This window comes from Leptolyngbya sp. Heron Island J (assembly GCF_000482245.1).
GTDB lineage: Bacteria > Cyanobacteriota > Cyanobacteriia > Phormidesmidales > Phormidesmidaceae > Leptothoe.
Map to the genome: position 1 here is coordinate 1 of NZ_AWNH01000041.1, position 57,671 is coordinate 57,671.

General features: G+C 45.3%; 43 protein-coding genes, 1 tRNA gene and 1 CRISPR repeat array (1 of these 45 running past the window's edge). Of the genes, 24 read left to right on the forward strand and 20 right to left on the reverse strand.

What is annotated here, in order from left to right; genetic code table 11:
- Together N836_RS51495 and N836_RS51500 are read left to right on the forward strand one after the other, a co-directional pair.
- Positions 1-1,024, forward strand: a 1,024-nt coding sequence (locus N836_RS51495) for an ABC transporter ATP-binding protein (protein WP_051394570.1), incomplete at its 5' end; no start/stop codon positions are given.
- A gap of 8 nt (positions 1,025-1,032) precedes the next feature.
- On the forward strand, positions 1,033-2,016 hold the full coding sequence (locus N836_RS51500) for an ABC transporter ATP-binding protein (protein ID WP_023072640.1): 984 nt from the start codon (positions 1,033-1,035) through the stop codon (positions 2,014-2,016).
- Positions 2,017-2,125: 109 nt separating this feature from the next.
- Here N836_RS51500 and N836_RS51505 read toward each other — a convergent pair whose 3' ends face one another.
- The 4 genes from N836_RS51505 to N836_RS51525 all read right to left on the reverse strand — a co-directional run bounded on the left by N836_RS51505 (position 2,126) and on the right by N836_RS51525 (position 9,008).
- Positions 2,126-2,752: an RraA family protein gene (locus tag N836_RS51505; protein WP_023072641.1), complete on the reverse strand. Its 627-nt coding sequence runs from the start codon at positions 2,750-2,752 to the stop codon at positions 2,126-2,128.
- A 608-nt stretch (positions 2,753-3,360) separates the two neighbouring features.
- Positions 3,361-4,630: direct repeats of the CRISPR family, unit length 37 nt; unit sequence GTCACAACTACCAATTACCCCTCACGGGGATTGAAAC.
- A 541-nt stretch (positions 4,631-5,171) separates the two neighbouring features.
- Positions 5,172-5,735, reverse strand: coding sequence for an META domain-containing protein (locus N836_RS51515; protein WP_023072644.1), 564 nt, complete (start codon positions 5,733-5,735; stop codon positions 5,172-5,174).
- 301 nt (positions 5,736-6,036) lie between these two features.
- A complete protein-coding gene (locus N836_RS51520; protein ID WP_036053152.1) occupies positions 6,037-7,125 on the reverse strand; it encodes a trypsin-like serine peptidase in 1,089 nt (362 codons plus the stop codon).
- A 1,505-nt stretch (positions 7,126-8,630) separates the two neighbouring features.
- Positions 8,631-9,008, reverse strand: coding sequence for a DUF1622 domain-containing protein (locus tag N836_RS51525; RefSeq protein WP_023072646.1), 378 nt, complete (start codon positions 9,006-9,008; stop codon positions 8,631-8,633).
- A gap of 107 nt (positions 9,009-9,115) precedes the next feature.
- Between N836_RS51525 and N836_RS51530 the strand changes: the two genes are divergently transcribed.
- Complete coding sequence (locus N836_RS51530) at positions 9,116-10,606, forward strand: hypothetical protein (protein ID WP_023072647.1); 1,491 nt, start codon at positions 9,116-9,118, stop codon at positions 10,604-10,606.
- Positions 10,607-10,641: 35 nt separating this feature from the next.
- Here the strand turns inward: N836_RS51530 and N836_RS51535 are convergent, their stop codons facing one another.
- The 4 genes from N836_RS51535 to N836_RS51550 all read right to left on the reverse strand — a co-directional run bounded on the left by N836_RS51535 (position 10,642) and on the right by N836_RS51550 (position 18,233).
- Entirely contained in the window at positions 10,642-11,820 is a 1,179-nt protein-coding gene (locus N836_RS51535; RefSeq protein WP_031292681.1) for a transaldolase, read from the reverse strand.
- A gap of 107 nt (positions 11,821-11,927) precedes the next feature.
- Entirely contained in the window at positions 11,928-13,142 is a 1,215-nt protein-coding gene (locus tag N836_RS51540) for an acetate kinase (protein ID WP_023072649.1), read from the reverse strand.
- 25 nt (positions 13,143-13,167) lie between these two features.
- Complete coding sequence (locus N836_RS51545) at positions 13,168-15,705, reverse strand: glycogen/starch/alpha-glucan phosphorylase (RefSeq protein WP_023072650.1); 2,538 nt, start codon at positions 15,703-15,705, stop codon at positions 13,168-13,170.
- A gap of 101 nt (positions 15,706-15,806) precedes the next feature.
- Complete coding sequence (locus N836_RS51550) at positions 15,807-18,233, reverse strand: phosphoketolase family protein (protein ID WP_023072651.1); 2,427 nt, start codon at positions 18,231-18,233, stop codon at positions 15,807-15,809.
- 1,042 nt (positions 18,234-19,275) lie between these two features.
- On the opposite strand from N836_RS51550, the gene N836_RS51555 reads away from it, so the two are divergent.
- The 3 genes from N836_RS51555 (at position 19,276) to N836_RS51565 (ending at position 22,271) form a co-directional block, all read left to right on the forward strand.
- Positions 19,276-20,271, forward strand: coding sequence for a 2-hydroxyacid dehydrogenase (locus N836_RS51555; RefSeq protein WP_023072652.1), 996 nt, complete (start codon positions 19,276-19,278; stop codon positions 20,269-20,271).
- A 54-nt stretch (positions 20,272-20,325) separates the two neighbouring features.
- Entirely contained in the window at positions 20,326-21,747 is a 1,422-nt protein-coding gene (gene pyk / locus N836_RS51560; RefSeq protein WP_023072653.1) for a pyruvate kinase, read from the forward strand.
- 89 nt (positions 21,748-21,836) lie between these two features.
- Positions 21,837-22,271: a VOC family protein gene (locus N836_RS51565; protein WP_023072654.1), complete on the forward strand. Its 435-nt coding sequence runs from the start codon at positions 21,837-21,839 to the stop codon at positions 22,269-22,271.
- Here N836_RS51565 and N836_RS51570 read toward each other — a convergent pair.
- Together N836_RS51570 and N836_RS51575 are read right to left on the reverse strand one after the other, a co-directional pair.
- Positions 22,268-22,858, reverse strand: coding sequence for an esterase/lipase family protein (locus N836_RS51570; RefSeq protein ID WP_023072655.1), 591 nt, complete (start codon positions 22,856-22,858; stop codon positions 22,268-22,270). The genes N836_RS51565 and N836_RS51570 overlap by 4 nt on opposite strands.
- Positions 22,848-23,147: a DUF3493 domain-containing protein gene (locus tag N836_RS51575; RefSeq protein WP_023072656.1), complete on the reverse strand. Its 300-nt coding sequence runs from the start codon at positions 23,145-23,147 to the stop codon at positions 22,848-22,850. The genes N836_RS51570 and N836_RS51575 overlap by 11 nt, the downstream gene beginning before the upstream one ends.
- Before the next feature lie 88 nt (positions 23,148-23,235).
- On the opposite strand from N836_RS51575, the gene N836_RS51580 reads away from it, so the two are divergent.
- Both N836_RS51580 and N836_RS51585 read left to right on the forward strand, forming a co-directional pair.
- A tRNA-Thr gene (locus N836_RS51580) sits at positions 23,236-23,307 on the forward strand.
- A gap of 165 nt (positions 23,308-23,472) precedes the next feature.
- Complete coding sequence (locus N836_RS51585; RefSeq protein WP_023072657.1) at positions 23,473-24,612, forward strand: phage integrase; 1,140 nt, start codon at positions 23,473-23,475, stop codon at positions 24,610-24,612.
- Here the strand turns inward: N836_RS51585 and N836_RS51590 are convergent.
- Positions 24,578-24,907 (reverse strand): hypothetical protein, encoded by a 330-nt coding sequence (locus tag N836_RS51590; RefSeq protein ID WP_023072658.1) that lies wholly within the window; start codon positions 24,905-24,907, stop codon positions 24,578-24,580. The two genes, N836_RS51585 and N836_RS51590, sit on opposite strands and share 35 nt — an antisense overlap.
- 250 nt (positions 24,908-25,157) lie before the next feature.
- On the opposite strand from N836_RS51590, the gene N836_RS51595 reads away from it, so the two are divergent.
- Both N836_RS51595 and N836_RS51600 read left to right on the forward strand, forming a co-directional pair.
- Positions 25,158-25,490 (forward strand): type II toxin-antitoxin system RelE/ParE family toxin, encoded by a 333-nt coding sequence (locus tag N836_RS51595; protein ID WP_023072659.1) that lies wholly within the window; start codon positions 25,158-25,160, stop codon positions 25,488-25,490.
- A 3-nt stretch (positions 25,491-25,493) separates the two neighbouring features.
- Positions 25,494-25,811 (forward strand): helix-turn-helix domain-containing transcriptional regulator, encoded by a 318-nt coding sequence (locus N836_RS51600; protein ID WP_023072660.1) that lies wholly within the window; start codon positions 25,494-25,496, stop codon positions 25,809-25,811.
- Positions 25,812-25,971: 160 nt separating this feature from the next.
- Here N836_RS51600 and N836_RS75300 read toward each other — a convergent pair whose 3' ends face one another.
- Positions 25,972-29,496 (reverse strand): tetratricopeptide repeat protein, encoded by a 3,525-nt coding sequence (locus N836_RS75300; RefSeq protein WP_023072661.1) that lies wholly within the window; start codon positions 29,494-29,496, stop codon positions 25,972-25,974.
- Positions 29,497-29,637: 141 nt separating this feature from the next.
- Between N836_RS75300 and N836_RS51605 the strand changes: the two genes are divergently transcribed.
- From N836_RS51605 to mobF, 6 genes are all read left to right on the forward strand, one after another.
- A complete protein-coding gene (locus tag N836_RS51605; protein WP_023072662.1) occupies positions 29,638-30,918 on the forward strand; it encodes a hypothetical protein in 1,281 nt (426 codons plus the stop codon).
- A 243-nt stretch (positions 30,919-31,161) separates the two neighbouring features.
- A complete protein-coding gene (locus N836_RS51610; protein ID WP_152532129.1) occupies positions 31,162-31,980 on the forward strand; it encodes a hypothetical protein in 819 nt (272 codons plus the stop codon).
- Positions 31,981-31,995: 15 nt separating this feature from the next.
- Positions 31,996-32,169 (forward strand): hypothetical protein, encoded by a 174-nt coding sequence (locus tag N836_RS76500; protein ID WP_023072664.1) that lies wholly within the window; start codon positions 31,996-31,998, stop codon positions 32,167-32,169.
- Between the two features lie 69 nt (positions 32,170-32,238).
- Complete coding sequence (locus N836_RS51615; RefSeq protein ID WP_023072665.1) at positions 32,239-33,891, forward strand: pentapeptide repeat-containing protein; 1,653 nt, start codon at positions 32,239-32,241, stop codon at positions 33,889-33,891.
- 421 nt (positions 33,892-34,312) lie between these two features.
- Complete coding sequence (locus N836_RS51620; protein WP_023072666.1) at positions 34,313-34,660, forward strand: hypothetical protein; 348 nt, start codon at positions 34,313-34,315, stop codon at positions 34,658-34,660.
- Positions 34,661-34,817: 157 nt separating this feature from the next.
- Positions 34,818-37,349: a MobF family relaxase gene (gene mobF / locus N836_RS51625; RefSeq protein WP_442785775.1), complete on the forward strand. Its 2,532-nt coding sequence runs from the start codon at positions 34,818-34,820 to the stop codon at positions 37,347-37,349.
- 135 nt (positions 37,350-37,484) lie between these two features.
- Here mobF and dapF read toward each other — a convergent pair whose 3' ends face one another.
- From dapF to N836_RS51645, 4 genes are all read right to left on the reverse strand, one after another.
- Positions 37,485-38,483, reverse strand: a complete 999-nt coding sequence (dapF, locus tag N836_RS51630; RefSeq protein ID WP_081716851.1) for a diaminopimelate epimerase — start codon at positions 38,481-38,483, stop codon at positions 37,485-37,487.
- A 2-nt stretch (positions 38,484-38,485) separates the two neighbouring features.
- Positions 38,486-39,691, reverse strand: a complete 1,206-nt coding sequence (locus N836_RS51635; RefSeq protein WP_023072669.1) for an alanine racemase — start codon at positions 39,689-39,691, stop codon at positions 38,486-38,488.
- A gap of 91 nt (positions 39,692-39,782) precedes the next feature.
- Entirely contained in the window at positions 39,783-40,901 is a 1,119-nt protein-coding gene (locus N836_RS51640) for a fatty acid desaturase (RefSeq protein ID WP_023072670.1), read from the reverse strand.
- A gap of 69 nt (positions 40,902-40,970) precedes the next feature.
- Positions 40,971-41,894 (reverse strand): hypothetical protein, encoded by a 924-nt coding sequence (locus tag N836_RS51645; RefSeq protein ID WP_023072671.1) that lies wholly within the window; start codon positions 41,892-41,894, stop codon positions 40,971-40,973.
- Positions 41,895-42,954: 1,060 nt separating this feature from the next.
- Here N836_RS51645 and N836_RS51655 point away from each other — a divergent pair.
- Entirely contained in the window at positions 42,955-43,935 is a 981-nt protein-coding gene (locus N836_RS51655; protein WP_023072673.1) for a tyrosine-type recombinase/integrase, read from the forward strand.
- 93 nt (positions 43,936-44,028) lie between these two features.
- On the opposite strand, the gene N836_RS51660 is transcribed toward N836_RS51655, so the two are convergent.
- Entirely contained in the window at positions 44,029-47,763 is a 3,735-nt protein-coding gene (locus N836_RS51660; protein WP_023072674.1) for a pentapeptide repeat-containing protein, read from the reverse strand.
- A gap of 128 nt (positions 47,764-47,891) precedes the next feature.
- Between N836_RS51660 and N836_RS51665 the strand changes: the two genes are divergently transcribed.
- The 7 genes from N836_RS51665 to radC all read left to right on the forward strand — a co-directional run bounded on the left by N836_RS51665 (position 47,892) and on the right by radC (position 53,621).
- Positions 47,892-48,149: a hypothetical protein gene (locus N836_RS51665; RefSeq protein ID WP_023072675.1), complete on the forward strand. Its 258-nt coding sequence runs from the start codon at positions 47,892-47,894 to the stop codon at positions 48,147-48,149.
- A gap of 5 nt (positions 48,150-48,154) precedes the next feature.
- Positions 48,155-48,976, forward strand: coding sequence for a mobilization protein (locus tag N836_RS73270; RefSeq protein ID WP_023072676.1), 822 nt, complete (start codon positions 48,155-48,157; stop codon positions 48,974-48,976).
- Positions 48,867-49,355 (forward strand): DUF6753 family protein, encoded by a 489-nt coding sequence (locus N836_RS51670; RefSeq protein ID WP_327058697.1) that lies wholly within the window; start codon positions 48,867-48,869, stop codon positions 49,353-49,355. Before N836_RS73270 ends, N836_RS51670 begins: the two co-directional genes overlap by 110 nt.
- The gene (locus N836_RS51675; RefSeq protein ID WP_023072678.1) at positions 49,352-49,939 is read left to right on the forward strand and encodes a hypothetical protein; all 588 of its coding nucleotides are present in this window, start codon (positions 49,352-49,354) and stop codon (positions 49,937-49,939) included. Before N836_RS51670 ends, N836_RS51675 begins: the two co-directional genes overlap by 4 nt.
- Positions 49,936-52,029, forward strand: a complete 2,094-nt coding sequence (locus tag N836_RS51680) for a type IV secretory system conjugative DNA transfer family protein (protein WP_023072679.1) — start codon at positions 49,936-49,938, stop codon at positions 52,027-52,029. The genes N836_RS51675 and N836_RS51680 overlap by 4 nt, the downstream gene beginning before the upstream one ends.
- A gap of 4 nt (positions 52,030-52,033) precedes the next feature.
- Entirely contained in the window at positions 52,034-52,636 is a 603-nt protein-coding gene (locus N836_RS51685; RefSeq protein WP_023072680.1) for a hypothetical protein, read from the forward strand.
- 277 nt (positions 52,637-52,913) lie between these two features.
- Positions 52,914-53,621 carry a RadC family protein gene (gene radC / locus N836_RS51690; RefSeq protein WP_031292690.1) on the forward strand — a complete coding sequence of 236 codons (708 nt, stop codon included), beginning with the start codon at positions 52,914-52,916 and terminating at the stop codon, positions 53,619-53,621.
- A 105-nt stretch (positions 53,622-53,726) separates the two neighbouring features.
- Here the strand turns inward: radC and N836_RS51695 are convergent, their stop codons facing one another.
- The 3 genes from N836_RS51695 to N836_RS51705 all read right to left on the reverse strand — a co-directional run.
- Entirely contained in the window at positions 53,727-56,687 is a 2,961-nt protein-coding gene (locus tag N836_RS51695) for a trypsin-like peptidase domain-containing protein (RefSeq protein WP_023072682.1), read from the reverse strand.
- Entirely contained in the window at positions 56,684-57,010 is a 327-nt protein-coding gene (locus N836_RS51700; RefSeq protein ID WP_023072683.1) for a CU044_2847 family protein, read from the reverse strand. The genes N836_RS51695 and N836_RS51700 overlap by 4 nt, the downstream gene beginning before the upstream one ends.
- Positions 57,011-57,428: 418 nt before the next feature.
- A protein-coding gene (locus tag N836_RS51705; RefSeq protein WP_023072684.1) for a replication initiation protein crosses the window boundary here: on the reverse strand, positions 57,429-57,671 show its final stretch. It continues 780 nt past the right edge of the window; only the last 243 of its 1,023 coding nucleotides appear in the window; its start codon lies beyond the right edge, outside the window; the stop codon is at positions 57,429-57,431.

The following is a 57,671-nucleotide window of genomic DNA, read 5'->3' on the forward strand; positions in this document are numbered from 1 at the left end:
CTCCCCACTCCCCATGCCCCCCCTGCTCACCGTCAACAACCTCACCACCCATTTCCATACCCACTCAGGCACTGTCCACGCCGTTAACAACATCAGCTTTGCGGTCAAGCCAGGAGAAACCGTTGGCATTGTCGGTGAATCCGGCTCAGGCAAAAGTATCACCATGCTTTCTGTGCTACGCATGGTGCCGAGCCCAGCGGGGAAGATTATCCAGGGCGAAGTCCTGTTTGACAATCAGAACCTGCTGCAGCTGTCGGCTGCCAAGATGCGACAAATCCGGGGAAACCGCATCGCCATGATTTTTCAAGACCCGATGACGTCGCTAAATCCCGTATTAACGGTAGAACGTCAGCTGACAGAAGCCCTGCGATTACATCTAAAAATGACCAAACCCCAGGCCATAGAACGGGCGATTCAACTGTTGGACCATGTGGGTATTCCCGGTGCCGCCCAGCGGCTAAAAAACTATCCCCACCAGTTTTCCGGGGGGATGCGTCAGCGAGTGATGATCGCCATGGGACTGGCCTGTAACCCGCAGCTATTAATTGCCGATGAACCCACAACAGCCCTGGACGTCACCATCCAGGCTCAGATTGTTGCCCTAATTAAAGATCTCCGGCAAGAAACAGGTATGGCAATTATTTGGATTACCCACGATTTATCCCTGCTAGCGGGGATCGCCGATCGAATTCTTGTATTATATGCCGGACAAATTGTCGAATCTGCTCCCCTGCATCAGCTTTATGAGACGCCTCGTCACCCTTATACCCTGGGCCTGTTACAAAGCATTCCCCGGCTGGATCAGACCCGGCGCACCCGGCTTAAACCCATTGATGGCCAGCCACCGGATTTAGTCAACTATCCCACGGGCTGCCCCTTTGCATCACGCTGTGCTTTTGTCGTCGATCGATGTCATCAAGCCGATCCGCCGTTAGAGACGATCGATAGGGAGCACCAAGTCGCCTGTTGGGTTCAACCCAATGGTGCAGCGGTATTATCAGAGCTTCGACCAACCACAGCCTAAGAAGATTTATGTCCCCACCGCTTATTCGTGTTGAAAATCTCAAGGTTCACTTTCCGGTCAAACAGGGGTTGATCTGGCAACGTCAGGTGGGTTGGGTCAAGGCGGTTGATGGTCTCAATTTTACGATCCAGCCAGGGGAAACCTTAGGGCTGGTGGGAGAATCGGGCTGTGGGAAGAGTACAACCGGACGGGCGATTTTGCAGATGCAACGTCCCACAGCGGGCAAAGTTTATTTTGAAGATACGGAGCTAACGGCGTTACAAGGAGAACCCTTGCGACAGCAGCGTCAACGGATGCAAATGATTTTTCAAGATCCCTATGCATCCCTCAATCCGCGCATGACGGTGGGCAGCCTGGTGGGAGAACCCCTGGCAGTGCATCAGCTGGCCCAGGGTAAAGAGAAACGCGATCGCATCTATCAGCTCCTCGCAATGGTTGGGCTGCAACCCCAGTATTACCACCGCTATCCCCATGAATTTTCAGGCGGTCAGCGTCAGCGCATCGTGATTGCCCGTGCCCTGGCCGCTAATCCTGACTTTATTATTGGCGATGAGCCCATTGCCGCCCTGGATGTTTCGATTCAGGCCCAGGTGATCAATCTGCTGCAGACGCTACAAACAGAGCTGGGGTTAACCTATCTGTTTATTGCCCATGACCTCAGCGTGGTGCGTCACATTGCAGACCGGGTGGCCGTTATGTATCTTGGCAAAATTGTCGAGCTGGCCGATCGAGTTAGTCTCTATGAGAATCCGCTACATCCCTATACTCAGTCTTTACTATCAGCGGTGCCCATCCCCGACCCCACCTTGGAAGCCAAACGCCAGCGTATTATCTTAACCGGCGATGTCCCCAGTCCTATGCATCCGCCCAAAGGTTGTTGTTTTCATACCCGCTGTCCCTTTGTGATGCCAGCGTGTCGTCAGGAGCCAGGTCCTGTTTTTAAGGCTGTGAGTCCGGGGCATAGTGTGGCCTGTCATTTGGTGGAGCAGTGAGGAGGAAAGGGGTGAGGGGGTGGATGGGTGGATGGGTGGATGAGTGGGGGGTGGATGGGTGGATGAGTGGGGGGTGGATGGGTGGATGGGTGATTTAAGTGCAAGTGGTTTAGCCTTCGAATCCCATTGCTTTTAGATTTTTTTCCACCTTAGCGTGATGTTCTGTCTGCCAGTCTTCTAGAGACCGGGTCTCATCTTTGTCAGCTCGTCGTTTGGCTGTTTCCCAAACAGATTCTTGCTGTGGGCTGGGAATCACGGCAATTCCTTCTTCATCGGCAACAACAATATCCCCTGGTTCTACTTGGACGCCGCCGCAGATAATTGTGTTTTGTAGGGTACCGGGTCCTTGTTTTGCCCCTGGTATGGGCATGGCTCCTCGCGCAAAAACTGGGAACTGGAGCTCGCGGACCTCGGCTACATCTCGGATCACTCCGTCAATTACAAAGCCGATAATTCCTCTTTTTTGGGCGGTGGCGCAGACATTGCCGCCTGCCATGGCATAGTCTATATCACTGGCTTTTACTACAATTATTGATCCTGGTTCTGCTCTGTAAATGGCGGCGTGTAGCATCAGGTTATCCCCTGGGGCACAGCTGACGGTGTAGGCTGGTCCGGCAATTCGGGGTATGCGGGGCCACATTTCTCGGATGCCCATATCCATGAATTGTTCGCGCCCGAGCGATGCATCGGCATAGGCGGTGGGAGATAGCTGATTAAACTTTGAGTTGTGGTCCATGGGTGGCATAACTACCGATTCTTAGGCTCCCACCATACACTGTCAGGTTTGGAATCGGGGCTTTTTTATTTATAGAAAATGAGAAGATATTAATAAGATGGTCTGGTGGGTTGTGGCTCGTTTGCTGGGGACAGGGTTTTGGGGTAGGTGAGGGGGTGGATGGGTAGATGGGTGGATGGGTGAGTGCGATCGCGACTATCTGCTAGAGCTTTTTGGGGTTGGTGCTTTAGCTGTGATATTGGTGCCTTTGTAGCCATTGGCTTTTGTGCGGTCGTGGCTCTGATGATCTAAGGCATCCTGTGCTATTGGTACCCTGTAAGTGGATCAGTAGACTAAGTACAATACCAGCCGTTATGATATGCGCGAGTGTATGGATGTTTCTGAGGCCCTGCCGATCAAAGGCCATCAAAGCCTTAGCCACGGGCTAATTAGGGAGTTTTGCTCTATCTACAGGTCCGCGCAAATGCTAGAACCGTTTGGATTCGCGCTTTTGAAGGTTGAAGTAAGTCTGAAATTTTTGTATGGTTTTTTGCAGGGTGACTATAATGGTTAGGTCCGCGCAAATGTACCTTGAAAATTTAATGCAGCCAGCGTTTCAATTGGCTGCAGTCACAACTACCAATTACCCCTCACGGGGATTGAAACAAGATGGATGTATCGGTACCACCATTGCCATCGGGTCACAACTACCAATTACCCCTCACGGGGATTGAAACGTGTGCCTAACGACAAGGCCATTATTGACGCCATGGGTCACAACTACCAATTACCCCTCACGGGGATTGAAACCAAGATGGTTTAGTTTGAACCGTAATGGTTCATCTGGTCACAACTATCAATTACCCCTCACGGGGATTGAAACTTTAATTTGTTGTAAATACGCGCATAAACAGCGCGTCACAACTACCAATTACCCCTCACGGGGATTGAAACTTGTAGCCAACGAGCAGATCCCTTAACGGAAATGAGTCACAACTACCAATTACCCCTCACGGGGATTGAAACGTATTGAAGTGTGATGTGTCTGTGCGCGGGTACCGTCACAACTACCAATTACCCCTCACGGGGATTGAAACGCCATCAGCCTAGGAATCAGCGGCGAGCAAATCCAGTCACAACCACCAATTACCCCTCACGGGGATTGAAACATTCACCGGCTTCAGGGCTTCCAGTCTGGTCCGTCACAACTACCAATTACCCCTCACGGGGATTGAAACATGAAGATGCAAAGCGACTGAGACGGGGGTATTTTGTCACAACTACCAATTACCCCTCACGGGGATTGAAACCAAACTGGTATTGCTCAACTCCGCTTGCAAGAATATGGTCTAGGTCACAACCACCAATTACCCCTCACGGGGATTGAAACTTCGAAGACGGAACCAGGCATAATACCGTAATCCAGTCACAACCACCAATTACCCCTCACGGGGATTGAAACTTCAATGTATTTTTGGAGTGCTTCATTGATTTTTGGGTCACAATACCAATTACCCCTCACGGGGATTGAAATATGATCTCCACCCCGGGACACTAAGTCCCTCAACGTCACAACTACCAATTACCCCTCACGGGGATTGAAACAAACCCCTCAGCAGGGAGACCCCCAGGGTATAGAGTCACAACTACCAATTACCCCTCACGGGGATTGAAACAGTTTCTACGGCACCGTCGAAGGGTTTCAGGATTTTTTCGTCACAACTACCAATTACCCCTCACGGGGATTGAAACCGCTATGTCCCGGACCACGGGGGAATGAAATACGTCGTCACAACTACCAATTACCCCTCACGGGGATTGAAACCGAGAAAGTGAGAGCGGCGCTAAAGGTCGACACGTAAGTCACAACTACCAATTACCCCTCACGGGGATTGAAACTGCTTCTCTGGGGATAGTAGGATCAGCGGTGGTTTGTCACAACCACCAATTACCCCTCACTGCTACTGTATATACACATCTAGAAGATAATGGTCTAAAAGGTACTGCTGGCCTTGAATTGGCCCTCACCCTAAATCCCTCTCCCGCAGGGCGAGGGACTTTGACTCTGGCTCCCTTCTTCGCCTTGTGGGAGAAGGAGCTGGGGGATGTGGAGCTTTGCTCTTCTCGCAGAGTGGGCTCGAAAATTGGAGCTGCTCTCCGACTTGTGTATACACAGTAGCCCCTCACAGGGATTGAAACAATGCACTTAAGAGAACCTGGGCCTCTCACCAAGAAGTCACAACTACCCATCACCCCTCTCAGCAACCATGAAGTGCTATAGCGGCATCAAGGGCTGGTTACTTGAAAATACCAAATCATCCAAATCACCAACAGCTTTGAAGCAATCAGCCCAGCAGAGCATCAGCGACTGTTTGGGCCTATACCGAAAGGAAAAAACGAGGAAAGACTACTCGGTCATCAAAAGTAAACATGAGTATGTCTAAGGAGAAAAGATTAAGGAGCCGGTAGTGGCTTCCTCACCATAGGTTAAAGTTAACTGCTCATTATTCTCCAGCGTTACCTGATGAACCCCTTTCAGGGCAGCAAAGAACATCGTTTCCTGCTCCATAATTGGCTGATCACAGGCCCGCCTTGTCGCCTGTAGAGGATCTACTATAATCCGATCACCTTCTACACGATAATTAGTCATATACTGGTTGCATCCTCCAGTACCGCTAATTTGTGTCTGTTCAAAGTTCAAAGATATATTCACCTCAGGCATCAAAGCGATAGCCTGACCATCCTGAGTCCAGGATGTTAGTCGCCAGTTTGGCTGGCTCTGGGCAAGGGCGAAGAGATCTTCAGGAGGAAATTGAAGTATGCCAGAACTCATGGCAGAATCAGAAGCTATGCTATGACTTTCGTCTGAGTCAGAGATTACAGATACCTCGGAGGTAGAATCTTGACAAGATGCTAGAAACAAGCTGAGGGCAAAAAGATTGCCTGCGAGAGCAGCCACGGTTGTGGTAACTGCTATGGGGGAACGAGAAGTAAGCTTTTTCATGGTTTATCCCCAATCAAAGGCGTTTAAGAATCAAGTTGTGTTATGACGAATTTCAAATGGATAACGTACACTCTTACTTTAAAGTAATAGGTTCTTTGTTATTCGGGTTCATAGTTACTAAAAGTGAAACCACCCCATCACTCATCCACCCCTCCACAGCCTCAACCTGGGACTTTATTTTTGTGTAATCCCCTAACTACCCCTGCTAGTTCAGCAAGGTCGCTCATATTCATTATATTTTCAACACTCTCCTCTCTTTTAGCAGAAAGGAGAGGATGATGAGCGTCCTTACTGTATACTACTAGTCGCAATATCCTTGATCTGCAAGGGTTGAACCCCCTGTTACAAAAGAACACAAGGTATTTAGCAAAGAACCAATATTTCCCGCCCCATAAGTCCCGTAGCTAGCATTGGGATACTCAGAGTTTTGCCCAAACTGGGAAGAGTAGTTGTCCTTAGGAGTGTTAGGGTTGGCTGCTCCCCAAGAGGTTACACCAACAATTACATTATTTGCTGCAGAGTCACCAGGACCAGCCCCATTAGAGAACACTGGATCTTTATACTTGAAATTTGCTATCCACGGTCCACCACTGGCACCCCCTGTAAACGTACTACCTTGGTAAATTTGACTTGCTCCACTCACTGTCGTTAGATAGCTGGGTCCATCGCTTCTTTGCATGATGCGGCCCTGATCTAACAAGCCGGGGTACCCCAGAGCCGATAGTGCAGCAACTGCTAGGTTGCCTGTGCGAGGATGACTCACGAAGGAATAGTTATTCCATCCATAATTAAGCCACCCTGTTAAATCGCCGATAAACTGATTGGATGAGTTTCTTCCCAATGCCATCACAGCGAGATCGTTGTTTCTGGCTGCACCACTACCAGTGTCTGTGCCATTGGTCCAACTAGATGGACGGACCATAACTCTCCAAGACCAAGAGCCATAGGGAGCGCTGCCGTCGTGAAACGCCGGGGTAAATGTCCATCTTCTGAAGGTGTCATTGCCGGAACCAAAATCTTGGATACAATGAGCAGCCGTTACTATGACACTGCGTCGTATTAAGCTGGCTGAACAGGTGAAGGAGCCTGAATCATCCTGAAAAGTGAGTCTGCCAATTGCTCTATAGGGATAGGTCGCACTTAAATATCCCCCATTATTTGATGCTATATTCCCAGTCGGCAAATGCTCAACACGAGCTGCTGTATAAGGTACACTAAAAGAGCCAAAGGCTCGCGGTTCGGTGTTGCTAGATTCTGCGTTGTCAGATTCTGCTGCTGGTTTTACTCCTGGTGTATTTTGGAGTTGTTGGGCAGGTCTGACTGCATCAGTGTTTGGGGGTGATAGAGGATTAATGTGCGGGCTAGCGTCTAAGATCTGTCGCTCATTCATACCGGCAGATGACCGATCATTAACAATGACTTGATCCCTATTTTGGGTCCGATTTCCAGGTGAGGAGGCAGGTCTAGTTTCTCTGGTGGAGGGAGAGTTGGTTGTGGAAGGGCTAGAAGGGGACGTTTGTCTGTCTAGGCACTCCTGCTCCCCAGTTTGGGGATTAATCCAAAAGTTAACGCAACCTTGAGCTATGTTTGTTTGGCTAATTGAGGTGATAACTACAACACCAATTGACAGAATACCAAGAGGTAAACTGGATAACCATACAGCTTTTCTTCTCATATCTAAAAGCCTGATTTTACTGACAATGATCCTGATGTCTGCTGATAGTCAGCGATAGAATAACGTCTTTAGTCTGCTGATGTAGCTATTGAACAAATTAGGAACCCCAGGGTTCAAAGCTTGCTCAGACAGTATTTTGCAATAGTAATCTAAAAAGCCTGGCTAACTTGCATCAATGCTTCTCAGTATGATACTTCGCGTAGTATCAGATCCATTTTTTAAACAAAGTTTAAAACAAGCTGCTGCTGAGTTGTCTATAGGTCATGAAGTCATCAATCATTGCTCTGCATTAGCCCACTCTACGAGAAGCCGCTCAGGCGTCTACATCCTAAGTCCTTCTCCCCCAGGGAGAAGGACTTTGATCTGACTCCCCCTTCTCCCCGCGGGAGAAGGGGTTGGGGGATGAGGGCTTTGCTCTTTTCACAGAGTGGGCTCGATATCTTGAGTTAGGCTTCGATTTGTGGAAATCAGCTCCATGCTTTGCATTAGCCCACTCTACGAGGAGCCGCTCAGGCGTCTACACCCTAAATCCTTCTCCCCCAGGGAGAAGGACTTTGATCTGACTCCCCTTCTCCCCACGGGAGAAGGGGTTGGGGGATGAGGGCTTTGCTCTTCTCACAGAGTGGGCTCGAACTCTAGAGCTATTCTCCGACTTATGCATACACGTTAGCTCTCCATGGGAGAGAGGACTGGGGAGAGAGCTATCCGAACATCAACAAAGTCGAAACTGTTTACTCCCCATTCCTAATAAACGTGTATTGATTCCGATAACAGTTCAACAAAACTTCCCAAGCTCAGGGGAGCGCTAGGATAACTCTCAGAACAGATACATCTTCGCTACAGAGAGTCCACAGTGAGATGATTTGAGCAAGTTCGAGCCGAATTCATTCACAGGATGAAATGGCTCGCTCCTAAGCGAAAATAGCGCACGCCCCATAGGAAAAACAGAAAAATCCAGAGAGGGTCTCTTCAGCACTAAAAACAACTGACAACAAAGTCTTTGCCATGTTCCTGGTGAAGACACTAGTACTCGATGGCAGAAATTTGGCAGCTATTTCATCCACCCATCCACATTTGATGGTGGGCCAACTTACGCCACAGAGTACCAGTTGCGCTTAAATAATTCCTCCGTTACCCCATCACTCATCCACCCATCTATAGCTTCAACCTAGAACTTTATTGTTGTGCAATCTCCTGAGATTGCCAAAGTTCAAAACACCTTACACCTCAGGCTCTTCAGTAAAGAGAGGTTTTGCGCTTACCTGCTTAGCCTCTTGCTCGATCTCCTTACTAAGAAAATAATTAAGGAATGTACGAATCACGGCGATCGCAGCCAGTTGACCCAGGGTATCAAACGAGGGCGCAATGGTAGTCCCTAAAATATCCGCCCCCAGCTGGAATTCTAACCCCAGGGCTAACCAGGAGCCTAAGGTCAGACGAATATCAATAAACGGTGGGATATACAGCCGACCTGGCCGTCTTATCACCAGCTGTAGACAGGCAATCAGCCCCAATAGGATACATAAAACTGAAATAGCCTCAAAACACAACTTGAGAATTCCAACAATTGCTGCTAGTCCGCTTGCCAATAGGTCCATGGATAACGCTGATTTAACATTCTCATTACCCTACCCCATTCCAACTTCACTAAATCTGTGCAGTCTGACGGGCTGATTTCTGATGCTTGAATTACAGTGAGGGATAGATGCGACTGGCACCCCCCATGCAAGAACTCTGGTGGATTTTAATGTTTCGACTGAGGTTACAGCTGGCGTTAATCCAGCTGGCAGCCGTGGAATCCTACGGCAGTATTGCCTATGAATATGAGAAAAACTCGTACCCGCTGGCAATGGCCGATGTGTTGTGGGGACAGCAATCATCGGGACTAGCGTTTCTGCAGCAAATTGATGAACAGGCGACAGAAACTCAGGGCATTGACCTGCTGTCGGGATTTACCCTCAAGGGTCAGATCCGCAAGTATTTTTACTTTGGTGACCAGCTGGACCCGGCCTATCGACAGCGTATGTGGGAGGCTATGCATGAGTTTACCCTCACCGATCCACTCAACCGCATCGCTGATCCGCCGAGAAAGTTTTGGGCGCGTTCCACTGATGACTGTAAGACGCCAGTGGATTGTCGTAATACTGACAATTTGCGAGCGATGCGAGAAACGTCGGTGTATCTGATGGCGGAAGAGACGGGGAATGAGGCCACCCGATTAATTTATAAACAACATCTGGAGCGCTATGTTTCTACACTGCTGGATATTGGCATGGGAGAGTGGGATAGCCCGGTCTACCACGGGTTTACTACAGCCGCTTATCTAAACCTGTATGATTTTGCTGATGATCCTGAGGTAAAACAGCTGGCCCATGATGCTCTGGACTGGCTCTATCGCTCTGCGGCTATCAAGTACTGGCGTGGCAGCTGGAATGGTCCTTCTAAGCGTAACTATGGGGATAATGCGGCGCGGTTTTTCTGGCTCTATTTTGGTCATGCTCCGGCCCCTGATGAGATTGAGCGGGATTGGATCTATGCTTTGACCAGTGAGTATTTGCCCCCTGATGATGCGATCGCAATTGCCCAGCGTCGTTTCTTTCACCCGTTCGAGCTACGTCGCACCCATCCCCACTACGAAAATTGGAAGCCTGGCCTCTATGGTCCTGCTTTTTATGAAACGGTGTACCTGGGCCATAGCTATCAGCTGGGCAGTTTGGCCAGGGGCACTGGCGGTGACTGGAATGGCTTTAGTTTGCGTATGGCCAATGGCACACAGACCGATGAACTGCAGGTGAATGCTAAGTCTCCCCACCGGATTGCCCAGTATGAAAATATCCTGATCTGGCAGGGTCAGACCGCGCCGGAGCTGACCCTGCCAGCGTCCTGTTCTGAAACGGTAGATCACGATATTACCTTTCTGGCCTGTGACCAAACCTGGATCGCGATCCATCGCTTTGGGCAAGGGTTTGCCTTAGAAATTGGCGAAGCGCAAACCGACAGTTTTGTTCGGTTTAAACAGGCGGTAACTGACCAGGCCCGACTGACCGTAGCTGCTGATCGCATAGAGTATCGCGATAGTGTGGGTAAACGGGTTGCGATCGCAGCAACCCAGACAACAGATTTGCCTCAAGTATGGCGCGATCGCACACTACACAACTGGCAAACCCACAGCAACAACCCAGCGTTGTCCTGGTAAAATTCTTCGGGTTCAGCCCCAGGTAAACCAGTGGGTTAAACCTGGGCTAATCTAAATGCCGCCCCCAAACCGGCCCCCATCTCTTCAGGGGTAATTTTGCCGTCATGGTCAATATCTAAAGCATCAAAGACAGCGTCCGCCCCCAGCCACTCTTCACGGGTGATAAACCCATCGCCATCTAGATCATAGGCCCGAAAGATATCTTCAGCCGCGTGGCTCACTACCTCATTTCCGTCTAGCTGAGACAGACGTTCGGCCAGGAGTGCTTCTAACGACTCCAGCGCCTTCGTAAAGCCCTGAATACCTTCCGCTAGCTTTTCTGACGCCATCCGGTCAGCTGCGTGCATTTTGTCAAAGGTGCCTTGATCGACGGAGATTTTCTGGATTTCTAACGTCTTTGCTTTTTCAGGAGATAACTTGCGGGGGAGTTCAGCGGTGACTGCATCCAGCTGCGCCAGAAGCTTGGGAGAGATTGTCAGCAAATCGCAGCCAGCTAGCTCAGTTAGCTCATCGGTGTTGCGAAAGCTGGCCCCCATGACTTCAGTGCTATAGCCAAACTTTTTGTAGTAGTTAAAGATTTCTGTTACTGACAAAACACCGGGATCTTCTGCGGGTGCATAGGAATCTCGGCCAGTATCTTTTTTATACCAGTCAAGAATGCGGCCCACAAACGGCGAAATTAGGGTGATACCTGCCTCAGCGCAAGCAATTGCCTGATGTAATCCAAATAGCAACGTCAGGTTACAGTGAATCCCTTCTTTTTCTAAAATCTCAGCGGCTTTGATCCCCTCCCAGGTAGAGGCGATCTTGATCAAAATTCTCTCGCGGGAGATGCCAGCATTCTCATACTGGGCAATTAAATCTCGGGCGGTGGCGATAGTGCCTTCAGTGTCGTAGGATAGGCGCGCATCGACTTCAGTGGAAACACGACCCGGAATAATTTCCAGAATTTTACGGCCAAAGGCTACGGCCAGACGCTTAAAGGCTAAATTAACAATTTCCTGGGTGCTGGCGTCGGCACCGGCATCAGCCTTAGCAGTTTGCAATGTTTCGTCAACAATACCTTGATACTGAGGCATCTGGGCCGCGGCTGTGATCAAGGATGGATTGGTCGTAGCATCGCGCGGTTTAAATTTCTCAATCGCTTGGATATCACCGGTATCGGCAACTACGACAGTCATTTCACGTAACTGTTCCAGGAGAGTCTGTGCCATGGAGTGCTCCATTTCGTCTGCTAACCACGTCTGTATTGTAATCACTCCCAACTAAACCGTCTGCAATCTAAAGACTGATTATGGAAGTAGCATAGATTTGGGTTGATTTAGGCCAGTATGGGCTGCTTTTGCAGGCAATGCCAACAGTCTTGAGCAATTGCCCAGTCTTCTTGGGTGTGAATTACCAGCACACGAACTGTGGAGTCAGGTGTGGCGATATCTTGATCAACGGGTTGATTTTCGTTTTTACTGGGGTCCAGCTTTAGACCTAAAAATTTCATTGATTTACAGACATCTGCCCGGATTGAGGTAGCGTGTTCACCAATGCCAGCGGTAAATACAATGGCATCGACACCGTTCAAACTCATGAGCATGGCACCCAGACAGGCTTTGAGGCGATGGAGATAAATATCTCGGGCTAATCTTGCGCGGGGGTTTCCAGCTGCGATCGCTGGTCTAATTTGGCGCAGATCGTGAGAGATTCCAGAAATACCTTTGAGCCCAGATTCTTTATTCAGCATCTGGTCCAGCTGATCGGCACTATAGCCCTGCCGCATTAGGTGAATTAAAATACCGGGATCAACAGATCCACAACGGGTGCCCATCATCAACCCATCCAGGGGGGTAAATCCCATAGTGGTATCGATGCTGTGGCCATTTTGAACGGCTGAAAGAGAGCCGCCATTGCCCAAATGACAAATAATTAGGTGTAAATCATCCTGCCCTAATATCTGAGCAGCTCGCTGACTGCAATATTGATGACTAATGCCGTGAAACCCATAGCGACGGATGCCTTGTTTGACCCAATCATAAGGCCCTGGATAAATGGCGGCCACATCGGGGATCTGGCTATGGAAAGCGGTATCAAACACTGCTATCTGGGGAACTCCTCCCAGTAGCTCTTCCATCAGTTCAATCCCTTCCAAATTGGCTGGATTATGGTTAGGAGCTAGCTGTTTGAGGCGGTCAATTTCTGCTTTAACTGCGGGGGTGACAACGGTGCTGGCTTGATATGTCTGGCCACCATGTACCACCCGATGACCAACAGCATCGATCTCCTGAGGATTGTTGAGCACCTGGGTAGTACCCTGCCACAGAGTGCTGAGCACCTGGGAAAGAATATCTCGGCGTGAGGTGATAGCCAGCTTTTGTTCTAAAGACTGCCCAGCCTGGGTGTCGACCTCTATGACGGCTTGTTCTGGATACCAGTCGATCTGGGCCTCCCAAACCGGGACGGGGGTGTTCTCTGGGAGATGATCACCCAGGGTATATAAACAGAGTTTGTGGCTGCTAGAGCCAGCATTGAGGACAAGAATTTTCATAGATGCAAAAAGTAAAGATTTAAACTTATGGGGTATTGACCTGCAAGCCAGCATTGGCCTGAATATACTCTTTGAGTTTCACCGGCACTGGTTTGACCTGCCAGATATTTTTGGCATAGTCACGAATCGATCGGTCTGAAGAGAATTTACCCATACGAGCTGAGTTGAGGATGGACATACGGGTCCAGTGGGTAGCGTCAGCATAGGCTTGACTCACCCGGTCCTGACACTCCACATAGGCCTGATAGTCAGCTAGAAGCAGATAGGGATCTTGGTACAGCAGGTTATCAACCAGGGGTCTAAACAGGTTTTGATCACCTTGGGAGAACACACCAGAGGAGAGCTGATCGATGATGTTTTGAAGACTGGAATGACGATGATAATATTTCTTCGGCTGATAGCCCTGGTCTTTTAACGCCATCACGTCTTCTACCGTTAAGCCAAACAAGAAGAAATTCTCGTCTCCTACGGCGTCACGAATCTCGACATTGGCTCCATCCAGTGTGCCAATGGTCAACGCACCATTCATCGAGAACTTCATGTTGCCGGTGCCTGAGGCCTCTTTACCTGCAGTAGAAATCTGCTCTGAGAGATCTGCGGCTGGATAAACCGGCTGGCTATTAGTGACATTGTAGTCAGGTAAAAACACCACCTTAAGACGACCGGCCACATCGGGATCGTGGTTGACCACCTCGCCCACAGACGTAATCAGCTTAATCATCAGCTTGGCCATAAAGTAGCCTGGGGCTGCTTTGCCACCAAACACAAATGTGCGGGGTACCATCGTCTGGGTCGGATTTGCTTTAAGCCGGTTATAGAGCGTAATTATATGCAACACATTTAAGTGCTGACGCTTGTACTCATGAATCCGCTTGACCTGAATGTCAAACATCGATGTGGGATCAACTTCGATGCCGGTAAAGTCTAGAATGCGTTGGGCCAAACGTTGTTTATTAGCCAGCTTGACCTGCTGCCAGGCCGAGCAAAATCCAGAGTCGTTTACCAATGCCTCTAGCTGTTTTAGCTGGTCTAGATCCTGTACCCAGCCATTGCCAATCTTGCTGGTAATCAGCTCCGCCAGCTGGGGGTTACTCAACACCAGCCAGCGTCGCGGCGTTACTCCATTGGTCACGTTAGTAATCTTTTGGGGCCACAGCTGATGAAAATCTTTCAGGACGGTACTTTTGACTAGCTCACTATGGAGAGCGGCCACGCCATTAATGGAATAACTGCCCACCGAGGCCAGGTTGGCCATCCGCACATAGCGTTCTCCCGACTCGTCAATCAGCGATAGCGCCGCTAGTTTACCATCATCGTCAGGAAACTGTTGTTGCACCTGGTCTAGAAACCGTTGGTTAATCTCATAAATAATTTCCAGATGCCGGGGCAACAACCGCCCAAATAGGCCTATAGGCCATTTCTCCAGGGCTTCGGGCAATAGCGTATGGTTGGTATAGGCAAAGGTCTTTTGGGTGACCTGCCAGGCGGTATCCCAGGGCATAGCGTGCTCATCCACCAACAGCCGCATCAGCTCGGCCACACCCACGGCTGGATGGGTGTCATTTAGCTGAGCGGTGAACTTCTCATGGAATGTTTCCAGACGGTTCCCCTCTGCCAGGTGAATCCGAATCATGTCCTGCAGCGAACAGGATACAAAGAAATACTGCTGCTGTAATCGCAGCTCTTTACCTTGAATCTGCTCATCGTTGGGGTATAGCACCTTAGTCAGGTTCTCTGCGGTGGTCTTGGCATTGACGGCACCGTAGTAATCCCCCTGATTAAACCGTTGAAAATTAAAAGACTCACTGGCCTCTGCTTTCCACAGACGTAGGGTATTTGCTGTGTTAACCCGGTATCCTAAAATCGGCGTGTCGTAGGGAACGCCCTTGAGGGCATAGTTGGGTACCCAGCGTACTCGCTGCTCGCCTTGCTCAGTGGTATAAAACTCCGTGTATCCCCCAAACTTAACCTCAACGGCTGAGTCAGCTTGCAGGATCTCCCAGGGATTGCCATACTGCAGCCACTTATCGGTAATCTCCACTTGCCAGCCGTCACAAATCTCCTGGTCAAAAATGCCAAACTCGTAGCGAATACCATAGCCGATAGCGGGAATTTCCAGGCTAGCCAGTGATTCCATATAACATGCGGCCAAGCGGCCCAGACCGCCATTCCCCAGACCGGGTTCTTCTTCTTGGGCAATCAGCTGGTCTAAATTTAGCCCTGATTCTGTGATGGCTTTTTCAACCGGTTGGTAAATGTTAAGGTTGACCAGATTGTTACCAAGATGGGGGCCTAACAAAAATTCAGCTGATAGATAGCAAACCATCCTGACACCCGCTCCATCATAGGCTTCACGGGTCGCCAGCCACCGCTGTAAAAGCCGATCTCGCACCGTATAGGCCAGGGCCATATAGTAGTCATTCTGCGTCGCAATGTCAGGATACTTACCCTGTATATAAAACAGGTTGTCGGCCATAGCCCGCCGCAGAGTGCCAATACTCAGACCTGTACGGTCGTCTTCAACCTGCATCGTGTTGGGCAAAGCTGTATTTTGAGCTGTCATGGAAATGTCTCTAATGTTGAACCAATCTCTGTTGTTTAAAAACCAACCAAACCAAAAAGCTTCTCCCTGATCAGGAAGAAGCTTTTTGGTTTAAGGACTATCTAATCGCAGGGATTTACATAAGGCCACTTCCATTGCACAATCTCATCCTGGTCTTTACCATGCTCGTGGGCATAGGCTAAACACTCAATGATCTTGTTTTTCATCCGTTCCTTCACATGGGCGGCGGCTGACCCGAGCTTCGGTACGCGGTTAATCACGTCAATCACCAAATTAAAGCGATCGACCTGGTTGTTGATGGCCAGCTCTAGGGGCGTGTTGATATTCCCTTCTTCTTTATAGCCACGGACATGAATCCGTTCTTGCTTAGACCGACGATATACCAGCTTGTGGATCAGCCAGGGATAGCCGTGGAAGTTAAAGATAACGGGTTTATCCGGTGTGAATAGCGAGTTAAAATCCCAATCTGATAAACCATGGGGATGCTCCCCTTCCGACACTAGCTTAAACAAATCCACTACGTTGATAAACCGGACCTTGAGTTCAGGAAACTCTGCTCGCAAAATTGCTGTTGCGGCCAATGCCTCCATTGTCGGAATATCACCACAGCAGGCCATGACAACATCGGGTTCATCGGGCTCTGTACCGCAGTCATCGTTGCTGGCCCAGTCCCAAATCCCCACTCCTTTGGTGCAATGGGCAATGGCATCATCCATAGGCAGATATTGCAGGTGTTTCTGCTTATCGGAGACAATGACATTAATGTAGTCTGTACTACGGAAACAATGGTCGGCCACTGACAACAGACAGTTGGCATCCGGTGGAAAGTAGAGTCTGACGACATCGGGACTCTTATTGGTGACCAGGTCGATATACCCTGGGTCCTGGTGGCTAAAGCCATTGTGGTCCTGTCGCCACACCAGGGACGATAGCAAAATATTAAGAGACGAGACCGAGCGCCGCCAGGGTACGTGATTGCGACAAATGTCTAACCACTTGGCATGCTGATTAAACATGGAATCTACCACGTGGGCAAAGGCCTCATAGGTATGGAAAAGACCATGCCGCCCGGTGAGTAAATAGGCCTCTAGCCATCCTTGTAGCGTGTGCTCACTGAGCATTTCCATCACCCGACCATCGCGGGAGAGTTCAGTTCCCCCTTCATCTTCTGGGTAGATGTCTGCCATCCATACTTTCTTGGTGACCTCGTAGACATCCTGTAGACGGTTGGATGCGGTTTCATCCGGTCCCATGATCCGGAAGTTGTTGGGGTTATCGCGAATGATGTCTCGCATTAAAAAGCCCAGCACCTTGGTATTTTCGAATTCTTCGATGCCAGGTCGTTCCATCTGAATGGCATAGTCACGAAAATCTGGCATTTTTAAGGCCTTACGTAGAAGACCCCCGTTTGCATGGGGGTTTGATCCCATCCGTCGATTGCCGGTCGGGCTTAAGGCTTTAAGTTCAGGGATCAGGGTGCCTGCTTGATCAAATAGCTCGTCCGGTCGATAGCTGCGCATCCATTCTTCTAATTTACGCAGGTGGTCGGGGTTGTCGTGCATGCCGCCCATGGGGACCTGGTGCGATCGCCAAAAGTCTTCCACTTTTTTGCCATCGACTTCAGCAGGCCCGGTCCAACCTTTCGGTGTACGCAACACGATCAGCGGCCAACGAGGACGCTCAATTTTGCCGGATATCCGAGCTTCTCGCTGAATCTCTTTAATTTTCAGCACACATTCTTCCATCACCGCTGCCATCTTTTGATGCATCTCGGCGGGATCTTTCCCTTCTACAAAGTAGGGCGTGTAACCATACCCTCGGAATAAATATTCCAGTTCTTCGTGAGAGATACGGGCCAAAATAGTTGGGTTAGCAATCTTGTACCCATTCAGGTTTAAAACGGGCAGTACGGCACCATCGCGAGCCGGGTTAATAAATTTATTAGAATGCCAGGCTGTTGCCAGCGGGCCGGTCTCGGCCTCACCATCCCCCACAACACAGGTAACAATCAGGTCAGGATTATCTAATACGGCTCCGTAGGCATGGGAAACACTGTATCCCAGCTCACCCCCTTCGTGAACTGATCCCGGTGTTTCTGGAGTGACATGGCTACCGATGAAGCCAGGGAAGGAGAATTGCTTAAAGAAGCGTTGCATCCCTTCAGCATCTTCACTTTTATCGGGATATATCTCTGAATAGGTTCCCTCTAGATAAACAGGGCCTAAAACACCGGGAGCACCATGCCCCGGACCCGCTACAAAGATCATATCTAGATCGTATTTCTTGATCAGACGGTTACAGTGGATATAGGTAAAACTTAAGGCGGGAGATGCTCCCCAGTGACCGAGCAGACGATGTTTTACCTGTTCTGCTGTCAGGGGGGCTTTAAGCAAGGGATTATCCCGCAGATAAATCATGCCAACAGCGAGATAGTTGCATGCTCGCCAGTATGCATCCATTAAGTTCAGCTCATCGCTGGATAGCGCCGATGTCGATGAGAAATTTGGTTGAATTGGGGTTTGAACCATAATTCGTCTTCCTTTAGATACAGTGAGCTAGTGGGTTCTAGACTTGGAGCTAGATTTAGACATTGATAAAGGTCTATGCTGTGCTGCGATTGTTATGAGAAGTATGAGAAGTATGAGAGGGACTTACTGATTTGAAGGAAACATTCGAGCAGTAGGAATCATGTCTAAAACGCATGTCTCGCGCATACTAGCTGGGATTAAACAAAACAAAAAGTAACAGCGGAGCCATTTTTGTGTTGCTTTTGTGTTTGTCAATCGGTTGCATGGGCTAACTATTCGTATATATCCGTCTTCTACTTGCGAACATGTCACTATGCTAGCTCCTTCGATAACAATTGAAGATTAGGAACTCATAATGTTTGCTGTTGTAAATATGAACAGATCTGAAACGGCTTGATCCCCTTGAACAGAGACTACAACTTCAAGGATTGAACGTTCTTCTCAGCGGAAAATTCAGAGCACTCACCATTTTGGAAGGCTACTGAACACGTTTGGTTATGCTGGTGAAGCTTTTAGTGTTTTTTAAGAATTGCTATGCTTCCATTTATTTGAGACTTTCAATCTGGCCTTACTATAGCCATAAATTTTAAGAATCAACCATGGCTTATGGGCGTACCAGAGTGACACCATAAGGTGGCCAAAATTTTATAGAGTATTCAACATTGAAGCTCACAATTTTGTGGCTTTAAGCGGGGTATAAAAAATCAGTGTATTGGTCTGGCCGAGACATATCTGCCAAAGCCTGGGTAAAACCCCGCCCTATCTAATCAGAACAGCTGAGATATTTCTATTGAAGAGATCTGATGAAGGGTTGAATGCGGTCTATAAAGTATTTTCTGGGATGTAGCCTCGACCACACTCAATTGATTAAAAATAGAGTTAGTTTAACTATCTGAATAGACTTGTCTCTGTCTGTAGGTGTAAAGGGTTGGATTATCTCTCGATATGATAATGGGCAAGGAAATTCCAAGGATGTCATTGGATGTCATTGTTCTGATGTCATCAGGGGATGATCGAAGGATAGTTTGCACTAACACTCATTATGAAAACAGCTTTTTTTAGCACCAAACGCTACGATGAACAATCATTTGAAAAAGTCAATGCCGATTACCACCATGAGCTAACGTTTTTTGAGCCGCGTCTAATGCTGGAGACAGCCACACTGGCGTCGGGCTTTCCAGCGGTGTGTACATTTATTAATGATGACTTAAGTGCTGGCACACTGCGTGCGATCGCAGCCGCTGGTACCCAACTCATTGCCCTACGCTGCGCTGGATTTAACAACGTTGACCTAAATATCGCCCAAGAACTAGGTATCAAAGTAGTGCGTGTTCCCGCCTATTCACCCTATGCCGTCGCAGAGCACGCCGTGGGACTGATTATGGCCCTCAATCGCAAACTCTATCGCGCCTATAACCGGGTGCGCGACGATAACTTCTCACTAGAAGGACTGATAGGGTTTGACCTGTACGGCAAAACTGTCGGTGTAGTGGGCACTGGCAAAATTGGCCAGTGCTTTGCTCAGATTATGAAAGGATTCGGCTGCAAGATCCTAGCCTACGACATCCGCCCTAATCCAGTCTGTTTAGAAATAGGCGTCAATTACGTTGAACTGCCCGAACTCCTAAAACAATCCGACATTATTTCACTCCACTGTCCATTATTGCCATCCACCCATCACCTTATTAATGCAGACTCATTGCAACACTTCAAACCGGGTGCAATGTTAATCAACACTAGCCGTGGGGGACTGATCAACACCAAGGCTGTAATTCACGCCATCAAATCAGGACAAGTAGGCTATTTTGGCATTGATGTTTATGAACACGAAGACAGTCTGTTTTTTGAAGACCTGTCGGACACAGTAATTCAGGATGACACATTTCAACTACTGCAATCTTTTTCAAATGTAGTGATCACAGCACACCAGGCATTCTTCACCAAAGAAGCCTTGCAAAATATTGCCGAAACAACCTTATCTAATATCAGTGATATAGATGCAGGTCGTGAATGTAGCAATGAAATCAAAGCCACCTAGATCAAGTTAAACAGTTTTGTCTGTTTTCTGCCAACAACAACTATATCGACCCCTATGAAACCTCTTCTACATCGCACTAAGATTGTTGCCACAATTGGACCAGCCAGCCGTTCCCCAGACGTGATTAAGCAGCTACTCTTAGCGGGTATGAATGTCGCCCGACTAAATTTTTCCCATGGCACCTATGCCGATCACGCCGAACAAATTCAACAGCTGCGAACAGTTTCTAATCAGTTAGAACTCCCCCTCACCCTACTCCAGGATTTGCAAGGGCCCAAGATTCGCATAGGTCAACTGTCTGTCGATGGCCTAGAACTCCACCCAGGAGAGACATTAACCCTGGTTCCTGAAGGAACCCACCATTCTGATGCCGTCAGTATTGACTATCCCTATCTGGCCGAAGAAGCAAAACCGGGCACTCAGATTTTGTTAGACGACGGTTTACTGGAATTGCAAGTTGACGCAGTTCAGGGAAATGCAGTCCAGTGCAGTGTTGTGACTGGAGGGATTCTCAAAAGTCGTAAGGGAGTGAACCTACCGAGTCTTGATCTAAAACTACCCTCAATGACAGACAAAGATAAAGAAGACTTAGCCTTTGGTATAGAACAGGGTGTAGATATGATCTCTCTGAGCTTTGTTCGTAAACCCGAGGATGTTCAAGAACTCAAAGCACTATTAGCCGCTAAAGGAGCCAACATTCCGGTCTTAGCCAAGCTAGAAAAGCCCCAGGCACTGACCAATTTGGAAGCGATTGTTGACGAGTGTGATGCGATTATGGTAGCTCGCGGCGACTTGGGGGTAGAAATGAAGCCCGAAAAAGTTCCCCTAATTCAAAAACGCATCATTCGCTTATGTAATCGCAAAGGAATTCCCGTGATCACAGCCACCCAAATGCTAGATAGCATGACCCACAGCCCCCGCCCCACCCGTGCTGAAGCCAGCGATGTCGCCAATGCAATTATGGATGGCACAGATGCCGTGATGTTATCAGGAGAGTCCGCCGTCGGAGACTACCCAGTAGAAGCCGTTAAAATGCTGGCACGAATTGCTACTGATGTGGAACCCGAGATTGACTATCCCAACTTCCCCCCCCAAAAGATTGACGTACCTGAGGCTATTAGTGAAGCCTTAAATGCCATCGACCACGTTCTAGACTTACAGTGTATTGTTGGCTTTACAGAAACTGGCTACACCGCCCGTTTAGCAGCTGCCGAACGTCCCAAAGCTGTAGTTGTCGCCTTAACAGCTAATCCTAAAATTTACAGACAGCTAAACCTAGTGTGGGGAGTCCGTCCTGTTTTATTAGAACAGCTAGACGGTTCTCTTGAAACACTTTTTGAACAGGTCGAAACCTGTCTATTAGAGAAAAAATTTGCCGCCCCTGGAGATCGAGTATTACTGCTCGGAGGATTGCCAATAAAAGTCTCTGGCTCCACTAATTTTCTCAAAATTCATACCATCGGTTCAGGACATTGATTTGAAGCTGTCTTACGCCACAAAATACTAGACAGTCATGTTAGAGTCATTTTTCTCTAATTAAATTAGAGTGTTCCCCTAGTGCAGCTATGGCAAATCTTTTCCATTTAGCATTTCCGGTTAGCAATATTCCCGACACCAAGCGATTTTATGTTGACGGTCTAGGTTGCCAACCTGGTCGTGAATCCCCCAGTGCCCTGATCATGAACTTTCAGGGCCATCAGTTAGTAGCCCATGTCACCCGCGCTCAGCTGTCTGACCAGGGGAGTATTTATCCCCGTCACTTTGGTTTAGTATTTGACACAGAAGCCGATTGGGAAGCCCTAGCAAAGCGAGCCGAAGCCCAGAAGCTGACCTTTTATCAACTGCCCAAGCGTCGCTTTGAAGGGACTCCTTTAGAGCACCGCACCTTCTTTCTAGAAGATCCCTTTCATAATCTGTTGGAATTTAAATACTATTGTTATCCGAATGCCATCTTTGGTGAGAGTAGTCATGCTCAAGTAGGCGAAGTCGCCATGACCTAATGCTTTAACCCCTGGGCAATAGCAGCTAAACCACGTTCGTCCCATACCATACCATCGTGGGTACGCACGGGTAGTCGTTGATTTTCACCCATAGGTAAACAACAATGGTATGCAGGCAAAACTAGCAGGTCATAGGGGGTCCACAGCCACAGCGGTCGACAGGCAACTAGCTGTTCCATATCTTGATTTAGATCCGTTAGAAAGTCACTGCCTGGCCGCATTTGCATACATCCTATATTCCACCGCAACCAGGCCAGGGCTGAGCCATAGTGAGGTACAGCTACACCAACAAACCGCTGCACCCGCTGCAAACCACCCAAACGCTGTAGGTAGTAGCGGCTAGCTAAACCACCCATGCTAAACCCAACCAGGGAAAAAGGTTGCTGCTCTCCCAGGGATGCCCGCACAAAAGCATCCATCTGCTCTGCCTGCTGTTCTATGCCAATATCGCCGTTATTGGGTTTCAGGCTAACCGCATAGACATTCCAACCTCGATTTTCCAAGTATGGGCGCAACCGTCCAAAAATATTGACGGTGTTCCATAGACCATGTACCAGCACAACGGCTGGTTTGCTATTATGCGTCACGCTGACCCCGACCCTCTAGCCAAAACAAAAACACGGCTATGCCAATTACGCCCATTTGCACAGCCAGATTAGGCAAAGCTGTCTCCACATTCTTACCTGCCAGCAGCTGGGTAAAAAATACAAACCCTCCCAATAAGCCAGAAGCCAGGACAGCGCCATAAATAACCTTCCGCAGTCCCTTAAACGGTGATTTGGTCTCCGCAACTAAACGCTCAAACCGTTCCTGGCTCATACCTGGAGGTTTGACCGGGGTGCGCTCATCAGACTTAGATTTAGACTTTTTTGCCATGGAAACCCTGCTTGAAAGATAAGTTACTATTTTTTCAAACTATGGGCCATCTTGATAGCCTTCGCTGCTATACTTAGCTTTCTAATATGCCAACGTGGCTCAGTGGTAGAGCACTCGATTCGTAATCGAGCGGTCGCGGGTTCAAATCCCGCCGTTGGCTTTATTTTAACTCAAATCTAAAAACCTGAAACCCTGGTCAAAGTGCTACCATGCAAAGGCTTTCAGCGATTGTCCTTTTTCAATCAGATCAGCTGAACTCAGCAAAATTGATCTGAATTAAGGGCAATTTTAGGGCAAATTTAGGGCAGATTTTTCTGAACTCACCATGGTTACGCAGTCCTCCTGGTCAAAATTCGATAGCCTGCTTGATGCAACCAATAAGCGTCTCGATAAGGTGCGTATTCGAAGACGCGGGAAGTCGTTGTACCTTCGCGCCACACTGCCTCCAAAATCTGGAGAACCGAAAGCAAAGCAGCGAGATTTGCCAACAGGAAAGTCAGCAAACAAACCAGGGCTCGAACAAGCGAGAGCACTCGCCCTCGATTTAGAATCAGAACTCCTTAGAAAATGCTTTAGCTGGGATAAGTGGGACCCTCGCTATCGGAAAAATACGTTTGATATCTCAAAATCCGCCTACGACTGGGGGCAAGAGTTTGGAACGCAAAAGGCACGACAAATCCAGGAATCAACTTACATTGACGATTACGCCAAACCGCTCTCAAAACTACCTCGTGATAAGCAGCTTAGTGGAGCACTGCTAAAAGCACACATTGAACAGCTCACTAAAGATAGAACAAAAAGTCGCGTTCGGTATGTGAGCTGTTATCAACAGCTTGCTGATTTCGCCGGTATTGAGGTTAATCTTAGAACCTTAAATCCTGCCGGAGGCTACAAGTCAAAGCCTATAAGAGCAGACGAGGTGCCAACAGATGAAGAGATTCTAGAAACGTGGGAGAAGCTTAGAAACCCAGAGTGGAAAGCGTTTTATGCTCGTATTGCCTGCTATGGAATGCGTCCACATGAACCATTCTTTGCAACGTTCTCTTCAGACCCTGATGACCCATTTGCAAAAATTCCAGATGAAACAAAGACCGGTTACCATATAGCCTACCCGTGGCCTGCCGACTGGTGGAGCATTATGAAGCCGTGGGAAGGGGAGCTTCCACCAGTTCAGATTGAAGGGAAAAACAATAAAATTCTTGGTAGCAAAGCAGGACGCTATTTTCGGGAGACGGGAAAAATTGGGCATACCCTTTATTTTGTACGCCATGCGTATGCCATTAGAACCGCGCTCAGTGGTGCTATCTCAGATTCAATCGCGGCAAAGTGGATGGGGCATTCAATTACAATTCACAGCCGCACCTATCATCAGGCCATTAGCGAGTCTCAGCACAAGCAAGCGTGGCAAACAGCAAAGAGTAGCGTAACGGCTAATAGTGAAGAGCTTCTGGTTGCTCCACAATAATGCGTTCATCTTCTGGTGTATTGATGACTGATTGAAAAAGCTGCCAGTTAATCTGCCAATCGCTTCCTACTTTGCGATAGTGCTTACCGTATGAAAGATCGCATCGCTTGCGGGTTGCCCTGGCGTATTCAGCAACCTTGACTTCTGAGAGGATTCTGCCTCTTGAAATCCCAAGTAGGTTTGAGGCTTGATTTGGCGAAACCCATTCAGAGAGGGGAAGCCCGAGAGCCTTAAGGGTTCTTTCTAAGATGAAAATACGGTTTTCCAGGAATCTGATTTGCTCTGCAAGGGACATGATGAGTCTCTGCTATTTCGGTCGGTATGGGAAAGGGAGTGCCTAACCCTAAATTGACTGTAGCTATCAGTCCATAAAGGGTCTTGATCAGAGATGACGAAATGAACTAACTCTGACCTTGAAATCCTCAATCAACTCACTATTCTGTAACGCAGAGTGGCTCTGCTTTGTCTGGACATCGCAGGTGTGTCTAAATTTTAGGTATTGAATGTGTCACATATATGCGACATACTAGGATAGGGGGTGTAAGGTGAGTCAATGGCAAATTCAGAAATACATCACTGAAGATGGTGATTGCCCATTCGATGAATGGTTCTTAAAACTGGATCGCCAGATACAGGTGCGCGTTGATGTCCGATTGGACCGAGTCAGTTTAGGTAACTTCGGTGATCACAAGCCAGTAGGTGAGGGGGTATATGAGTTGCGGTTTTTCTTTGGGCCTGGTTACCGCGTCTACTATGGGCTTGTTGGAAATCAGGTAGTACTCCTTCTCACAGGTGGAGCAAAAAAGAAACAGACAAAAGATATTAAAACAGCACAAAAGCTTTGGCAGGAATATAAACGTGAGCAAGCAGGAGATTAAGAGATGCCAGTAAAAGATTACCGGGATGATCAACTCAAAAGACTATCTGACCCAGAATACTCTTCACAGTATCTCAAAGTTGCGCTGGATGAAACGCTTCAAGATGGGAATATGGAAGCGTTTCTGCTTGCTCTAAAAAATGTCGTTGATGCAGCAGGCGCAGTTAAGGCTGTTGCCGAGGATGCAGACATTTCTCGCCAGCATCTTCATCGTCTTTTGAGCGGCAACGGAAACCCCACCCTTGAAACTACAGTTTCTATCTTGAATGCTGTAGGGCTTACCATTGATATCAAACCTCTTGAAAACCAGATTAAAATATAAAAGATGTGTTTTTTAAGAAAAAAGTGATTTTGTTTGATTTAGGCTGAAAATATCACCCTACAATTACCGAGTATTTCCCTAACAATCGGATCTAGTTGGTATTCAATATATATTTTTGAGGAAAGTTTGCATATAAAGTGGATTGATAAACGCGATTCCATCAAGAATTTCGCTGTTCTCGTAGCTCTTGCAAGTTCTCTCTTATAACGTTGACAAAAGGATGATTATCTCCAAATAAACGCTGACACAACACCAGAGCTTCCTGAAAAAGTTTTTCTGCCTCGTTGAAACGCTCTTGCTTACTGTAGAGCCTTGCAAGATTATTAAGGCTGTTAGCCACGTCAGGGTGATCTCCTAACAAGCGCTTACGGATGACTAAAGCCCCAGCATAAGATGATTCTGCTTCATCATAATAGTTTTGCTTTGAATAGATATATCCCAAAAAGTTCAGACAATCAGCCACACTCAGATGTGAGTCACCAAATATCTGCCTCCGAAGCATTAGAGATTCTTTACAAGAGGATTCTGCCTTTTTGAGGCAATCATACTTGTCATAGAGTGTTGCTAAATTGAAGAGATTAGTAGCCACATTGGGATGTATATCACCAAACAATCGTTTACAGAGCGCAAGAGATTCTAGAAAAAGAGGTTCAGCATCACTTAATCGCCCTTGTTCATTATAGAGAGCAGCCAGATTGTTGATAGCAGTAGCTACTTCAGGATGATCATTACCGAAAAGGCGTTTAGAAAGCACTAATCCTTCCTTGAAGAGGGATTCGGCTTCACTGTAGCGGCCCTGATTGAGGTAGATGGATGCTAAGTTGTTGAGAGTCGCAACTATATCTGGATGCTCATTGCCTAAAAATTGTTTAGACAATATAAGAGTTTCCTTTAATAGCGGTTCAGCCTCACCATAACGCCCCTGACGAAAGTAGATTGTTCCTAAATGGTCTACGATAGTTGCCACAGCTGTATGCTCGTTGCCCAAAACCTGTCTGCGTAATGTCAGAGATTCTTTTAGAAAAGGTTCAGCTTCTTGGAAACGCCCCTGATTCATATATACTGCGGCCAAATTATACAAAGTATTGTCCACATTAAGAGGAGCCTCATTTAATGATTGTTTACGCAGCGCTAAGAGTTCTATTAGTAAAGGTTCAGCTTTACTATACCGACCTTGCGTAGCATAGAACATTGCTAGCTCATTAAGCGTAGAAACAGTACTAGGATGCTCGTCACCCAAAAGACTTCTATGCATTGCTAGTGCCTCTTGATATAAGGGCTCTGCTTCATCGGGACGATTTTGCTTGCAATAGCATAGTGCTAAATTACGAAGTCCAGCAGCGATTTCAGGATGTTCATCTCCGAATATCCTTTTAAGCATTGCTAGTGCCTGTTGATATAAAAGCTCTGCCTCGTCATAGCGGTCTTTGTGAACAGAGATTTTTGCCAGATGGCCAATACTAATAGCTACATCAGGATGTTCATCTCCGAATAACTGTTTACGCATTGCTAAGGACTGTTGATGGAGATGTTCTGCTTCGCTGTAATGACCTTGATGCTCATGAAGCACAGCAAGATTATTCAGATTTTTAGCAATATCTGGATGCTCATTCCCCAATATTTTTCGCTTTAACTCTAGTACTTTCTGATAGAACTCCTCTGCCTCTTCGTATCTGCCCTGACCGTCGTAGGTTAAAGCAAGATTATTCAAACAGACTGCCACGTCCAAGTGCTCTTTACCTAATATTTTTCTGTACAATATTAATGCCTTAAGATGATAAAGTTCTGCATCATCGTAACGACCTTGAATTTGATAAATAGTTGCCAAACCATCAAGGCTATGAGCAACATTGAGATTCTCATCACCTAGAAATTTTCTCGCCAGTGTCAGTGACTGTTGGTGAAAAGACTCCGCTTCATTGTAGCGCCCTTGATCGCTTAAATAGCTGCCTACATAATTAAAAAGTGCTCCTAATATGTCAGATTCAATTGATAACTGCTGAGCTTGCTCAATAGCCCGGAAATAGTGGGGGAGAAGCTTTTCGCACATAGACCAATATTTGAAGCCATTACCTGGATAAGCCATAACCATTGCGTTTGTGACCCGCTCTATCCAAGTAGCTGCTGCTGATTTCAACGTGTCGCGCACAACAGCTTGGACCAACCGATGAACGCTGTAACAGGGCCGATCATACTCCCAGGTAATAAGTGAATACTGACTTAACGGCTCTAGTAGTTCCTTAAGGGTAAATAACTTATCCTCTTCATCTTTATCCTTAAAAGCGTTTGCCAGTTTTCCGCTTAAATGCGACGCGCCATGAGTCAAGATGCGATAGGGGATATCGTCTGGAGCAAGAAAGGAGCTAAAGTGTAGTAATTCAGAGGACCCCACGCTTTCTTTTTTTACAGCCTCAAAGTTAAGTAGCCACGTTCTAAATACTGATTCTGGATAGTTTTTTGGCTTAGCTTTTTTTTTAAGTGCTCCCGAGAAGCCTCTCTTACGATAAAAGTTCAAGTACTCTTGAATACTCATCCGTTGCTTGCGCATGTATGCACTCGCCTGTTCTAATGCAAGTGGTAGTCCACCAAGTTCATCGTTGAGTTCAGCAGCGGCAGAACGTTCTGATTCCGTTTCTTTGTATTCGGTCCTCCTAAAGAGCATTTTGGTGCCCTCTTCAGCAGACATGGGTTCCAAAGCAAACGAGGAACTAATCCCAATTTCTAAGAAGACAGAAGCTCTTGAGGTAATCAGTATCTTTCCTGCTGGATTATTGGGTATCCATGGTTCTAGTAGGGAAGGAGTGTCAGCGTTATCAAAAATAAGAAGCCAGCCATCATGATTAGCAAGCCATGCCTGCATTACTAAAATCTTCTCGTCAAGTGTTCCTTTGCCAACAGGAAGTGCCAGTTGATCAGCGAGTGCGGCGAAATTTATAGAAATATTTGTTTCTGTTTCAGCGTTTACCCAAAATACATATTCATAGGTTTTCTTATCGTGGTAATGGCGAAATGCATACTCTACAGCTGTTTGAGTTTTGCCAATGCCTCCGAGCCCGCTGATGGCCTCAACTTGAGTGATCGCAACAGCTTGTTGCTGTATAAGCTGCTCGTGTAGCTGCTCTAAAATCTCTTCTCTGCCTGTGAAATATCGATTTCGTGGGTAAGGAACATTAAAGTTTCTTGGTTCTCTTAATACCTTCGGACTTATTTTTTCTATCTTTTTGAGCTTTTGATAGTTCTCATGCTGTTTATCAAAGAAGAGAAGATAGTCATCCAGACTTTTTGGCTTTTTTGGGAGTTTTATTAGGTCGAACTTTTTTTCAATTTGCCCCCGGCCTCCTTTTACTTCTTTCTCATTATGGAAAATGACTAATCCCATTTCTTGTAGGTATAGTAGTCCGGGGAGAAAATGACTTGTAGAGTTCTTAAGCTGACCACCTGTTGAAAAATCCTTCTCGCTGTAGCCTCTTGACTGCATGTTGTTTGCAATAAATGAAGCAACATCTTTCCAGGTTCCTACTACCACTTTAATCTTTTGTCTTTTTCCTTCATCAACCCACCGACATGTTCTCAGCACACTTGGCTTGTCTTCTTCGTCAAGTTCGTTTGCAACGTAGAGGACTGTTTCAAAGATTAGTTTTCCAAAGCGTTGATCTTTGGAAAGTGGATTCTTGGGGTCAGACATCCTTTATGCCTCTCGCTGCTATTTGAGTAGGGTGCCTTCATGGTATAGGTTCGGCTTGCTTTTCGAGCAGAAATACACGTTTCTTCTTAGAGCCCGCAGTTCTTCAGCAGTTACTGGGTTCGCTATCTATTAGGACTATATATGGCAAGTGGTGTTGACCCTCGACAGGGAATTCATCCAAGTGCAGGCGAAACGCCTCTATCTGACGAACGGTTTAACATGTTAGACAGCAGCACTGGGTTTTCTTCTGGACAAACAGAGGGGGCGCAAAAATTAGAGACTGTTTCAGTTGCGCTTAGTTTTGAAGATTTGGGAAAGTATTTCATTCGGCTTTCAGCCTATGGTTTAGACCATCTGGATGAAATCTATGATTCCCTTCCCGATGACTACAAGGATTCTTTTGCCATCTTTGTCCATAAAGAATATTTGCAGGACTTATTTACAACATTAAGTGCAGCAGGTGGGTGGCTCATTACAAATAATGGAGATGCCTGGGCAGATATTGAAGAAGAGTTTCGTCCAAGCCCTGCATTTGTGGAAGGCATTCACCAAGAGCACTTCACTCCAACCGGTATTAACTGGCACGAGTTAACAGGATTCTTTGGCGGCCTCTGTGATCAATTTGAAACAGCAAACTATGAACATCACGCTCCCTTTGAAGGTGATCCTTGCGTCCTTGATACGCTTGCGCAATATCGAGGTCGCGTACAGTACGTTCCTAATGAGAAAATTCTTCCAGATGAGATTATGGTTGCTGCACTAGCTCCTCTATTCGAACAAGCAAACCAAGCTGCTAATTTGGAGACCCTAGAGAGGGCTCGTGCTGATTCAAATGTTGCTTCGTCATTTACGGCGCTGAGTGCACCCTTACAACTTGCTGATTATGAGCAGTTGGATATGGTAGATGACTCTTTTGAGATTACATCACAAACGCTGAGCAGGGAAGAATTGGCACAATTCCTTATTAGGCTTTCGGCATACGGATTAGATCATTTGGATGAAATCTATGAATCTTCTCCAAGAGAGTATAAAGGCGTTTCCTACTCGCCCTATGGAAACAAGAATAGGTTGGAACTGCTTTTTTCTGAATTGGGTTCTTCTGGAGCTTGGATGCAATTTAACTGTTTTGACGAGTACTATCACAAAGAAGAAATAGGGGAGATTCCTCATTTTATTGAAGGTGTAACTAAGGATGGAGAGTTCTTCCCAACTAAAATTAAGTGGGATGAACTCGGTGAACTTTTGAGCAAAATTTGCACCGGGAAAAGCGGTTCAGCATACGAATACGGTGAACCTTATTTTGGAGATCCGATCTGCCTTGAATATCCAGCAGCTGCGATAGCTAATCTCATGAAAAGAAATCCAAATTACAAAATCATCCCAGATGAGATAGCACTCGCTGCGCTAAAGCCGATTCCGTAGGCTGCTTTACATTTCTTAAGCCAGTAATGGAAAAGCCCTAGTCGCTAGAACCCTTGTGGCGTAAGAAGTAAAACGTTTTGGATGTCAAAAACTCAACGCTGTAATCAGCATTTGATGCGGTTTTTCATATCCTCTCGCTCCTTGTTTGATGGGCACATGGGTAATGCCGAGGAGCAAAGCTACTCCCCAAAAGGTATTGCCCTAGGACTTCCGGAAGTCTGGTCCACCTAAATCATTAGACCAATGACATATTCGACTATGGAGCCTGCTGTAGAGGGGGTTCCGATTCCGGTTGCCAAAAAAACGCCATCTCTATGGTGTAGCCAGCTCAAACCAATAGTTTCCCCAGAGTTGCGATCGCTCCTTCGTTCCTGCGACATCGGAGCCTACTCAACTCGGTTTGCAGCTACCGTTTCACTAGAATTCCTTGGGTCAGATTCCAAAGAATGGGCAGCCCTGATGAGCCAGGGAGGAAACTACGATAACTGGACATACTTTGCTCCTGGTTGCTCCGTTGAATCCTTAGAGCGCTGGAAAAGGGGGGCAACTTCTACAGCACACGCTGCGTGCTGTAGAGCGGTAGAACGCACCACAGGGAAGCCGTTTCCAGTAGAGGAGGTATCAGCGGTTGAGCCTGACTTTCAAGCGGAACACGAGGCTTTACGAGCCCGCATTGCTGAGGAGCGGGAAACCCTCATCTCTCAGATTCCTCGCTTTATCGGCGTCCATTCTCCCTTCTGGAAGAAGTCTGACCATGCCTTAGGCGTTCCACTCCATGTTCCAGTAACGGACATCAGCCTTCGGTGGGTTGAAGTTCAGAGCCCCTTTGACGAGTACACCATTCAAGCGAACTACAAGGGGACTTCGATTCCTGTAGGACACCTCATCCTTTCAGGGAATAGCTATTCCCTTATCTATGATGCTCGTCCGTTTCTATGGACAGGGGAGGACTTAACCATCGGGAGAAAACGTATTCGGCTGGTGCTTCCTAAAGGCGACTTAGTAAGTCACCTCACTGGGCTTATCCCCGCTCATGCAGAGTTTGATGCGATCGCAAGTTGAGGGGAGGCAGTAACCATGAAATCAATCATTAATACAGCGCTTTTGCTGCTGTTTCTCTTAACGCTTACCTGGTGGAGCCTCTTTTGCTTTCAGCGGGGCTACAACCTTGGGCACACCGGCACTGATAACCCCATGGTTAATTGGGCTATCTCCCAGTTCTTACTCGATGCACCAAAGGAGGAACGGTAAATGCAGCACTTTTCCTCTTCGAATCTTCGACACACAAGACCACTCTTTTTAGGGAATGAAACCCTCTCTATGAGCGTTGACCAAAGTAATGGGACATCTCTGCTATTGCGGCAGGTAGCCACAGATGAGCAGATGGAACGCTCGCGGGATGTTGGAAGCTATGGAATTCCCCAGGTTGTTGCCTATGTTGGTGACTTTGGGGCAGGAGCAGGAAAAACCCTTGTTTTCTGCAATCCGGAGCAAGGTAGTGACTTCTATACCCTCCTTCCTGGGACAACGCCGCTTACCGTTGAACAGGTGCTCAAAATCGGTGAAAGCCTTATTGTCTGTATCAATGGCTTAGCGCTCCGTGGGTACTCTCTCACGATGCTGTTTGCTGAAGATATTATCGTCTCACGAGTGACCGGGAAGGCGTATCTTATCAACCTTGATAACGTTGAACCGATTACTGGTGTGCCTTCAAATAGAGCAAAGGCAGACCTAGCACGGATGCTGCTGCAGCTCTCTCTTAACTGCTCGTATGAGGTGGCAAGTCACTGTGTTCGTAGGGGCAAAAAAGGGCGCTATCGGCTCCATCGGCTTCCAGAGGGGTTAGATAGCAGGGTAGGGCAGTTCATTGAACGACTGGTACCGCCTTCGATTCCACGGATTATAAAGCGTTCTATACCCTATGCTATGGCTGCATCTGGAGTCGTTGCTGCTCTAAGTGCAGTGGTGCTTTGGCCAGTGCCTACGGCATTAGAGGGAACCACAACAGCTCCAATCGTGAAAGAGGCAACAAAGACGGCAAACAAAAGATTTCGTCGTCACGCCTGCAGTACTGCCATTAGGGAAAACACGCCTGGTGACTGTAAAAACGTCAATCTTACCGGTGAAGATTTTAGCGGGAAAGATTTTAGGGGTATTGTCCTTAAGGGTCTTATTCTGCGGGATGTAGACCTTACGGGTGCCGATTTTTCCGGCATGACGTTAGAGCGCGTAAACTTTGACGGGGCAGATCTCAGGAATGCGAATTTTGTAGGCATTACCGCGAGAGACGTTACCTGGGGTACTGCAAACCTTGATGGTGCCACACTTGTCGATTCGGACCTTACACACGCTGATTTCTCAAGTGCGTATCTTGGAGCAGTAGATTTAGATGGGGCTGATATCAGCCATGCTGACCTATCCGGAGTCAATCTTTCCAATCAAACGCTTTCTGGGGTCACTGCCACAGAAACAAACTTTGATGGAGCGTTTCTCCACGGGGTAAAGCTTGAAGGTGGGTCTTACATCAGAGCACGCTTTTACGGCACTGATATGGGAAGTGCGGTTCTTTCAGGCAATGTGTTCTTTGATGAGGCAACGTTCCATAACGTTGACCTTGCAGGAGCGCGGTTTAGTAACGCGGTACTGTATTCAACCGGCATCTACAACTCCTCCCTCAATGAGGCGGTGTTTGACCATGCTGAGTTAAGTGGCACCTCGTTTATCGCGTCAAATCTTGACGATATCACCATCTACCATAGCTCTCTTTATGGGGGGAGCTTTCAGGGCTCAAGTCTCACCAATGCCACAATTTCAGGCTCTCTTGTGCAAGCGATGGACTTTGCCGACTCGGAAGCACGAGGGCTCCAAATTCAAGACTCTGATCTCTCCCGGTCATCGAATATCCCGTCTTATCTATTCTTTGGGGTGCGCTACCGCAATGTGGTGATGCCAAACGGAGAGGTTCGACCGTAAGCCTGGGTGGTGATTTTGGGCGCTCCAAAGGAGCAGCAAGTTGCTAACAGTGTGAATAACTCGGGCCTTTTCTATGAGGCCCTTCCTATTATTAACAATGTGACCAACTTCCGTCAGTAATATCGGGAATTCCAAATCGAAGTAAAGTTACTCACAACCATTGATAACAAAAGGTCGGCTTGAAAAGCCTCTCAATCGTTATCAACAGCCGTGACTAACTTCACGCAGTTTTTTTGGAGATTTCCAAGCGGTCACCCGCCTTGCGGGCGCAGTAATATTTCACATCACACCTGAACGTACCTCCTCGGTGTAGCTCCAAAACCCTCTCCCCATAAAGGGTTACCCCTGCCGACAACGCGCTCCTCTTTTTGTTCTTTGAGCTACTAAAAGCCTTTTTCTGTTCACTATTCCACGCGTCGACATGATACCAACAAAAATCACGTTTCGGCTTCGTTCTGATGAAGCAAAGAAACTCTATTATGAAGCAAGAGACGAGGGGGTGAGCCCTCATCGGAAAGCAAGAGATATCGTAATTGAACGGTTAACACTGCTTGAGATCGTTCGATTTCTTGAACAGATAGTAGGGGAGCTTGCAGAGCTACGGCTCGCTCAATCCCTTATAGCGGAGGAGATTGCTGCCAATCGGTGGGGCAGTATTGAGGCGCTCTCAGTCTTGGTAGCGAATCAAGAAGGAGTCTCAAAAGACCATGCACGCGAATGGGTGAGGGCACAGTTTGAAACCCATTTAAGAACAACAGACGACAACTAGAAAACCGTTCCCCTCACAAGGAGAGAACGTACTGCGAATGGCGATGGAAAAGGTTTGTGGGTTGTGAGTTCCCGTCAATTTCTTTTGTTCCTTACATCCACACCGGGAATAAACCACGACCTCAAATACCACCGCCGCTCTTCCTTCCACACAACCTATCTCACCACTCCAATACGTCCAAAAGGAGAATGCAGAAGCGATGATTGCATCCATCGAACAGGCGCACAATTCTCACTATCTCGTAAAAGACTACTACCACAGCGATAATGAGCGGCCCGGTGTCTGGGTTGGCTCAGGAGCTAAAAAGCTCGGACTTCAGGGCGAAGTACACTCTGAACAGATGGTAAACCTCTGGAAGGGATATCCCCCCGAAGGAGATAAAAAGTTGGTACAGAATGCAGGAGCTAAAAACCGGCGTGCTGGATGGGATATTACCTTTTCGGCACCAAAGTCAGTGTCAGTTGCCTGGGGAGTGGCTGACGATAAACTAAAGACAAAGTTTGAGCAGGCACAACAGCGGGCAGTATTGGATGCCTTTCAGTACCTAGAAGACACGGCAGCCTACACAAGACGGGGAGCCGGGGGAAAAGATGCTCAAGAAAAGGTTGGGCTTGTCGCTGCCACCTTTCAGCACGGAACAAGTCGTGAGCAGGACCTACAGCTTCACACTCATGGACTTACTCTTAATATCGGTACAAGGAAAGATGGCACTACAGGTGCTCTAGAGTCGCATCATCTCTATCAGGCAAAGATGGCTGCAGGGGCGGTGTATCGAGGACGGTTATCGTCGGAATCCCAGCAGTTAGGGTACAAACTTTCGATTACTGAGCACGGCACCTTCGAGCTTTCCGCCATTCCCAAAAAGGCACGGGATGAGTTTAGTGCCAGAAGCTATCAGATCCAGGACTATCTTAACGAGCAGGGGATTGCCTCATCGCCACAGAATAAGGCGAAGGCTGCAGCAGAAAGCAGGAAGGCAAAATTCCACGTTGATGATGATCGGCTTCGGGAATCGTGGCAGGAGCGGGCAAAAAAGCATGGGTTAACCCCTGAACGCTTACAGGCTGCAAGAAAGGAGGTAAAACCGCTCTCTGAGTTTGACCGGCGACGAAAGCAGCAGCACATGCTCCGTGAAGCGTTAGACCAATCGCTCTACTACAAGTCCGCCTTTACTGAGCGAGAGTTGGATAGAGCGCTTGCTGAGAACTCAATCGGTAAGGGGCTTACCTATGCTGATATGAAGGCAGAAAAGCAGCGGTTCTTTAAATCTAAAAATGCGATTGAGCTTGAAGGAGGTAAGGACAAAGAATTTACCACGAAAGAGCAGCTTGATCTTGAGGAAAAGCTCCATACTCACACCATGAACCGGTGGCAGGATAAAAGCCATACGGTGAATTCACAGCATTTATTTGAGGCGATCTCAGAACGGCCCACCATGTCAAAGGAGCAGCGCACTGCACTCACGCACGTGGTCAATCCTGGTGGGGTAAAGGTAGCAAGTGGTATGGCTGGCACAGGGAAAACCTTCTTCCTCGATGCTGCGCGGGAAACCTGGGAAAAGAGCGGCTATACCGTTCAGGGGTTATCCCTTTCTGCAAAAGCTGCCTCTGGGTTAGAGGAAGGGGCAAAGGTAAAGAGTCGCACGGTTGATAGCTTCTTTGGCTCCATTGATTACCGAAGAGCGCAGCAGGAAGAAAAGCCGATGGCTGTTGGTCAGCAAAAGCATTCTGGCATTGGAAGTAAGACAATTCTCCTCGTTGATGAAGCGGGCATGGTTGGGACGAAGAAAATGACCCGGCTGTTTGCAGAAGCGGATAGTGCGGGGGCAAAGGTGGTGCTGATCGGAGATGCACGTCAATTACAGCCGGTGCAGTCAGGCGGTGCGTTTCAGACGATTGCTCGGCAGGTGGGGGAGGTTGAGCTTAAAGAGATACGGCGTCAAAAAGAGGACTGGGCGAAGGAGTCGGTACACGCCTTTGCCGATGGAAGGGCAAAGGATGCCCTGGATGAATTTGATAAGCGAGGATTGCTCTCTGTAGCAGAGGGTAAGGGGCAGCTGCAGGCAAAGCTGATTGATGATTGGGCAAAAGGTGATGGAGCAAAAGAGCCGCAGAATCATCTGATATTGGCCCAGACGAATGATGAGGTAAAGCAGTTGAATCGGCTGGCCCAGGCGAAGCGGCAAGAATTGGGTGAGCTTAAAGAGCGCAATGCGATCGTTGGAAAGGATCGGTTTTTTGAGGGGGACCGGATTATGTTTAGGCAGAATGACCGGGACTTGAAAGTCAAGAACGGGCAGATGGGGAATATCTTAAGGGTTGATAATTTACGAAAGCAGCTCATCGTCGGGCTTGATAAAAGCCAACGGGTATCGTTTTCCTATGAGACGTATGACCAGTTTGGATTAGGGTATGCGTCCACGGTGCATAAAGCGCAAGGGGTTACCGTAAGTAACAGTTATATTCTTGCGGGGGATGGCGCATGGGACCGACATACAGCGTATGTGGCTGCAAGTCGGGCGAAGGATAGTACCAAGATTTATGCTGAAGGCGATCCTCAGAAACGGAAAGCAGTGAAGGAGAAGCTTTCAGAGCGGATGAGTCGGGATGCTCAGAAGCAGTTGGCGAGTGACCGGATGAAGGAGGTGCGGAAGGCTCGGGAGCCGAGGAGGGTGGGGCAGCAGATTTGAGTGAACTCGCTACATCACAAAGCAATAAGTCTATATGCGGGGAACCACTTTTGAAAGTTTAGCGGACTAACTGTTTCCACAAAGCAATCATTTTTTGAACATTTTTTCCTTACAAAAATCGAAGGACTTTCTTGCTTAACTGTTGGAGGAATCTGGCAGTTCTATTAGAAAAGAAGATGTATTAGCAGTCTCCTGCGTTTTCCCTTGGAAAGAACTATAGCTAAAAATTTCATCAAGATTTGCACTCCCTTGAAGAAAGTTGCTAAGAGCATTATCAGATATCTTTACACTCGCATCATAAACAAAAGTAGCATTTCCAATTACACTCCCTACATCTACACCAGAATCAGATTTGTTAACCTTACATAAAATCATTCCCCCTTTGTTATATACCTCAATCCATTCATTGCAGCTCATGGTACTGGAACATGTTAGATGATAAACTCCAGCGAGCATAGCAGCTGAGCAAGACAATGATGATAAACCAATTCCACCACGCTCAAATGTCCGAGCAAAGCACTTGTTGCTGTCAAGGACCTTTATAAAGGTAACATTTACTCCTGTTGAATATAGGGATTTTTGCTCGTTTAGTTTCTGCCCAATGAGATTCAAATTTTGCTCATCAATCTGCTCAACACAGGTAATGAGATGTGGAGTATGAGCTTCTATGTAAGAGAACATTAAACCGTTATGTTCAACTAATTTTTCATCAAAAGTTAACGGCTTAATAGGCTCTACCTTATAAGAAGGAATTTTTGACCATATGTCTTCAACTTTTTCAACTTCAATAATGCCAACTTCGGTCTCGACCTTAACCTTTTTCGAACTTGAGTATTTTTCAATAGCATATCTTCCTAAACACCTTATGCCATTGACACACATAGGGGTTTCATTCCCATCTGGATTGAAAACATGCATTCTTATATCGCCTAATTGACTGTCGGTCATAAACAGCACACCGTCGGACCCAACCACACTATTTCTATTAGTCAAAAGCTTGGTTAAAGTATGTCGCATTTGGGAATCAAGATTTAATCCATTATCTAACTCATCGATTAGAACAAAATCATTACCGGAGCCATGACATTTTATAAAAGAGATATCCATTGAAGGCAAACTATGCTTGACACTCATAACTACTTTTCCTCTGTGCAATAGTGGTTACCAAATCGATATGCAAAGTCCTTTAAGGTATAGTCTTCAATCTTCATGTTATCCCTTCCCAGAGATGCCATAATTTCATAACAACCATTCAGGTCAGCCAATTGTCTGATTTTAACATTTGGACCAACTACCTCTGCGTATCTAATTTCGCTTAAAACAGAATCTGGAACATCAGATACATCAATAGTTGTAATTCCCAGAGATATTTTTCCAACTATTGGGGCTTTATAGTTACCTATGTACATCCAGCCTCCCTTTTGCGTTTGATCCGTTTTGCTCATTAGACGGAGATATCCATCTTTGTAGCCAATATGAGCTAATGCTATACGCATATCCTGTTGAGCAGTGAAGGAACCTCCATATCCAATAGTTGAACCTTTCTTGACATCTTTTACTTGAGATATTTTTGTATACATCTCAAGCGTTTCAACAGTTCCTTTGAGAAAATCATTTTCATTAGGTGCACCACCAACTATGCCTATACCAGGTCTAATTATTTGGAAGTTGAATTCAGAATTAGGCAGCAGAACTAAACTATCTGTACAAGCAAATGAAACTGGCTTTTTAGGCAGTATCTGGAGAAAATTCTTCAGAGTTTCGAGTTGAAGATATGAATTATCAAAGTCATGCCCTTTTATATCAAATAGGTGGCTCATATAGAATTTGATTTCAAGGTTACTTGTAAGTTCTTGGAATCTTTCTGCCAGATATTGAACTTCATTACAAGAAAGCCCAATCCTATTCATCTCTGTATCTAAATGAATAACAGCATCACCTGTAGTATTGGTTCCACAAAAAGCGTTCCATTTTTCAATTTGGGATAAGCTATTGAGGCATGGAGTTATCCTATGAGTCATGAATGACTCCTCCTCACAACTTAAAAGCCCAGCCATGGCATATATATTGACATCGTCATGAGGGAGTATCTTTCTGAGGACCAGCCCTTCAATAAGTTCTTCTATAAAAAATTCCTTAACTCCTTCCTCATAAAGAGCAGGAGCGACATCTGACATACCCAATCCGTGAGCATTACCCTTTAAAACAACAGCACACCTGGAGTTTGTTTTAATCCCCAAATCACGGAACAAACGGTAGTTATGCACTACTGCTTCAATATTACGGATACGGATTATTGGTTTAGATCCAAATGCATCTAGTGGTATTTTTCGAAATCGCACGCTTAATTAGCCTCAAAGAAAGAAAGGATAGAGAAAATCCTAAGTCATACTGTAAAGATTAACACCAAAGTATTAGTCACCGTGAAAATACTTACTCTGACACTAAGCGATCTTTAAGTTGAAAAATTGCAGATGACTTATTACTTAAAGATGAAAAAAATAGACCAAAACTCTCATATTTTGAGTAATAAGGGAGATTAAATCTGAGAGCTTTATCTAAGAATGGCAAAAAATTCCACCTCACAAATGGAAGAAGAGAATGTGCTAAATGATAGCTATCACAGAACGGTAAAACTTCATTCTTGATTATCCATCCCTCAAAACCACTAAATATAGTCGGACGCCCAACTTCACACTCTAGACGTGAAAACTCCATTGATACTGGTATGTTTTTTACGTACCAGCGATGCTCAATAACTTGAGACCACCAAGCAAAAAGTGGGTAGAAAACTATCAATGGAATCAAATAAACTACAGCTAAACAGTATGCAAGCTTTGCATTCAAAAAGAATGCAAAAGCTACAATCAACACTATGCTAATACGAATTTTTCGATAGTAATTATTCTGACAAAAAATATTAGAAAGCATCTTATATATTGTATCTTTTATCCCATTTAGGGATATGGGATAAAAGATACAATACCAAAACTGGAGATTAGAAATTCCTGCTGTTAATCCAACTTTTATAAAATCATCCAAATTCGGATCTTTACCAAACACATTCGCATTTGGATGATGTAACACTAGATGGGAATAAGTTCGAGTTTTAGCATCAGATTGACAAGCAGGTAATTGAAAGAATAAATCTGCCAAAAATCTGCCAAACTTCTTATTTGTACAGAGGGAACCATGTACAGCATAATGAGTGATTTCTTGAAGGTTTCGAAATTTTCCAGCAGATAATATTAAAATTGGCAAATGCAAATACCAATAGTTAAAAGTATTCCAGACAAATACACCCATAGCCAATAAATTGACATAGACAGAAACAAATAAAAATGGAGCAAGAAAATCATCGATTCTGTGCGGGCCTAATGAATAGCTCTTAACTATTTCTTTGATTTCATCAAAATCTAATTTTGATTCACTTATTAACTTATGATCTAACGATGATGGGATAGGGTGAAATAATATGTCTGTGAGCCTAATTACAATAGAAACCGTAATTAAAAACAAGCAGCTTAAAGCCCAAAATGGCAAGAGACTCATAATGGCATCGTTTGAGTGGCATTAAACAATCACTTATTTTAGTAAAAAAATAAAATCAACAAACTTTATTTAATCAATTTTTTTGATTTTAAGTATTTTATTTGTAAACCTTTGAGCTGAGAAATATGACCAATTTCCTTGCTTGATACACTCTTCTGAAAACTCATAGAATTCTTCTAATATTCTCTTAGAAGAATACTGTAAGTTTTCGTCCCAAATTTTATTAAAAATATTCGAGTATGATTCAACTTCAAACTTTGTAAAGAAGATTGTACTAGAAGCAACATCGTAGGTTTCATCTGCTTGCTTCCCTTCAACAATAACTGAAAATTTGTCGTAAATGATGAAATCCTGACGTTCGTTGGAATCTAACAAGGACATCAAATATAGGCCAATATCAACTCCACATTTCCTATTAAGTTCGATAACTTGATAGAGATCGCTTAAAAAGTCACCTCTTAATAATTTTTTTTCATCAACAATTAGTACTCGTCTAATTCTACCTCCTGCTTGTATAAATAACCTATTCTGCTGCATGTAATCATCTCTTGATAAGAGTATGCCTGGATTATTTGTTATATCAGTTGCATACACCAAAGACCCTTCTCGATTCTGAACCAAGAAGTCCATAAGACGCACTTGAAAATAGCGCACCTCCGCACCATAAAGTTTTAGATAGCCATTATTGAGTGCATTGAATCTGCCCTTTATCTTTTCAGTTTCAGATAGGTAGAATAAATTGAATAAAACATCATCCCCAAAAAAACCTGTTTGAGAACGCCTTTCAAAAGGAATAAGATTTCTACTTTTTATCCTTTGCAGGAAAAGCAAATAAAATATTATTCCTAACTCGACAGCTGAGGTAACTTCAAAAAAATATCCTTTTGATGCAAACCAAGTTAATAGAGGTAAAAGGATACCGACAATGGTTACAAATGTATTAAGCCATGTAGCAAAGTCAGCTTTTTTAAAGAATTCGAAAGATGAACGCATACCCTATTTAAGGAAAATCAAAAAGATTACGGAGCCTAGTTAAAAATCTCAATTCCATTGAGGCCTTAATAAAATATGCCAAGACGAAGGATCAAGTTGGCATGTTGCTAGTCTAAGCCTGTGGAATTTTAGTGCAATCATTACATATTTAGGGCACCTTCCAATGCTTTTCCATGATCTGGATAATAGCCATTATTAGAGCTGGCTAATGCAAATAAACATGGTTTACATTACCCATCTGCATTTGAACTGACTCTAAGTGCTCAAGGAAACTTCTAAAAGCCTTGAAATAAAAGGGTTTTAGCATACATTTAACCAGCACCATCCCTAGACCAACTTGTCTTAAAATAAGATCCGACCAATGCTCCGCACTTATGATAAGTATCCCTAAGATTTTATTGATTTTCACCACTAGTCACATACTTTCACTTCATAGCCTACAAGGTCTTCGTGTAAGGGTAAGGATATATGTACTAAAACCCTAATGGATTCATATCCAGATCCTTACTCCTGAGACATTAACTTCTATAACAGATATAGAAATAGTCCGTTTAATCCTTGAGTAGGTAATAGCTTATGAGAAGCAAGCTTTTCCAAGCTACAAGAATAGTTTTATGGATTGCTTTAAAATCTTATTTTTGCTCTTAGATAGAGTGGTTTAACTAATAAAAAATCCTAAACGAATTAGTTCTTACATTTATAGTTTTCAATTATTTGAATTTGAGACATTATCTCAGGTTGAGATACATCCTCAGAGGAGGTTAGGAGCTAATTTATAGTTTGTACTTGAATGGAGTTATTTAATTCTTATAATAAAACTAAGTATAAAATTTAGGACTCCAGATCGAAACCATCCCATGATATTCATCTAATCTAAACTAGAAATATAGATTTATTCATTTATTTGCTTTTTTTAATTGCAAATCTCCTTTCAATTAACATTCATTTTCTTGTTGACTGCCCAAGCTTTATTATCTTTACTATGACATAATCCCTTTTTATGTCATAGTAAAACTGCTCAAAAACAACGCCTCATTTTGAGCATCCAAAGGCTTCACCAATGACAGACCTCATCATAAAACCCCAGACAGCCCCCGGACTCCCCGGAACTGAGTTCCTACTGCCTGAAGTCTTTGCTCGGTCTGGTAAGCGAGCCACCTATCGCTTCGTTGAGTTCTTCGCTGCTGAGATTCGGAACATCAATACCCGGCTTGCCTACTACCGGGCACTCACCACGTTCTTCGATTGGCTTGAAGAGTTTTATCCAGGGTTAGAGATCGAGCAGATAAATTCAATTGTTGTTGCGCGATACATTGAGCTTCATCCAGGTTCACCACTTACCAGGAATCAACACCTCTCAGCGATTCGCTCGCTCTTTCGGTGGCTCCTTTCTGGTGGTGTAGTGAGAGAGAATCCTACTGTTGAAGTGCGAGGAGTAAAACATCGTGTCAAACAAGGGAAAACCCCGATTCTCTCTGATGAAGAAATGGTGCAACTTCTTGGCTCAATTGATATCTCTCACGTAGTTGGCCTCCGCGATCGAGCGCTTATCGCCACCATGTTCTATAGCTTTGCTCGGATTGGTGCCGTATTAGGTATGGACGTGAAAGACTTCTTCCATAAGGGAAAGCGCACCTGGTTTCGGCTCCATGAAAAAGGTGGAAAGTATCATGAGGTACCAGTCCACCATAAGGCTGAGGAGTACCTTGATGCGTATATTGAGGCTGCAGGGTTTGGAGGTGAGAAAGATGTTCCCCTCTTTCAGACATCACCTGGGAGGGGCAGGAAGCTAACTGGTAAGCGCTTGCAGCGGCAGGAAGCCTGGGCAATGGTAAAGCGTCGGGCGCTTGCTGCAGGCGTTAGTACCGATGCGTGTAATCACACGTTTCGTGCGTCTGGGATTACCAACTTTCTCCGTAATGGCGGCTCAAGGGATAACGCGCAGCGGGTGGCAGCCCATGAGGATGTTAGGACTACAGCTTTGTATGATCGTAGGGATGACACTATCAGCCTTGATGAGATTGAGCGTATCAGATTATAGTAGTAAATAAATTACGGTTGATTCAGGTTGGAAAATTAGAGCAGACGAAAGAAAGCGGTCTAAAAGTTATCATAGCTTCAGTCAGTGGAGCTGTTATTCAGCATTAATCTTCTTCCAATCCTCTCCGAGCCTCCCTAAATTTTTTCTACCTTCGAGAACACATTTAACAACTGATAGCATTTTGTCAGAAGTGAGTGCTTTATCAGCGATTCCAAAGCCACCTAAATGATTCTGAATCAATGAATGTAATCTCACAAGGCTCCTTACTTGCGCACTCTGAACAACTATATTTTGCTTTGGATACTGTGTCATAATCCTTTTAAGATGATCTAAGCCATGATTAGTTTGTGCCCGATCACCAGAGCTTTTAGGATGAGATAAATCAGTGACGAAGAGAAATGGCTGATGATCAGCAAATAAGTAATTTGCCTCTTGTACATTGCTGGCAGATAGTAAAATATAGTCTGGATACTGCTCTGCCAATACAGAAAGGGTTCCTGCTAAAACTGCTTTATGGTCATCAAGAACTAAGATTTTTTTATTGTTTCTCAGTAAAAAATATGTAGTATTTCCTTGTTTTGTTTCTTTGTTTGAAGGGGACTCTATCCCTATCTTAGAAAGGATATCCTGTGAAACATTTTCGGCATTTTCTAGTCCTGTGATATTACCCCAATTTGTAGAATCATCCCAAAGAATACTATCTAAATTTGCACCATAAAAGTCAACTGTCTCAAGATTAGCTCCGCAGAAATTGGCACCTACAAGATGGGCTTGACGAAAGCTTGCTCCCATTAAGTTAGTATTCTTAAAATTGGTATCTAATAGAAAGCCTCCCTGAAAATTAGCATTACGACAATTCGTATTTTGTATACTTGAACTTGAAAGATCTGCTGCAAATAAGTCTGTCTTTTCAAGAGATGCATTATCTAAGTTTGAGTGGCTTAGATCGGCACTATGAAGTGTTGCACGATTGAAATTTACATTTTGTAAATTAGTCTGACTCAAATCAGCGCCGCTTAATAGTGATTGTTCTAAAATAGCATGGCTCAAATTAGACGTTCTAAAATTTGCCATGAAGCAACATGCCCTACTGATAGTCGCATGACTTAGATCAGCCGAATACAAATTAGCATTATCAAGATTAGCTTTGAAAAGTCTAGTCTTTCTAAAACTAGATTCATGCATCATAGCCGAGCTAAAATTGGTTCCTTCAAGGGTTGCATCATTAAAATTAGCTGCTGAAAACCTTAATTCTCTAAACCCGATACAACTTAGATCAGCCTGACTACAATCAATATTTGATAAAAAAGGCCCCAGTACATTAGAAAAAGAGCCTGGGATAGTATGCAGACTAGATATGAGAATACGCGCTAATTTTTTCTTGGAAAAACACTTCTTACTTGGCAAACTACAAGGGTGAAACTTGAGTGAATTATTAAGTTCACCACTTTGCTTGGCAATTTCTCCTTCGATTAGTGATTTTCCATAGCGATGAAGCTCTAATAGCAAAATTATCACATTTAGTCCCACATATATATCAACTTGACGCTGGCCCAAAACCTCTATACGTTCAGTTGTTCTTGTCTGTAATAGCTTCATCTTTCGTTGCGGAAGATTTTCAGGGGGAGCGTCAATAAATTCTCCATCACTCCATCGCCAATAAAAGTCATAGAGTCGTGTGTATAAACGCTTTGCCTGAAAATCAGGATGTTGAATTAGTAAGGCGATTAAATATTCAACAATTTCTTGGGTAAGTATAGGGCAGCCCAACAAATCATACATTGTCCAATGAAATATTGAGTCCTCAATGCCATATTCTTGGTTATGTCCAGGTTGGGAAATATTAACCAGACTTTGAACAATTCTCTCAGCACACAAGAACTCTCCAAAGCTCTTGTGGATAAATTCAATCGAACCTTCTCCTTGTCTTCCTGGTTGCAGATAGAAGGTGGCTAAAGCATTCCTCAACGGTGTGTCATCAGTTTCAAGCTGTCGCTGTGCTGCTTCAAGAAAAGCTTTAACTGCCCTGTCCTGAGTTAACCGATCTTCGACGATTTGAATATTCGCAAACTCCATTCCTGACTGTGCAACACATAATCCTGCCTCTTGCAAAATACGGCGCAGGTGTTCAGGCGCTAATTCTGTAATATCAGAATTTAGTTCTCTGTTCGTTGTAATCGCTTGATTCTTTGTGTTTGTATGGAAACCGTCTGCTCGTTGTTTTGTTAGTATCCAATCTACCGTGTGATCGTAGATGAGTATCTTTGCGCTAGAGCTACCCATACCTTCAAACATTTCTAAGCGCAATCGCCCATCTCGATACATTGCTGCCAACAGGTATAGTATCAGTGGTTCTTGAGCAAGTTTTCGTACTCGATCTGGAAGCCGAGAATCCTTGAGAGCTTCGCTAAGATTTCTCTTATCAGAACCAATGATTTTACTCCAATGATGAAACCACTTCGCCTGCAATTCATCATCCATTGCTAAAATATTTAGTCGCACCAAGTTATGAGGTAAGCGACTTTCAATAGATTGCAATGCGAAGGTACGTCCAGTTATTAATACACGATGACCTTTTTCCGAATTGTGGGCACATCTTTCTTGAAAACGGCCTACTTGTTCTAAAAATTGGTCAAGCCCTCCGCTAGTACGGCCTTCCATTAGTAATTCATCAAAACCATCCAACAAAAACAGAAAGTTAACATTGCGATCAGTTAGCCATCCAGCGTCTGTTCTTGTGAAGTCTCGGTCAATCGCTTTTGAAAGAGTTTCCTCGAAATCCTTAGATAATACAGTTATGTCTCGTAAACGAATTAAAATTGGTGTCCAGCGAGGATGCTCGTGTCGGCGCACCCAATCTGCAAACATACGACAAAATACACTTTTTCCTCGACCTGGTCCTCCCTGGATGAAAATCACCTTATCGCTATATTTTGAGTTGTTTATCAATTCTTGTGCCCACTGCTCCAGTGTCACAAGCTTTTGATCTTTATTTGATTCTCTATCTTTCTCTAAGGGTTGTGCCTTTAACGGCACGTAAATATCTTTATACGAAAAGTTCTCAGCAAAGACTGATTCATGTGGCCGAGGTGCGATGCATTCTTCTAGATAGGTATCGATACTGATGTATTTTTCAAGTACGGCATCACCTCCGATGCGATGCCATTCCACTAATTTCTTGACACTACCGCTGTTGTCTACCAACACTGGCATCATGATACGATTTGTTTCACGTGCCAATTTATCTGAGATTTTAGTAGCTACAGCAGACTTTACCCCTAAATCTATTAGCCTAGTGGTTAAAACTTCTCCATAAGCTTTTGCTAGTTTAGATTCATGAAAATAGAGCAAAGCTTGTCTAGCTTCAATATCTCCCAACTCAATGGAATCCAGTTGTTTGAGTTTCTGTTTGACCAACTCAGATGAAGGTTGACTACCTACTTTAGTTAGCCAAGATTTGAGTTTAGGCTGATTTAAAAAGCTTTTGACAGTTTCAAGATACGCAGCTTGACTAATAAGAGCTACACTTTGTGCAATTGTTGGTTCTTTTTTTGTTTTCTCAATATAAAAACGTAGTAGTCCTGTTCCAATAGAGATAAAGGGTAAACTGGCTTCTGCAATTCTGCCTAATGGTGAGTTAAGAGCGTCTAGTAGAGAATTTAATTGTGTCAATACAGGAGCTAATTTCTGTATATTTGGCCCTTCCGTTTCTAGTACATCAGCTAACCCCAGAACTGCCTCAGCTACGTCTTTACTACTATCAACAGTTTCTAGAGAAATAAGTTCACGAATATCTGTGGTCAGAAAACTCCAAAGACGGCTACCCATAAGAAATACGGTAATTCCTTCATAGATAAGCCTAACTCATCTTGAATATAGGGCTATCCATCTCTGATCAAGACATCCCCTCTTCCCTCCTGACATCCTTATGAGCATCGTCTCTTGAGGATTCGCCTATGAGTACCTGTAGGGAAGTCTTACGGTCTCTTCCATCAAAACTAAAACCAACACTGAAATCCAGAGTTGCCGAAATCCTGGATGAAATAAACGACCTTCGCACCCGTGGGTATAAATACCTGGAAGTCACCCAAATCCTTGGTGAGCAAGGAATCGCCATTAAATGCTCAACCCTCAAAAAATATGTCCAGCAGCTAAACCGTGCTGCCCGCACCACAAAGCCTGGTGCCCTGCCGTTACCTAAGCCAAGGAGGTAACGATCATGCCCTGGATTCATAATTCCTGCGGGGAGAAAGGGGGTGTCGGAAAAAGTATCGTCTCTCTGGCACTTGCTGAGTACTTTCTACGCCTTGGAAAGGCACCTCTTATCTGTGAAGCAGATCGATCCAATGGGGATGTAGGACGTGCATTTGAAGGAAAGCAGCGGGTCATCTACCCCTACTTCACTGAGGATAGCGATCAAATTGATAAGGCAGATACGCTCCTCGATGAGGTGCTCGCTAGCAATACCGATGCCGTGGTCAACTCCCCTGCTCAGTCCCACCGAGCGCTTGTCCAATGGTTATCGCAGGGAAGTGCCGATCTTGCGATCGAGGAAGGCATTAAACTTTGCTTCTGGTTTGTAACCTCTGGTGAGTACGACTCTGTAACGCTCTTCCTTGAATCGTTACAGGAGTTTGACGGCATTCCCCATATCCTGATTCGCAATCGGCACTTTACCGATCGGCTTACCTACGACTACTCCGACCCGGACGTTAATGAAAGCCTCGGAACAGCGTTGCAGGCATATAAGGTGCCAGTCATTTACCTCCCCCGATTTGGCACAGCAGATCTTGATTTCTTGAAAGCCCATTCGCTGACCTTCGGGGAAGCCATCTCCCGTGAAAGTGGGCTTACCATTGCGGCGCGGAGTCGTGTCAAACGCGCACTCACCACATTCTTTTCTCAACTTGATGCATTAGAGGTTTTAACCAATGGAACATCTGACAGTGGAGCAGAGCCTGCTCCAAAAACTCCTCAACGGAAAAAGCGAAGCCGAGCAAAAAAGAGTGTGGGAGATAGTAGCAAAAACGGGGATAGCTGAAGATGACCCCATGTTTATCGCCATGGTAGCGATGGGGTCAATTGAAGCTGCCGTTGTGGAAATTCCAAAAGCAGTCTCTCTCCAGGAAGAACGGCTTTCAGAAACCGTCGATACCCTGACTGAAAAGATTGGGGAATTGCGGGAGTACACCTTGGGGCTCACCTCACTCTCAAAGAATCTCGATAAACGGTTAAAAATGAGGCTCCCTCGTGCATCCCGAAACAGTGGGCTCCTTGCACGAGAGCTTATCGGTGTTGCCCTGATGGGGCTCCTTACGGGCACCCTCTTTGGTCGTCCCCTCCTCTCATTTGCAGGGAGTGAAGCTTGTGCCAGGTTTCCTGAAATCTGTGTGTTGCAGCGAGAGGAGGTACCGCAATGAAAGGATATAAGGGACATCGAGTAACCGTAGCGTTACTCTTTTTGGTGCTGGTAGCCTGTTTTCCACTCCTCTTTTTGTTTCTTCGCGATGTTGTTGCAGGGTTTTTCTCAGCATTTCACTTTGATGACAGGGTGTGTCTTTGGATTGATGGGGTATTTCGGTTGCCGACAGATATTGCACCAGAGACGGCAGTTGGAACGCTCCAAAAGGCAACTGCAGGAGGCTCGCATAGATGGCTTATAGAGGTGGCTACCCTGTTTCCTACCCTTTGGTGTCTCCGGTTCCTAACCGGAGCAGTTGAAGAGATTCGCTCTGTCTATGGCGGGGCGTCCCCTCTTCACATCATTGAGGTCTTTGGCCGTTGGATTGCTCTTGCAGCGCTGTTACAGGTTACAGCTCCAGTCGTTGCGGTCCTCTTTTTTCACAGTGTTCGATTTGTCGTTTGGGAGCCTTTGGCATTCTTGATGGCAGTTTCCGTGTTCCTCTTTCTTCTTGGCTGGGGATGGCAGTACCCAAACGGACGACTAAAGCATGTACGAAAAATTTATCACTTTGAGCGGTTAAAGCAGGAGGGAACAGTATGAAAGTTCGGTTCATCGTTGCAGTGGTGCTCATTGTGTGGCTTCTGCCGTGGTGTGTGCCGGTAGTTGAGGCTCAGGTACAGGGTGCATTACTTTCGCACAGTTTCGGGTGGCTTAACCCTGGGAATGCAGTTGGAATGCTACTTGGGGGTTCAGCAGGAGGAGCGGTAGTGAGCTTGATAGCTGCTGCTGCACGGCGGGTAAAGCGCGGCACGGTTCGGGAGGTCCTCTGGTGGCTTTTTGCGGTTACTGCGATCGCAACGCTCTATCTTGGAGTGAAAGAAGCGCTTGTGCTCTTGGTGGGACCAAAACCAGGGTTCCTTACAGCGGTAACCGTTGCCGGGTTGGGAATCGTGCAGGTAACCCGCAAACGATTTCCTGAGTATCAGTTTGACCCGCATGTACGGGGACCACGGCTTGTAAGTTCCAAAGACATCAGGCGATCTCGTGGGGAACTTCCACCAGGACTTGTTCCCTGGGGTGCTGATTACATCGATTTTAAGGACGAGAATGAGCACTTTATGCTCCTTGGCAACATAGGAGGCGGAAAAACTACGTACTTAAAAGTCATAATGTCGTGGCTTGGATGGCGTGAGGGGGAGCTTTGGATAGTATTTGACCCAAAGATTGAGTTGGTTCCCTTTTTGAAGGCATTGGGGAAGCGGGTGCTGATATTTAATCCTTTGGATAGGCGGAGAGTCGCCTGGAACATCTGTGCTGATATCGTGAATGAGCCGCAGGTGCTTACGCTTGTAAAGGTATTAATTCCTGATGCTGAGGGCCAAGAAAACTATTGGAGTCAGTCAGCGCAGAATCTTCTTACAAGCGTCATCGGGTTCTTTATCCGGTCTGGGAAATGGTGGGACTTGAGAGATGTCTTACTGGCTTGTTCAAGTGAGCAATTCCTAAAGCGCATTGTTGGTGACGATGCCTTTGATACCATTATCGCTGATGGGTTAAAGGGAAAGAATGAGCATAGTGGGACCAATGACTATATGCTCACCCTTAATAACCGGTTACGACCGCTTAGGGTAATGGCTGCGCTTTGGCATTCTGCCGATGAGAAGGTAAGTCTTCGTAAGCTCATTGAAAGTGGTGACTTTGAAGATACCGTTATTGTGCTTGGCAATGACAACACATCTGGAGCAACCATACAGCAGTTAAACTCCATTCTCTTTGAGCGGTTAGTAAATCTCATTTTAGATTTACCTGACAGTGACTTGCGGCGCATTTGGCTGTTTATTGATGAAGTCTCTGAAGCGTCTCGGTTTGTAGGAAATAACCTGGTTCGGTTTATGACGATGGCTCGGTCTCGTGGTGGGTGTGCGGTTCTGTCAGCGCAGAACACTGCAGGAATTGAGGCACAGTTTAGAGAGAAGGCTGCTCGCCAAATACTGGAATTATCTCAGCGGTTAGCCGTCTTAGGTGGTGTTGATGGGGAGACGGCAAGAGTCGTGTCTGAGACCTACATCGGGGAGGTCGAGGTTATTGAGTCCCAGGTTGGGTATTCGGAAGGGTTTGACGGCACAGAACGTGAAGTTAGTGATGTCTTTAAGAAACGAGGAGAGCGGGAGGTAAGTCCAACGTTGCGGCGCGTAAAGCGTCACCTTGTACCAAAGGAAGCGTTGTTTAGTTCTTCGATTCCAAAGACTGGGAAGGAAAACGGATTAACCGGCCTTTTTGTAGGGGGTATCGGTGGTCATCACTGGCACAACTTTTCCTGGAAAGAAGTGCAAGATATGCAGATTAAACCTGATGAGAAAACAAAAGCCTATGACCGAGTTGGACAGAAGGAGCCAGGGTTACAGTTAGCTCCCTGGAGTAATAAAGAGCTTCAGAAATGGGGGTTTCTTGAGGTTACAGAAAGAAAAGAAGAGAAAAACTTGTTTGATGAGTTTGGGGGGAGCAATGAGCAGCTCACTCGTGAATCTGTGTTACGGATGCTCCCCTTAGAGGACAGTGAGCTTGATGAAATTGCTGCTGAGTGTGGGATAGAGGCTGGCCTTAAGGCTTTTACTCGGCAGCAGCTTACCAAAATTGGTGCATGTATTGGATTTGAGCTTCTTGGTGTTTCAATTGAGTGGGAGCAATAGAGTTATGAGCAATAATCATTACGGTTCAGAGCAGCACGTAAGGAATGGGTCAGAGAATGCAGAACGGTTTCAGGAGAAGTTTTTGCAGCATTCAAAGAGTACTGGTGAGAGGCTTCGGGAAGGTACTGCCTTTCGGAAGGAGCCAGGGGTGTTTGAGAAGTTGCGGCTTCGGGTACAACAGCGTAGCAAAACCGTATGGCGGTGGGGAGTCGGAAATCCTGCTAAAGAGCAGAGCAGGATTTCGTATAAAGTCCGTGGTGGCAAGCTTACCGTGGCTGATGATGAGGGAAGGGTTATTCGGGAAAGTAAGGAGCGGGGGCTTGAACAGTATAACGGCATGACGCTTCACGCAAAAGAGAATCGTGAGGGGGAGATGGAGTTAAAAGAGAACGTGCGGGATCGACAGAAATTAGCGCAAGCCAATGCGCAGTTGACGCCCCATGAGCAGCGGCAAAAGCACGGCTGGTCTGGAAAACTTATGGCATTTGTTGTGAATTTTGGAAAAAAGAAAGCAAGGGTAAAGAATAGTCTCGTTGTTGATAAGGCTGCACGAGCTGGATACAGGATTGAGCGGCGACGGAAGAAGGGAAATATAAGGATGAAATAAGTAGGAGGCTGTAAATAGTCGTTTCGGGAGGCTCTCGGTTGAGGGGGAGCCCTTCTGGAGCTACAAATCCAAGTGACTAAGCATCATGGTTGGTTTACAACATATCCAATTAAAGATCATGACACTCTTTCCAAAGTGGAATAGAAACAACCGGTAAACCAAAAGGATTGACGTGGCGGATGGAGTACAGCCAGCAAAGCAGCTAGATCTGATTCCCCAGGACCAAGCTCTACTTCCCACAAAAACTGGACATCGGACAGGGCAAGGGGCTCCTTTTATGAGCCTTGCCCCAGCCATGGAAAAATATCGGCTCGATAACTATGGCCCAAAAGTCCTGTCTACCAAAGAGTTGCTGACTCTCATTGTCGGCCAGGGGGCTATTAAGAAAGGAGATCGGCAAATCTATGCCGATGAAATAGCGGCCTCCATACTCCTTAAGGCAAAGGAGAAAGACTCTAATGAGGCTCTTGGCCTTCAGCAGCTTGCAAAGAAGGACCTGACGGAAATTGAAGGCATTGGTGAAGCAAGAGCGGCCATTATCATCGCAGCCCTTGAACTGGGAAAACGGATCTCGAACCCCAAACCTGATACAAAAACGGTCATTGAGGATCCGGCAGTAGCCGCTGCTGCGATCATGGGTGACATCGGCTATGAGCCCCTGGAGCACTTTGCTATCCTGTGCGTGGATATCAAACTCAGGCTGAAATCAACGCATATTGTCTCTAAAGGGTCCAGTTCTGAGACCTTGGCAGACCCAAAAGAGATTTTTGGGAAAGCGATTGAGAAAGGGGCCAGTCGGTTAGTGATCGCTCATAATCATCCATCCGGGGATACTACCCCCAGTGAGGCAGATATCTGCCTCACTGAGACTCTGCTAAAGGGTGGGAAAATTCTGAATATCCCCATTCTTGATCACATCATTGTTGCAAAAGGAGATTTTGTGAGTCTTAGGCAAACGAATGGATATCTCTGGAACAGTGAATAAGAATTCAGGAAAAATGTAGATAAAGTTTTATCTATTACAAATAAAATCATAATTATCTGCGTATGGTACAGATAATTATATGGTTAATTAATGGTAGAAATCCAATCACTTGAACCTGTTTTTATCAGTTTCTAAGGTTAAGAACTGTATCCATCGACAGAGCCACCAACCTAGTTTTTGACCAGTAATATCTAAAAGATCAACAAATCCGAAAGGCTCTGTCTCAAAAAAACTTATTTTTTGAGACAGAGCAAAGCCTGCTCCAAGAATATCTGATGACGCACTTCGCTGATCTCCAAATATTTCCTTGAGAAAACGACGATTTTTGGCTCCCAACATAGCACGAAGGTTAATTTCAGATTTTCGCAAGATTTCTTGAATCATGAGTCTACATTGCCTTACCTGACCCAGATTACCTTTGATAAGATATGCCTGCCTTAAGACTAATAGACACAGTATTTGCATACGTTGATCCGAGTTTTCTCTACATGTCTTTAAAGCTTTTTCAAAGTATGGAATGGCTTTATTAACTTGACAACTTATTAGATATGCTCTCCCAGTAGAGACATAGACATAAGGAATTATTGTTTTGGTAAACTCAAAATCTTCTCTCTTTTGTTTAGAGACATTTCCACCCCCTTCTAACTCTGTTTGATATTTGACAAACTCGTTTGTAGCTTTTTGAGAGTATTCTAAAGACTTTTCATGTTCAGCATGACTGTTGGCAATGCTTGCAAGCGTATTTAAACAAAGAATTTTGACATATAGAGAATCTATTTCTTCAGCAATTTCAAGAGATGATTGTATTGACTCAAGTGCTTCATCATATCTACCCCAAACATACTGAATATGTCCATTAGTCTGAAGCATTTGAGATTTATAATGCTTGTTCTTATTACTTCCTATAAGCTCAAAAAAAGCTTTAGTTATGTCAAGTGCATCTTCGTATCTTTCTGTATTACAGTATGCATCGCCTAAGTTTAGTATAAGTGTTGGAAATTTTTTCTTGCCTTGGCTAATAGCGTTTTCTCTTCTGTGACTTCTAATAAGTAAAGGCTCATACAATTCAATCTGGATCTTATAGTATCCATGATATTTCAGAAAATCACTGTAGCTAGATTCAAGTAAGAGCTTCAGAGCTTCATCAGCTTGATTCAACTGATTGTAGTGGTAAGCAATCTCAGGATACTCTCTTAGTACCTCAATATCATCGCTATGGATAACTGCCTCTTTGTATATTGCTAGATAGTAACGAACAGCTCTCCAGTGAGCCTTGTGAGATACTCCAAACTTAAGTTCTATATATTTGCGTAGTGATGGTTGGAGTTCATATCTTCCATCTTGATTCTTGATAATCAACGATTTACGCAGAAGTTCCTCAATTGTTTGCTTGGATTCCATCATTGGATAACCAAGATCTAATTTAGAATAAGTCTCCTTCAGATATTTTTCTCTAAACTTTTTGGCCCAACGCTTAACCTCCTGTTCTTCGAGCGAGGAAAGTATTACAGCTTCTTCAGAAAACGGCACACGATAGGCTGCTAGCCTTTTGATTAACTTGAGAAGATCTATTGAAAGTCGGTGCAAGTGCTTCTTTAGAAGAAAACTAGGCTTATTTTCAATCTGTTGAAATTCACCATCTACATTATCAATCAGATTCTCGAAATTTATCAGGCCTAATTCGTCTTCAGCTTTGTTCAGATCACCATCATAATATTGACTTATAAAGCCTCCAGCAAGTCTAAGCATTAATGGATTACCATCTAGACTCTCTGACATCCTGGAAAGATTGGCATTGTCATGAGACCTTACCCCCATTTGTTTGAGGAATTGAGCACCAATTTCAGTATCTAATCCATTCAAATAATACCAGTCAATTTTTAATGTTTGAAAATTAAATAGAGGCGGTTTAATCTGAGTAGTTACTAAAAATGTAGTATTTTTACCTTCTTCTATCCAACGACTAAAAAAGATACGATATGAATCATCTTGCCACTCATCAGTATTGGGAAAAAATAGATTTTCCATATTATCGATAACAATCAGATATCTTTCATGGCGTAAAGCTTTTATTACGAGATTAATCTGCTCTGTCGTATCTTTTGCTAAAACACTTTGCGAGTTCTCATCAGAAATAGCACGAAGCATGCTTTCGCAAAAAACTGTAAAACTAGGACTTTGACGAACATCAAGCCATGCTTTTCCAAGAAAATTTAAATCTTTCTCGTAGATATGAGCTGCTAACCAAGATTTTCCTACACCAGCAATACCTTGAACGCCGATAATTTTTGATCTACTCAGCTTAAGTAAACGATATAGACCTTTGGTTTGGATGATTTTCCGTGGTTGCCATAAGTCCAGAGCAGGAGGAATCGTAATAACATTCGCTATTGTCGTAGAACGCCTATTTCGAAATAGCTCGCTATTCGTTTTTTCAGTTAGCAAGAGACTTTTCCATCTTAAATCTTGCTTATGAAAATCGCATTGTGCGTTTATAATCTCTTTTGGCAGTTGCTCACGTAAAACACTGACTGGAATCCCACCACCCCCTGCATTACTACTTGCGCCACGAGTAAACTTAAGCATCCCACAGAACATTCCTGTCCGCTGGTTAAGCAGTGGAGCGCCACTCATGCCTTCTCGAATTTGCCCGTCAGCAAACTTAATTTCAGGAGGGTTACCTCCAGTTAAACCCTCATTTAAAGGGGTTACTGGACATCCATCTGGAAAATTTTTATCTGGATAAGCAAATAGATAGAACTCATCCCTAGACTTTGGATTATCACCGAACCAAACGCAGGGATGTGGGTTCTTTAATGGTTGGCGAGTAATAAAACTCAGTAGCGCAATGTCGTATTTAGGTAACTGCAATTCGACCTTTGCTGTTGCAAAATCTAGTTGGTCCCCCCAACGAACCTCAAGATCAGTTGACTTACCGCTTCTTACTAAATGTTCACAGGTGACAATATAACCAGGAGCCACAAAAAAACCTGTCCCCCAGTGACGTTTACCTGGAACAGTCAACTTGACAGTGCAAGCTTTCAATAGCCCCTCTAGTTCAGTCATGAAATTACTTTTGCAGTCCTATCCCATTCCAAGGAAATTTCTAAATCTGCTTTACCGTTCCCTTTTACAAAAGCGGCTGTTAGCTGCCCAGACTCAAGACCTAACTCAATTCCAAATTTCACTGTAGCCTTTGTTGGCATGGCTTTATGAATTGTGGCAGAGAGTTCATCTATGATTCCACCAAGCGTTTCCGTTACTTCTTTAAATTCTTTACTGTCAAATGCAACATCACTACGTCCACTGGCAACAACATCCGCTTGAACAATGTGGCCATTGGCAAGTTCCATAGAGATTCGTTCAGTTGGCTGTTCCTCAAATGACATAAAAGATGCTAGGGGAAGAAGTTTGCTACTTTATCCTATATGCAGTATCTTCAAAGATTATGGTGATATTAGTAGAGATCCTAAAAAGTTTATTCGCTAATCCTATTTTGGTGTGTGATAGTGAACCTAAATCGGAATGCTAAGTATTTACAAAAGCATTGATTGATTTTATAGGAAATCGTTTCAACTAACATAGCTTAGTCAAAATCAATTGGCGACTAAATTGAATATTGATTGCTCCGCTATCTACAGTTAGTCCTACAGACAGCGCGAGCCTAAATCAGAAATGATTGTGAAGCTTAAAAGCTCTAGGGCAGATAAAGTTTAAAGGAGCTGAGAGTCCTATCCAACTTTATTTGGGCGTATCCTTAAAAAGGATTCCTTATCAGCTCCATAGACCACAAGTAAAGACAATATCTTAACTACTACATTGCATACTAGTTTTAAGCGACATTTTCTTTCGTATCCGTTTTTTACAGAATCCTAAAAAGGCCGCTTCTTCGTTGTCAATAGCCTGTCCTTTCTTACACTTCCAAGCTCGCCATTCAAGTTCCAACCCATAGACATCCAATCCAGGTACTAGCTTCTTAGCCTTTTCATAGGTAGACGGTTTAAAGGCACATTTAACTGACTGATTGCCAGAATTTTGTAACGAATCCTC

Bases quoted from the DNA above. Each gene is read 5' to 3' on its own strand.
- N836_RS75300 (WP_023072661.1), bottom strand. From the start codon at position 29,496: ATGTCTGACCCCAAGAATCCACTTTCCAAAGATCAACGCTTTGGAAAA.
- N836_RS51645 (WP_023072671.1), bottom strand. From the start codon at position 41,894: ATGCGTTCATCTTTCGAATTCTTTAAAAAAGCTGACTTTGCTACATGG.
- N836_RS51700 (WP_023072683.1), bottom strand. From the start codon at position 57,010: ATGTCATTTGAGGAACAGCCAACTGAACGAATCTCTATGGAACTTGCC.
- N836_RS51575 (WP_023072656.1), bottom strand. From the start codon at position 23,147: ATGGCAAAAAAGTCTAAATCTAAGTCTGATGAGCGCACCCCGGTCAAA.
- N836_RS51500 (WP_023072640.1), top strand. From the start codon at position 1,033: ATGTCCCCACCGCTTATTCGTGTTGAAAATCTCAAGGTTCACTTTCCG.
- N836_RS51525 (WP_023072646.1), bottom strand. From the start codon at position 9,008: ATGGACCTATTGGCAAGCGGACTAGCAGCAATTGTTGGAATTCTCAAG.
- N836_RS51565 (WP_023072654.1), top strand. From the start codon at position 21,837: ATGGCAAATCTTTTCCATTTAGCATTTCCGGTTAGCAATATTCCCGAC.
- N836_RS51555 (WP_023072652.1), top strand. From the start codon at position 19,276: ATGAAAACAGCTTTTTTTAGCACCAAACGCTACGATGAACAATCATTT.
- N836_RS73270 (WP_023072676.1), top strand. From the start codon at position 48,155: ATGCCCTGGATTCATAATTCCTGCGGGGAGAAAGGGGGTGTCGGAAAA.
- N836_RS51585 (WP_023072657.1), top strand. From the start codon at position 23,473: ATGGTTACGCAGTCCTCCTGGTCAAAATTCGATAGCCTGCTTGATGCA.
- N836_RS51605 (WP_023072662.1), top strand. From the start codon at position 29,638: ATGGCAAGTGGTGTTGACCCTCGACAGGGAATTCATCCAAGTGCAGGC.
- N836_RS51660 (WP_023072674.1), bottom strand. From the start codon at position 47,763: ATGGGTAGCCGTCTTTGGAGTTTTCTGACCACAGATATTCGTGAACTT.
- N836_RS51550 (WP_023072651.1), bottom strand. From the start codon at position 18,233: ATGGTTCAAACCCCAATTCAACCAAATTTCTCATCGACATCGGCGCTA.
- dapF (WP_081716851.1), bottom strand. From the start codon at position 38,483: ATGAGTGTCAAGCATAGTTTGCCTTCAATGGATATCTCTTTTATAAAA.
- N836_RS51675 (WP_023072678.1), top strand. From the start codon at position 49,352: ATGAAAGGATATAAGGGACATCGAGTAACCGTAGCGTTACTCTTTTTG.
- N836_RS51535 (WP_031292681.1), bottom strand. From the start codon at position 11,820: ATGGCACAGACTCTCCTGGAACAGTTACGTGAAATGACTGTCGTAGTT.
- N836_RS51695 (WP_023072682.1), bottom strand. From the start codon at position 56,687: ATGACTGAACTAGAGGGGCTATTGAAAGCTTGCACTGTCAAGTTGACT.
- N836_RS51545 (WP_023072650.1), bottom strand. From the start codon at position 15,705: ATGACAGCTCAAAATACAGCTTTGCCCAACACGATGCAGGTTGAAGAC.
- N836_RS51620 (WP_023072666.1), top strand. From the start codon at position 34,313: ATGATACCAACAAAAATCACGTTTCGGCTTCGTTCTGATGAAGCAAAG.
- N836_RS51655 (WP_023072673.1), top strand. From the start codon at position 42,955: ATGACAGACCTCATCATAAAACCCCAGACAGCCCCCGGACTCCCCGGA.
- radC (WP_031292690.1), top strand. From the start codon at position 52,914: ATGAGCCTTGCCCCAGCCATGGAAAAATATCGGCTCGATAACTATGGC.
- N836_RS51640 (WP_023072670.1), bottom strand. From the start codon at position 40,901: ATGAGTCTCTTGCCATTTTGGGCTTTAAGCTGCTTGTTTTTAATTACG.
- N836_RS51505 (WP_023072641.1), bottom strand. From the start codon at position 2,752: ATGGACCACAACTCAAAGTTTAATCAGCTATCTCCCACCGCCTATGCC.
- N836_RS51590 (WP_023072658.1), bottom strand. From the start codon at position 24,907: ATGTCCCTTGCAGAGCAAATCAGATTCCTGGAAAACCGTATTTTCATC.
- N836_RS51530 (WP_023072647.1), top strand. From the start codon at position 9,116: ATGCGACTGGCACCCCCCATGCAAGAACTCTGGTGGATTTTAATGTTT.
- N836_RS51600 (WP_023072660.1), top strand. From the start codon at position 25,494: ATGCCAGTAAAAGATTACCGGGATGATCAACTCAAAAGACTATCTGAC.
- N836_RS51540 (WP_023072649.1), bottom strand. From the start codon at position 13,142: ATGAAAATTCTTGTCCTCAATGCTGGCTCTAGCAGCCACAAACTCTGT.
- N836_RS51685 (WP_023072680.1), top strand. From the start codon at position 52,034: ATGAGCAATAATCATTACGGTTCAGAGCAGCACGTAAGGAATGGGTCA.
- N836_RS76500 (WP_023072664.1), top strand. From the start codon at position 31,996: ATGAAATCAATCATTAATACAGCGCTTTTGCTGCTGTTTCTCTTAACG.
- pyk (WP_023072653.1), top strand. From the start codon at position 20,326: ATGAAACCTCTTCTACATCGCACTAAGATTGTTGCCACAATTGGACCA.
- N836_RS51680 (WP_023072679.1), top strand. From the start codon at position 49,936: ATGAAAGTTCGGTTCATCGTTGCAGTGGTGCTCATTGTGTGGCTTCTG.
- N836_RS51515 (WP_023072644.1), bottom strand. From the start codon at position 5,735: ATGAAAAAGCTTACTTCTCGTTCCCCCATAGCAGTTACCACAACCGTG.
- N836_RS51615 (WP_023072665.1), top strand. From the start codon at position 32,239: ATGAGCGTTGACCAAAGTAATGGGACATCTCTGCTATTGCGGCAGGTA.
- N836_RS51670 (WP_327058697.1), top strand. From the start codon at position 48,867: ATGGAACATCTGACAGTGGAGCAGAGCCTGCTCCAAAAACTCCTCAAC.
- N836_RS51665 (WP_023072675.1), top strand. From the start codon at position 47,892: ATGAGTACCTGTAGGGAAGTCTTACGGTCTCTTCCATCAAAACTAAAA.
- N836_RS51520 (WP_036053152.1), bottom strand. From the start codon at position 7,125: ATGAATGAGCGACAGATCTTAGACGCTAGCCCGCACATTAATCCTCTA.
- N836_RS51610 (WP_152532129.1), top strand. From the start codon at position 31,162: ATGACATATTCGACTATGGAGCCTGCTGTAGAGGGGGTTCCGATTCCG.